The sequence below is a fragment of the Bacillus sp. ISL-55 genome, from assembly GCF_018613155.1.
Taxonomy (GTDB): Bacteria; Bacillota; Bacilli; order Bacillales; family Cytobacillaceae; genus Mesobacillus.
On record NZ_JAGGQU010000016.1, the window covers coordinates 1 to 57004 of the forward strand.

The window sequence follows — 57004 nt, forward strand, 5'->3', positions numbered from 1 at the left end:
AACTTGGCCCTTCTTCTGACAACTTTTCCTCTTTCACGAGCAAACCTGTCCGAACTTAGCCCTTCTTCTGACAGCTTTTCCCCGTCTCCCTCCAAACCTGTCTGGATGAGGTGTTCGTGTCTTTTTTGGTCTTACAAATCTTTTTCAAAGCACAAAAATCTCCTGAAAAATTCAGAAATGATTGTTTTTCTGGTAAGATTGATGGTGAGTGAGATTTAATTAGTCATACATAATGTTTACAGCTTATAGGAGGATCAAAATGAACGAAGAATTTTTTTTATACGATGATACTGAACAAACAAAAACGCGTTATGTAAGCTTTGTAGGTGATAATCAGCGCTTCGACCTCGCCATCATGCAGACTGGCCGTTATTATGGAAAAAGCATCGTGATGGATATTCAGGGAAGCCGCTTCGCCATACTTGGCCAGGATGATCTCGATGAAGAAGGTTACCTCGAATTTGCCTACAATCTATCTGAAGAAGACGCGGAAGAACTCCGCTCATTCCTGCGACCAATCCTTTAAATCTGGAATGAACTGTTTGTTTGATTTGTCTTACCAAAGAAATACTAAGAGGACAACAAGCAAAAGAAGGTGAGTTCATGAGCAAGGAAGATAGTGAAAAGTACTCTGATTTTTCAAATGTAGAAAAGCAGCGCAACTATGTCACGGCTGAAGACTATCCAGAGGGTCCATATGGATCTCCTTTCCGGAAGGATGAACCTGTAGAAGGCAAAAGCACGCCGTGGCGTGAAGAGCAGCGGTCCTACAGTAACTTCAACTATGAGTTCAAGTCTCTTCATCAGGGAACACCAAGGAAAGAAGCTGGTGCCCATCCAACCCATGATGACCCGAATGAGAGTGAACAGCCGCCGTATAGCGATCTATAAGAAACAAGAAATGCTCCAATCATGTTGATTGGAGCATTTCTTCATTCCTTCATTGTTGATCCTGAACTTGTTTCGCGACCTTCTTGGCGACAAAATAAGCGCAGCCAAAATTGCAATACTCATATAAGTACTCGCTGACGGTACTGATTTTCGTATCGAAAGTTGACTTCTGGTTTTGATCATCGAAAAAGCCTCTTAAACGAAGCTGTCCATATCCCCAGTCGCCAACGATATAGTCATATTTCGTTAAGATGTCGCTGTATCTGGCGCGAAAGGCTTCTTCATTAAAGCCATCCCTGCTTTCGTCCACTATTTCATAACATAAATTATTAATGCAAATCATCGGTAGGTCCACCTCTTTTTCCATAACGATCTGGATTGTACTCTGTCCAATGGCAAGGCTGGAACCTTGCACTTTTCTTAATTATAACTTATTCCCCATCAATTACTAAGCAAAAAAATTAATTTCAGAGCCATTCTAATGATTAGGGGGTGTTTTAATTGAAAAAAGCAATAATGGTTCTTGGCATTTGTGGAACAGTGGCTATGACGGGATGTGCAGGCGGAGATGATAACGCCTCACCAGCCGGCCGTGATGGCGGAGCTGGAATTTACCAGCAAAGCGGGAATACATTGAATGCCAATGACCAGCGCCCAGAATTATACAATGAAGATGGGCGAAAAGGAATCAATGACAGAAGCGAGGACTTTGGTTATGTGCGCCATCAAAAAACAGGAGTAATGGGCGCCGATGATATGAATAATGCGTACCAGGCAATTGACCGCGAACAAATTGCAGATATGATCAGCAGGTTTAGTTTAATGGCACAAAATGTAGATGATGTGTCAACACTTGTAACCGACGAAGAAGTGCTGATTGTATACGAAACAGACTCTGAAAATCGCGATCAGACTGCGGACCAGGTGAAGCGAATGGCAATGTCAGTCGTACCTCGCTGGTTCCACGTGTACGTATCAGATGACCCAAGCCTGCGCAATGAAGTCGAGAACTTCGCCTCACTCGATACAGATAGCCGCGATGTGGACGATTTGGTTGATGGCGTCGTCAAAAAAATGCTTAAATCTCCTCAAGGCCGTGACATGAGCTCTGGTGAAAATGCCAATGGTGAAGCAGAGGGAGAATTAAACGAAGAAACGGACAAAGACGATATTTCAAGACAGATGAAACAGGGAAAATAATGAAAAGAGTTCAGCATGTGGTGTATGCTGAACTCTTTTTTAGGACTTTAAAACGCCTTCACTGGTCGGCCCTCCAGCGCTGTCGGGGTTGACCAAGGCGCTTGCGCTTTTCAGTTACGCCTGCTGAGCTTCCTGCTCTGCAAGCTGTTGTCTATGTTTGGCAGCTGAATTAACCTGCTCATCCGCATGATACGATGAACGAACAAGAGGGCCAGCTTCGCAATGGCTGAAGCCTTTTTCAATCGCAATTTCCCTGAGTTCGGCAAACTCGTCTGGATGATAGTACTTTTGAACCTCAAGATGCTTCTTGGAAGGCTGCAGGTACTGTCCAAGCGTTAGAATGTCCACATTGTTGACACGCAGGTCATCCATTGCTTCGATCAATTCTTCTTTCGTTTCGCCTAATCCAACCATGATGCTGGACTTCGTCGGGATATCTGGCTGCATTTCTTTTGCGCGGCGAAGGAATTCAAGTGAGCGCTCATAAGTTGCACGTGCTCGGATTCTTGGCGTCAGGCTTTTAACCGTTTCGATGTTGTGGTTCAGGATATCAGGACGGGCATCCATTAGAGTTTTTAAATTTTCCTCAATTCCACCCATATCTGAAGGCAATACTTCAATTGAAGTAAATGGGTTTTTCTTGCGGATTGCTCTTACCGTCTCGGCAAAAACAGCTGCTCCCCCATCCTTCAGGTCATCGCGGGCAACGGCCGTTACAACGACATGCTTAAGGTTCATTAGTGTAACTGAATCCGCTACTCTTTCTGGCTCCTGCCAATCAAGCTCAGTTGGAAGGCCCGTTTTTACCGCACAAAAACGGCATGCACGCGTACATACATCCCCAAGAATCATGAAGGTCGCGGTTCTTCTTACTGCCCAGCACTCGTGGATGTTCGGGCATTTTGCTTCTTCACATACAGTATGTAGATTTTTCTCGCGCATCATCTTTTTTAAGCCTGTATAGTTTTCGTTCGTATTTAACTTTATTTTCAGCCAATCAGGCTTTCTCTGTACCTCTTTTTTGCTCATTATTTCCACTCCATTCCTGCTGCATTACATCAAGAACACCATGTAAAAATCAAGGCCGGTATACAGCTTCTGATGTCACTTTAACATAATGAAAAACTATCGACAAGTACGATAACCTTGCTATTACCATTATTTGATATTTATGAAAAATCCTCATCATCGCAAACTAAAAGAAGAAAAGCGGAGGCAGTGTTTTTTTGCTGAAGCTGGAATTATAGGAGCTACAACCTGAAGGGAGGATTAAGGTGAAATTCTTAAAAGCAGTTATCGTTCTTTTTTTACTATTCCCATTCCTGTTCCTGAATCAAGCAGCTGCAGCTGAGCAGGGACAAGAAGATATTTATAAAAAAAGGATGGAACTATATACCAAAGTAGAAGCTGTAACCCAGATCCCCTGGTATTATATTGCCGCGGTGGACCAATATGAGCGGAATGTCCGTCAGGCAAGAAAAGATTTGCCCAAGGCTGAAGGTGTTGCCGGGGTATATTTCAAGCCGGAAGAGTGGTCAGGACTTTTGAATCCTAATCTTGAGGATGATAATCCTGTATCGATTCAATTTTTCAATGGAATTGGTTTTGACGGGAATGGTGATGGCAAAGCAAGCTTAAAGGATGATGAAGATGTGCTTCAGGCTTTTGGCCAATACTTGCTTTCATATGGAACCGATCATGAGAACTTGAAAATTGGGCTTTGGAATTATTATAAGCGTGACAAAACAGTTGGGATCATCATTGGCAAAGCGATGATTTACAAGCATTTCGGCCGTTTGGATCTCGATACACATGTATTTCCTATGCCACTCCGGAGTAACCATAGCTATAACAATACTTGGGGAGACGCCCGGGGCTGGGGCGGCAGAAGGATTCATGAAGGAACCGATATTTTCGCTGGCTATGGTGTCCCTGTACGCGCGACAGGATACGGGATCGTTGAAATGAAGGGCTGGAACAAGTATGGCGGATGGCGTGTCGGAATCCGCGATATTAATAATACTTACCATTATTACGCCCATTTGAGCGGCTTCGCGAAAGACCTTAAGATAGGCCAAATTGTCGAGCCTGGAACCGTGATTGGCGGTGTCGGCAGCTCGGGGTATGGGCCTCCTGGAACAAGCGGGAAATTCCCTCCTCATCTGCATTATGGCATGTATAAGGACAATGGCTATACCGAATGGTCATTCGACCCCTACCCCCACTTGAAAATGTGGGCAAGGCAGGAAAGAGCCAGCCTAAGGAAAAAGTAAGCATATAAAAAGGCCAACCATGGCGGTTGGCCTTCCTATTTTATGAACGGGCTTTCCTTACTGCGTGAATGACACTCGCTGCAAGTCCTCCCCAGATAATTACCATACCTACAACCATCATTACTAATGCACTAGGATCCATTATTTTGAAACCCCCTTATCTTGTGGAATTTCGTATAGCGATTTATCCCATTTCTTCGCATTGGCAAAAACAAATCCGGCAACGATCGCACCGATTGCCACTAGCCATCCAGAGTAAACGTTAAACATAACTGGGTAGCCGCCGTAGCTTGTTTTAATATCTGTCATGATATTCATAACCATCATGATACCCAAAACAATTGGAGTGATATATTTCAAAGAAATGACCCACCAGCTTCCAAGGCGAATATCAGAGATTGCATCAGCATGGCTGCGCAGGTTGTTCAGTTCCTTTGCTACCCATACAATGAAGACTACTTCTACCAGACCAGCAAGAGCAACACCATAGTTATTGATGAAAGCATCCGCAGAGTCAAGGAAGTTCAAGCCGCCCTGAGTTGCAAACAAGACAGAAATCAAAGCAGATAGACCGCCGCCGATTGCTACAGCTTTTGTGCGTGAAACATTGAATTTATCCTGGACACCTGCAACATAAGTCTCAACGATTGAAATCAATGAAGACAGTCCCGCCAGTGTTAAGCTGACGAAGAACAATACTCCGAATGCTGCGCTGAAGGCAGGCAATTCATTAATGATCTGCGGGAATACCGCGAATGCAAGGATGACACCTTTGCTTACCACTTCGTCAATTGGCTGACCTTGCTGCATTGCCATGAAGCCCAATGCTGCAAATACTCCGATACCAGCCAGCAACTCAAAGGAAGAGTTAGCAAATGCTGTAATGAACGCGTTGTTAGTAATATCAGATTTCTTTGGAAGATAACTTGAGTAAGTGATCATGATGGCAAAAGCAATGGATAAACTGAAGAAAATCTGTCCATAAGCCGCAACCCATACTTTGCCATTCAGGATTTGGCTCCAGTCTGGCTTGAAGAATGCATTGATACCATCAACAGCTCCATCAAGAGTCAATGCGCGAACAACGATAACCATGAATAATATAACAAGTGCAGGAATAAAAATCTTGTTCGCTACTTCAATACCCTTCTTGACTCCCTTGAACAAAATACCAAGAGTGATGACCCATACAATGACCAATGGAAGGAATACACCAGGTACGATACTTCCAACTGTACCAGCGTCAACTACTTTTAGATAATCACCAACCAGGAATGATAGAGGATCATCTCCCCATTGCTTGCTTAGTGAGAAATAAGCGTAAGACATTGCCCATGCTATGATTACTGCATAATAAGTCGAAATGACAAAGGATACGGCAAGCTGCCACCAGCCAATCCACTCAGCACCTTTACGCATTCTAAAGTAACTTAATGGTGCAGAGCCGCGATACTTATGGCCGATCGTGAATTCCAAAATCAAAATTGGAATACCAGCCGTCAAGAGTGCGAATAAATATGGGAAGAAGAATGCTCCCCCGCCGTTCTCATACGCTACTCCCGGAAAGCGCCAAATATTTCCCAACCCGACTGCCGAACCTACTGCGGCAAGAATGAATCCTGCCCTCGTTCCCCACTGTGGACGATTTTCCATTTTTAATCCCCCTCGCCTTCTAATCACCTGGAAAATGTTGATAATTAGAAAGTTTTATATTTTCAGATTATTTAGTCTAGGAATAGTATAGCTAGTTTTTAATTGCTTGTCAAAATATTATTTTGGTCATAATAAAATTATTCCTAAAATAATTTTCCCAACTATAGCAATACTCCCTATTATTTAGGATTCTATTCCTACTTTTTCTAAAATATGAAAAAAGCTGTCTGATAGTCAGACAGCCTTAACATTATTCTGCAAGATTTTCTTTTAACACTTCTTCCTGGGTTGTCTTGCTTCCGAAGATGAAAGCAAAGGCAATAAGCAGGATTGCCACAGCCGCAAGTGCTCCAAACGTGCTGCCAGTGAAACCAATGATCAGGAATCCGACAGATGCAATCGCAGCGGAAATCAATGCATATGGCAGCTGGGTCATGACATGGTCTAAGTGGTGCGAGCCAGCCCCTGTTGATGACAGGATCGTAGTATCGGATATTGGTGAACAGTGGTCACCAAAAACTGCGCCTGCCAAAACTGCTGCTAATGCCGGCAGCATGAGCGTGATATCAGCTGCAGCAGCGATATCCCCGGCAATTGGAAGCAGGATGCCGAATGAGCCCCAAGAAGTTCCTGTTGAGAAAGCCATGATTCCAGCTACAATGAATAGCAGGAACGGCAGGAATGAGATATTAATATTAGAGCTTTCAACAATACCAGCAAGATACTTGCCTGTTTCTAGTCTGCCAATCAAATCAACAATAACCCACGCGAAGAACAGGATATAGATAGCCGGGAGCATCGACTTAACGCCCTCAACAATTCCTTTTCCAAAAACATTGGCGTTGACACCTTTCAACAACACTGCCTGCCTCACAAACAGAATCAGTGCAACCGCAAGGCCGAGCAGACCGCCAGTTACAAGTGATTTAGTAACATCTGTGTTTTCAAAAATTGCGAATATGGTTACTTCTCCTTCAACAGCGCTTGCGCCTGTCCAAAGCATCATGCCAACAGTTCCAGCGACAAGGGCTACAATCGGCCATACAAGGTCTCCAACTGTCCCCTTTGTGCTCGTAGGAAGGTCATCCTTCAGTTCTCCCGGTATAGGCTTGTCCTGTGGAACGACGATTCCTTCAGTGATTGCACGTTCTTCATGCTTTTTCATAGGTCCAATTTCGATATTTCTTAGTGCTACGATAAAGACCATTGCCAATGCTGCAAGTGCGTAGAAATTCATTGGCACAATTTGCATGAATCCTGAGAAGGCACTATATTCATTAACACCGTGCGCAGCAAGAATGGTACCGATCAATGCAATGATATAAGCACCCCAGCTGGAAATCGGGGAGATAACACACATAGGTGCTGAAGTTGAATCAATAATATATGCCAGTTTTGCACGCGAAACCTTCTGGCGGTCTGTAATCGGACGTGTAATTTGGCCAACTGCCAGAGCATTGAAATAATCATCAATGAAAATAATAACTCCTAAAAATGCGCCAACAAGCTGTGCTCCGACTCTTGTTTTTACACGCTTCATCGCCCAGTCGCCAAACGCGCGGCTTCCGCCTGAAATGGAAATGAACGCTGTGATTGTACCCAATAATAATAAGAATAAGATGATGTACAGGCTATATGTGTTCAGTTCGCCATCTGCGACAACAATCCCTTTGATTGCGTCCCACATAATAGCTAATGTTTCTGCGATATTAAATTCAGCAAGCAAAAATGCCGCTGCGATGATGCCTGTCCCTAAAGACAATAGCACCCGCCTTGTGATCACTACCATTAAAATTGCCAATAATGGCGGCAGCAATGAAAAAATTGTGTTCTCCATTCTTTCTTTCTCCTCCTTGTTTTTGACAGGGGGAAACTTTTACATGAAAAGAGTTGTAGCTACTTTTTAAAAATAAATAAAAAAGGGCAACGATAGAGAACATTCTATCGCTGCCCTTAATAAGCAACTAGTGTCTCCATCACGATCTGTAGCTCCCCATTATGGATATACCTCCATAATGACAGTGATACTCTTGTTCAAAGTATCCCCAGCAATAAAAATGTGACTCACTAATTATTGCTTCGGCAAAATTCCCTTTCAGCTGTGATCAACGTTGTCATCCTCACACAGCTTACTCTTGAATCCTGCGCCTCTACCCCATCGGAATGATGTGGTTTATTATTCAATTGATTTTATAATATAACAATATCGCTAACTTGACAACTGTTTTTATTGCCCAGGCTGGCCAGGAACCTGAATAGCAGGGGGAACGACTCCTCCGCCGCCATTATAAAATTGCGGTACCTTTCCAGGGTAGTAGAAGCTGCCAATCGGAATATTTTCCTGCACAGTGGCGATTTCAGTCGCAAAAGGAATGATGATCTGTACATTTACTTTTACCCTGACCGATACATTGATCAGCGTATTGTTGATTCCATGTTCTTCTGTCTCCCACACTACATCGGCTGTTACATCGCCAATCGCATTGAATTTCACTGGAACTCTCGGCCCCATATTACCTAGTAGTGCATTATTGGTGGCCTGACCTAAAGGAACATAATAGATGATTCCAGCTTCCCTGTCTTCTTCGTCTGTGACTAGCTCGACATCAGATAGCATCTCAAGCGAGGTGAGATTCCCTCTTTCTGCTTCCTTCAGGTTCATTTGCACAATATTAGTCGTCTCTGCTTTTACCCTGTTGATGATTTCAGTATTGAATTTCACTACAGTGGTTGTTCCGCCATCGACAGGAACAAATTCAATCACCTTATCAATATCCATCCCATTGGCAATCTTCTTATTGATCGCTTTATTGATTACAAGCGTAGCAATTTTTCTAGTCTGGGATTCTGCATATTTCATCAATGTGGGCTCGAGCCCTTTATCTATGATCCACAATCCTGCTGCTGTCGAAAAGGAAAAAAAGACGAATGTCAGCAGGAATACATACCTGAAAGGCAAGGGCCCTTTTCGAGGCAGCCGCCGGCCGAATTTTGCCAAAACAAATCCCCCCTCTAAAGCTATATGTATGCTTCAAAGGGGGGAACTAGCCTAAAAAGTATTTAAAGTTTGTGTCTGCAAATCTAGAAAAGTTAATAATTAGCGGCGTACTCATATTTAAGAATCGTATCGCAACTGACAATCATCAGGGACAGGTTCGATTGCAAATCCAGCTGATATGGCTCCACTTTTCGGCCGCGTTCCTCGAGAATGCGGACAACAGGGCGCTCACTCAAGCCAGGATTCTGCTCCGCCACTACTCCTTTTCGTCCATCGCTTAACATAACGGTAAGGCCGACCGGATATATCGCCACTGCTCTTCTGAAGGCATCGACTACCTTTGGATCAAACAGGCTGCCTGAACCGGAATAGAGGATTTCAAGACCTTCATGCGGAAGCATCGCTGGCCGATATACACGATTAGAAGTAACGGCATCAAAAACATCAGCCACACCAAGGATCTTTCCGAATAAGTGGATTTCGTCCTCTTTCAATCCCCGTGGATACCCCGCACCATTCAAGCGTTCGTGATGCTGATAGGCACAATGAGCCACTATCAGCGGAACGGCCGGGATGTTCCTGAGCATCTGAAAGCCATCCTCAGCGTGGGCTTTAATGACTTGGAACTCTTCCGCAGTCAGCTTGCCTGGTTTTGATAAAATCTCTTCTGGAACCATCATTTTTCCAACATCATGTAAAATCGCACCGAGGCCCAGCTGCTCAAGTTCTTTTGGAGTCAGCTTCATTTCGATGCCAATCGCCAGGGCATATAAAGTAACATTCAATGAATGAGAAAAAATATAGTGGTCATGCAGAAACACATCGGACAGCAAATTCAACAGCTCTTTGCTCCTTTGAAGCTCATCAAGCAAAGCACTGATCAGCTTCTTGAATTTCCTCGCTGATTTTTCCAGTACAAAGGTTTGTGAAACCTTCGAATCCAGCTGAATTTGCTTGAATGTATCCCCAATCGTCAAAATCGCATTGACGCGCAATTCATCTGAAATGGAGTTTCTCACAATGATATCGTCTGTATTAGGATCCTTGATATAAATGTAGTCAATTCCAAACTCTTCAAGTCGGCGAAGGATTTTGCCTTCGAGCCTTGCGCCTACATTTAAAAGAACCTGGCCCTTGTCATTATAGATGGCTTTTCCGAGTAAAGCCCCTTCCTCTACCGAAGTGGTGGCTACGAGTCTCATGTCAATTCCCACTTTATCTGTTAGTTGTTGGTGGCTAATTTCGTCGGTAACTTCCGAAAAAAACCAGAAAAACAAGAAAAATTTACATAAAACGACAATATTTTCTTATATTCTATCACACTAATTATAAGTGTGGTGATACCTTTTGTATTTTAAAGTTGGGAAAAAAGCAGTTCAACTAATATATCGGATAGCTCCACCGATTCTTAACAATTGCCACAATATGTTCACACTCCACGCAAAAAGACAGCCACCAGGCTGTCTTTTAATTCATGAGCAGCAATGCTTCTTTGCCGATCATCCCTTTTATTGCACCAAGGTTTTCCGCTTCATAAGTGACGGACTCCAGCGGGGCTTCGAGCAATTCTTCGATTGTTTTTACGCCAACCGCCCTGCCGGCAATAACCTTCCTGGCCTTAAGTTTTTCATTGAGAAGTGCAACATCAAGAGCGCCGCACATAATGTATCCTTTATCTCCTGTAACGACAAGCAGGTTTGTCTTCGGCAGTTTTACAGAAATGCATAAAAAAGTCTTGCCTTCTATTTCAATAGGTGACATGTCGATCATAATCACAACTCCCTCCTTCAATCCCAATAACACTCTATGAAGGAAAGGCGAAAAGCGTGATATTTTGATCAGAAATTGGTGAAATTTGGTTGAAAAATTTCAACTCTTAAATTCGACTACAGCCCACTAAAGCACTCGATTAAGTCGCAAGCTTCCACTCTAGCAAGTTGCGGAGAAATTCCGGCAGCCAGTATTTCTTTTCTTCTGCTCGTTGTATCTCAGGAAAAAAGCGGCCGAACGTGAACATATCAGGGATCGCCAGTGTATAGTGTTCCTTGGCCTCGATCAATTTTCCATTGATGAAGACCTGTGTGCCATTTCCTTTTGGCTGAAACTCGATTCCATCATACTCCATGACGCCCATTACGGTGCCGCGAAAGCCAAGACCTTTTATCTGCAGATGGGGCCATTTTTCATCCCTTGTCTGCAGGAGTACTTCTTTAAGCTCCGCTCCTGACATCCTGATCGTGCAAGGATTGATTGGGTGCGGGCAGATTTCGAGCAGGTCGAACTTCGTTACATTTCCCTGCTTCAGGCCTTTAAGGATCATCCCGGCATTCATGAACGCACAATCGGCATTGCACCATTCCCGCAACGCCTGAGTAAGCATCTTGGAAAGCTCAGAATGCTGCAGTGGGTCTGCCTTTAAAGGCTCTGGAAGTAAAGCAACAGTTCCTGCCAACAGCTTTTTGCCTTCCATGAAATATCCTTCAGTTATTTCTTGTTCGTTTTCAGCCTGATCTTCCTCATTCATATCATAAAGCACGGCTTTTTTGTGTAAAATTTGCTTGGTATCCCCGTCCAGCTTCAGGGTTACATGGCCGGTATAGTATCCAAACTTACCTGCACCTGCCAGCAAGCTTGAGCCAACTTCTTTTCCCTCATGTAAAATATGATGGGTATGGCCCCCAAGAATGACGTCAATTTCCGGGAACATTCCGGCAATCATTTCATCCTCATGGATTCCAAGATGCGATAGCAGGATAATAACATCCGTTTCTCCTTTTAATTGATCGACGCATTTCTTTAATTCGTCGATCGGGTCGTTCAGCTTCCAGCCCAGCTGTGCATAAAACCGCGCAAAATTAACTGTGACGCCAATGATACCAATCCTAGTCCCGTTTTTGCTTATGTATACATGATAGGGCTTAGCCCACTCCGGCCTGCTTCCATCCCGATTGTATAGATTTGCTATCAGCATTTCGAAATTCTTTTCAAGATACATCGAATCCAGGTCTTCGAAAGGAAGAGTGATGCCTTCATTATTCCCTATCGTCGCCGCATCATAGCCAGCCTCATTCAAAAGACGGCAATTCGCCTTTCCCCTGGTTGCATCTGATAATGGATGCCAGCGGTCCATATGATCGCCGATATCGAAAACAAGAACCTCATCGCCCCCTTCTTCATGCCAGCGCCTGCGCTCGGTCACAAGCTTATGGATGCTCGGCCAGTGCTCCAAATGGCTATGCAAATCATTCGTATGATAAATATGAATAACTTCTTCCATTTAACCACCCACCCTCTTTTTAAAAATAAAGTGCCCCCCTGTAAATGGCCAGGAGGGTTCCAGAGTTTTAAAACAAGTCCAACTGCCTTGGATTTAACCCTTCATATTCAATATCCAATAGCTCAACCATCTGTTTGGCATTATCCGCTGCATCCCCGCCGGAATTGTTGTTAAACAATGCAAAAACCTGTGCTGTGCTTTCGTTTAATTTCTTCAGGTTTTCTGTCCACTCTTTTAGTTCTGTTTGATTATAGCGATATAAATAGCGGACTTCGCGCCATTCTTCACCTTTGCCTTTCTTGTTCCAGCCATGGACATTGCGCCCGTGGAAGCGGACAAGCACCTTATCTTTCGATGTAGATTGAAGAACCGTTGGAATGGAGCCTTCACCTGCCTGCGGTTCATCGCAGATGCTGTGGATCCATTTTTCCTCTCTCATAAAATCCAGAGTCTTCTCGCGCATTTCATCTCTGAACCATGACTGGTTGCGGAATTCGAGTGCACAGTCGATATCGCCCATCTGATCGCGGCACCAGCGCAAATAATCGACATTCTCCTTGCGCAGGTCAAACCATGGCGGAAACTGGAACAGCGTCATTCCATGCTTATTCGCCTCGAGATAAGGCCTTAGCGACTCTTTGTATGCAGTGAACATCTCATTTTTATCAGTAAAAGGAATTTCACCGCGCTGATGCCCGGTCATTCCCTGGTACGCTTTAACAATGAATTGAAAATTATCAGGAGTGTCATCTACCCATTTCGCGGCATTCCTCACAGGCTGCACAGCGTAAAAAGAGGCATCGACCTCGACTGCAGGAAAGTGGCTGGAGTACTCCTTCAGTTTATCACGCGGCGAAACCTTGCCCTCATATAAACTGTCATGGTCTCCCCAGCCCGTTAAGCCAACAATAATCATCTGTGCACCTCCATTTTTCCTTCATGATAGCATATTTCCCCATAAATGAATTGAAAAAACAACCTGGGATCCGCCATTAACTATATATTGCACCTTAATTGCACGGTATTCTTTCATAATTGCACACTCAATTACATTATTGCACGGTAAATTGCATTAATTGCACGTTCAATCATGCGAATTGCACTATACATCCACTTAATTGCACCGTCTTCCATTTCATTGGAAGATACAACTCATTAATATGCTTTCCAACCGGAACAAAAAGCGCAAGCGCCTCGTTCAGCCCCGACAAGCGCTGGAGGGCCGAGCAGTGAAGTCGTTCTTTGACTTCATTGGGCGGACCGAAATAGAAATGTATAGCCGACTGTCCAGAAACGCAGAAACTGGAGACTCCGACAAAGAAGCGCTTTTTGCTTCTGCCGGCGGAGTTGAAGTTTCGGAGTTTCTAGGAGGTGACACTAGACAAGCGACTCGAGGGGCTAGGCGCTGGAGCTGGATTAAGAAAACCCGTATAGTTATCCACATTAAAATTATTTTAAAATTTCCTAGTAAATAAAAAAATCCACCTGCCGAGGCAGGTGGATTCCCGTAATTATCATTATTAACCGATTGAACCTTCCATTTCGAACTTGATGAATGGTGCTAAAAATAGCATGAAATTTGATAAACGATGCTAAAATATCCTCTAAATTCATCCCACAAACTTTGATATAAAGCCTTTTGTTATAATATGTTAAATCTCATTATAAACTTAACTTGGCTATAACTTGGCTAGCATGGCTAAGACTTGGCTATAACTTGGCTAAAACTTGGCTAGGAAATTTGGCTTGGCTAGGCGTGCCTTAAAGCTACATATTCAGAAGAACAAGGTAGCCGAAGTTTGACCTATGGTTAGGCTTGACCGAGCAAAAGAACACAATTTTAACAGAGCATTGATCCCGGTTAAAAATTCCGGCTACAGCCAATAAAAATTAAGAGTCGTTCAATTAAGTTCTTCATTTCGCTTTTTTTGATTTCGCTGACTGCTCTGCTGCTGAAAGCTTTCCTTTTGCTTGGGGGAAGGCTTTTTATTTTGGTTTGGAAGGGTTGCGCAAGGTGAGCCGCAGATTTGATCCCCGGCTTGATACAGAGCGTAAGGCACACCTCACTCCCCTCTGTGGGTTCAAAAAAGCCATATAAGGCTCGTTTGCTCATTTCTGCTATATCCCCCTTCATTGGAGTGAACGGTGCAATCAAACCCGAAATAAGTCGAAATTAAAGCAAGACCTCATGGCGAGCCTTATGGTAAAATGGAAACACCGAAGTCAGCATGATTGCAAATTCCCAAACCCTCTGAATCTTTCCCCATTTTCGGAGGGTTCTTTTTTCATTAAAGCTCAAAGAATCATTGAAACCTCAATTTATCAAGGGTTAGGATATGGCATAAGTTTTGGCTCTGAAACCTTGCGCACCCCTTTTTGCTTCCCCCATTGTTCCACTAATTCTAAATATTTTCTTTCGTCTTGGCAGACTTGCTTTATGAAGGAGTACACGTTTTGATCCATGCTCTCTTTGTTTTGTTCAATATAGGATTCTGTTTTTTCTATGTAAGATGGATCAATACTCATAGACATAACGGATCAGTCTCCTTTATGATGATTTCCCCTTATGATTGCCCACTGTGCGCCCAGATAAGCGCCGCCATGACGTTAGCATTGACACTTTGCCGCATGGCATGGTGCGCCTTTTAAACGATCAAAGGTGCGCCTTACGGTGGCAAAGCTAAAAGATCGGAAATCCTTTTATATCAGCTTATATCCCGGCATTTCTTCAAATATCTTTCCAAAAAAACTCATGTAATCCTATGCAGAAAAATTCTGCTCCCATCACCGGTTCCCAACCGGGGTAGGTCGGTTTGAAATAGGGGGGGGATCAAAAAAAAATAGACCTCTCACTTTTTCCGAAATGAGAGGTCAACCAAACTAAACTTTAAAGGAGTTTCACTAAATAAAGAACAATGCAATTAAAAACACGAACTTATGAAAGAAGGAGTGATCCGCAAGAAGGTCAACCGAACGGTGGGACTGATCCCACAGAGGGTTTTGCTTTGAAGAATCATATTTATAGTTTAAGCAACTGGTGTAACTTTTAATCCGGTGATCTTTGTAATATGCTTTGGTCGAAGCACAGCAATGTCAACCATTGCATAAATGCGCAGATACACAATTCCTTTTCTATAAGCGTCTTCTGCTTCACGAGATAATTCAATTCTGATTGGTGATTGCAATCCGATCAGAAGCGCTCTTGGATCATAAATGACAGAAGTGCTTTCGTCTGAGTTGACACCTTCATTATCTGGAAGTTGGTTGGACACCATTCGTTCCATCTTTTCAAGTACCGGAGGAATAGCTAAAGGATTTCCTTCTGCATCTTTTAAAAGGTTCAGCTGCTCGTCAGTCGTAGCATTTAATGCCCATGCTGTCGGCTCACCGTTTGCTCTACGAACCGCACCAACTGCTCTCACAAAAGGATCGTAATTTGTAAGGTCGGCAGCTTCAGCTTGTAGGTTAATATCATCATACGTTAAAATCCCTTTTGGCTCGTCTACCCCATCTCCGAATAAACAAGAGTAATCAATCGTTCTGGCGATACTTTCAGCCATTGAGTTGCGAACCACACTTTCTAGGTTGGCAGAGGATTGTAGCGCTTCAAGGGTAATGCTCATTAGACCGTACACCGTTTTACTTTTTAAAACGACCGGCTCGAACTCCATTACACTTTCAGTTGTTTCAGCGCCTTCTGCTTTAAATCCAAATTGAGGGTCTGACTTGACTCTTGAGATCGTCATATTGTTTGAGTCCATTGGTAGCATTGGCACACCAGACTGAAACAGAATGGACTGATTTCGTGCCATGTCAATAACTTGATTGCTCAACACCTCCGGGATCAATACACCGGCTGTCGCTGTGGAGAGCGCTCTAAACTCATGCTGTTCAGCTTGAGCAAACTCCCATTTACCCGTGATAGCACCCTTGACGTACTTGCCAAGTGATAAATTGTTGACGTTTGGAGTTTTGGCTGATAATAACTCATTTCTGAAAAAGATCGTTTGATCTGTATTGTTCATCTGTCCCATTCCTCCAAATGTTCCGGTTGACGATCCGGTCAAGTTTGATCCGATTGCTTCCACAGTTTGTCCCTCGGCATTGACAGATTGACCTTCTAGGTTCGCAACCTTGTGGTTGTTTTCTAAAGAATTGGCATTGGCTTGATCCAATTTAGCTTTCTCCCACTCGGCATCTAGGTTTTTGATTTCTTGCATTTTACTTTCTGAATCGTTCAGTTTACCTTCTTGGATCAGCTTGTCTGCTGCCGCAAGCATGGCATCACGTTTCGTTTTGTATTCTTGCTTATTCATTTGTGGTTTGCTCCTTCGCTCTGTTGACTTTTTCTTCAAGTAGTTGTCCAAAAAAACTTACAAAATCAGTCTGATCCATCTCATCGGATAACGTGAGATCATTAAATAAATTGAACACTCGATCCAAACTGTCATTCGACAGTCGATTCAATTCAATCCCGATCCTAGTCATGTTTTTTAATTTTTTCAGCTTTCGCTCAAGCAAGTAAAATTCCACAGCGTTTTTAATCTCGGTGCTTATGGAATTACCTTGTTCGGATGCCAATTCTTCCAATGATCGTGCCGCTTGACCACTCACTCGTGTTCCTAATTGTTTGTTATCCATCCTTAACATCTCCTTCAAATCTCTTTTATAGTGTTAACAATTAAAGCGCCTTCTATCATTTTGATTTCTCAAACAATTCCTCTGTTGCCGGGTGCTGATCCAGAAACTTAGTTAAACCCACAATGGCTTTGTATGCCGCCAGATTCTCGGTTGTCCAATCATCTCCCCAGACGAGGTGAGTGTATCGGATCAACTCCTCCAACGTATCTTCCATGCTTTTTAAGGTGAAATACAATTGTTGCTTAACTTTGGTTTCATGCAATTCTTCGTTAGTCAAATTAGATAGTCCTTTCTCTGATCCTTTTTTATTAGTGTTATCATTTGTCGAATAAAATATAACAATTGTTAACAAGATATAAATAAAAAAAGCAACCAAACGAATGGCTGCTGCTCAAAGATGAATTGCCGGCGATCAAGAACCGATCAATCGAACTTTACACGATTGGTCAATTGTTTCTTCTTAAACGGTTGAACCAGAACCGAGTAGTTTGGCTTCTTGACCTTTATTTATCTTTCCTTTTTGCGCAAATAAAAAACCCACAAGCCCGTCTTGTGAGTTCTTTGAAACCTTTTCTCTTTCCACGGAAAAAAAGGAATTGTTATTTTTATCAATTAATAATTATTATTGCGTATTTTCAAACTTTTTAAACCTATACAACTTGAAATTGAATATATTAGATAGGAAAAGCGAAATAAGCAGCCGCCAAATAAAAAGATGGGTTACAAAAATAAATTAAAAATGTAACCTTTTTGTAACCGGGTTCAGCCTTAGAGCCACATGGGTTCGATCCTCTCCGGTTACAAGGTTACAATTTTTTTGGCAAAAACTCTTATATTTTACTTTTACATACACCCCTTTTACTTCTCTATATATAAAATATTTTTTTAAATTATATATATATATATATATTTTTGTAACTTTGTTACCTTTTGTTCAAAAACCCAGTAACCGCAAGGGTTGAACCGGGTTACTAAAAAGGTTACAAAAGGTTACAAAAAATTAAAAATGTTACCTTTTCACTCTTTTTGCGGCTCTTGGAATACTCTTTGCACATTACCATTTATCTTTTTCGGTGCTAAAACCAATCCAAGAACATCTTCTATACTTTTTATAAACAATTTTCTATTTTGAACGTTCAGTCCGTTTTCTTCTGCCCAGACTTCATATTCACCATATGCTTCTGGTGACCGTTTACCAATAATCCATTCTTTTGTATGAAACCCTAAATATTGGAGAACAGTATTGTTTTCCTCATGGTACTTTTCATTAAACTCGGTCACCAATTTTGATTCCGTAAACCCTTCATTTTTATACAATCTCATGTAGGCTTCCACAATCAGTTTCATCCAATATTTCAAGGCTTCCGGTGTGGTCAATTTGCTAATAAAATGCTTGTCTTTCTTCTTTGGTTTTGAATACATGGGCAACCAGTCCACTCTGCGTTTGTAGGCTTCGCCTTTTTCAAAGGATTTCAAAATGTGGTTACTCGTAAAAATAAGCGAGATCGTCAGTTCGACATCTTTGGAATGCTCGAATAAATTTCTTGTGGCTATATAATCACAAGTACTAAGGTTTTTCAGTATCTTCGTTTGGTCATGGTTTATGGCTTCATCTTGGACATCATCTCCAAGGTTCACTAATTTCCCTTGCATGGTCGTGAAATACCGCTCGTCTGTCATGTCTTTGATACTTAAAGCCGAGCAGTGGTTATACCCTAAAATTTTTCGGATCATAAGAAGCAGAGTGCCTTTTCCGTTTCCACCATCCCCAACAAAAATAAAGAATTTCGCAAGCATCCGTTTAAATTCTTTGTCTACGATCAAGGGGTGAGCCAAGGTTTCAAGCAGCCGGTTTCGGTAATCAATGTCATTATTCGTCAAGTGATTTATGTATTCATCTACGATTGGCACCGGTTCTGCATTTTCATCATAAGGCAGCTCGATCGAGTAGGGGGTAAATTCTTTATAATCGATTTTATCAAATTCACCTTCATGCAAGATGCCATTTTGCAACTTAATGTAAAAAGTTTTGTCATTTTTTATAACGGTGGCTTTGTACTTCATTTGCTTTATGACTTCATCCGCATACCTTGTTTTTTGCAACCCTACTTCATTCATGACAAGGCGCCGCAGATCATCTTCGCCGAAGTGGTACCGATTATCCTCGAACCAGTGCAATTTCTCCCCATATAACACCACTTTATATTTGCTCATGAGATAGGCAGCCACATCTGGCTCACTGTTTTTCTTGGTGTCCGGTTTAACACTACCTCTTGTTACAGTTTGAAATTCTTCTTCCGGTAATGGTTCGGCGAAGACATGATTATTGATAAATCGCAATATGGACTGCACTGCTTTCATCTCAAAGATTTTCAGTCTATGGGCAAAGAGCGCTTGGTTCCTCCCTTCCCCTTCTTCCAAGCCGAGCAATGAATTTAATTTTTTATTCGTGTAGAAAATCTCCGGCAGATCCTCTCGAATACCCCCATTCTCTATTTCTCGCAGCTCGCCATTCTGTTTAATGGTTACAGCTTCGGTGTTCTTTTTATGTTTATATTCCACTTCGAACCCTAGAGGGCATATTGCTTTGGCTCCCCGGAACACCTGCGGTTTTTTGAAATAAAAGTGTGCGCCCCTGCTAGTCCAAACAATCTGTGTTTGAATGTTAAAAAGATGAATCAGCTTCTCTATCTTTTCCTTCGGCAGGCAATCGATATCTACGACCACTTCGTGTTCTTCCAGAATCCATCCACATGACACAAAAGTTTCATGGCTGTCTGCGACTTCCGCATTTTTTCTTGGGTACTTTTCATTATCATTAAATTCTTTAAACATCAAAAAGCTCCTCTTCTATGTTGTTTGAGTTTCCTTCCGAAAGGAAATGAACAAAAAGTCAAGGAGTTTGTACGCTTATGCTTAATTCTGATAAAATACGGGCATAACTGAAGAATACAAATCCTAAATTTTTTGTTAACATTCCGTGGAAAGAGTAGACGAAAAAAGGATTTTATATGATAGCATTGGCGGTCACGCTAACGGGGTTCCGTGTGCTATCGGGTAACCTCCCAGTTGGTAGCTGCGAGGTTTTTCCTTTTTCATCAACCTCTTATTACATTTCAATATCTCCAACTTTTCGACTTGATATAAACAAGAGGGAAACTGATTTTCAGCATAATCGTTTAACATTTCATTCATCCTCAATATTAATGGAACTCTACGCTGCCACCTTTTTTCCTAACATCTATTGACCATTTTTTGATATATTCCTCTACTTCCTTACGATTGAACATCCATTTCTTGCCCACTCGGAAAGCAGGAAAATTCGGATTGAATATAAATAATTTCTCAACCGTTGGTCTGCTTAGCGAAAGCATTTTACAAAGTTCCTTTGTGTCTATGAGCAACGTTTGTTCCTCGATGTCATCCACACGTTTTCGGACTTCCTCCATATACAATTTTTTTAATTCATTTTCGTCTAAAGTAATATTAAGCATGATTTGTTCCTCCTTGGTGTTTTTTTAAAGCATTTTACAGTTTTTAACCCATAAACTGTAGCTTATAGAACCATTATATCTCTTTAGACAATATTTTATGCAAATCATAGTTTAAATTCCATAAGTTATTGTTTATAATGAAACTGAAGGGGAGAGTGATAATTAATGAAATTTGGAGAATATCTCAAAACGAAAAGAGAAGAAAAAAACTTATCAATGAATAAGCTTGGGGAATTATCCGGTGTTTCAGCTATGTATATCTCACATCTTGAAAGCGGCAAACGAGAAAAACCGTCACCAGATATTATAGAAAGATTGGCAAAAGGTTTAGATGAACAATATGAAAAGTTAATGGTTGCAGCAGGATATATTGATGCATTTGACTATCAGATGATAAAAAACGAACAATACGAACAAGAAGAGAAAGAACTGTCACTGGATGAACAAAAGCAAGGATCATTCTATCTTGATTTTTTACTTGATTCCAATCATCCAATTTTTTTTCAAGATAGGCTTCTTACAAGAGAAGAAAAAGCAAAAATAAAAGGTCTTATCGAAGTCTTTATAAGGGATTAAAAGGAGAAGGTGCATCATGGCAAACATAAGAAAATTTTCAAGCGGAAGGTATCAAGTACGTGTTCACAAGGATGGGAAACTAGTAAGCATAGGGACTTTCAGAACTATGAGGGAAGCTGAAATTGCTGCAGGAAAAGCAGAAGAAAGAAAAGATTTGGGTCAAAATATAACAAATAAAAAATCACGCTTCGACTTCGTTGTGGAAGAGTGGTTGAAATGGAAAAAGCGCACAACAAAAGAGTCAACTTATAGGCAAACCGAAGTAATCATAAAAAATCATGTGATGCCTGCATTTGGTCACAAAAAAATTGCAAAAATCACAAGGATCGAAATAAAAGATTGGCTTGCGGCTTTCGGTGAATGCGACAAGAATGGAAAGCCAAAATATTCAATAGGTTCAAGGCGTAAATACCTTTCAGTGATTAAAAGTATTTTGTTTTATGCTGTTCAAGAACTTCGGGTACTTGGAGATAATCCGGCAGATAGATTGAAGATAGAAGTGCAGGATAATGTTGCATTGAAAAAGGAAGATGAAAAGGTGAAATATTTCTGCCTAGATGAAATGAATCAGCTTTTGGATTATCTAAAAACGTTCAAGCATCAAAGGTTCCCCGAATACCGAATGTATTATATGTTGATCCTCTTCCTATACAAAACCGGGTTAAGGATATCAGAAGCTCTTGCTTTAAGATGGGATGATATCGAAGGAAATATGGTCGATATAAATAGGCAAACAAGTCGGGATGATAATAACAAAGTAATTCTTACAACATTAAAAAATGATTCATCATATCGAATGATCCAAATTGAAGATGAAGTCCTTCGAGAACTGAAGAAATTCAAGGCAAAGCAGAATGAGTTGATTCTTGGAAACCCAAGATTTAAGAAAAATAAAGATGGAATCATTTTTCAAAATTACAACGGACATTATCTCACACCATCAATCATTCGTGAAACGATCCAGAACTATCATCAAGCTTCCGGAGTTGAATATAAAGGATTGCACGCTTTTAGGCACACCCATGCCACCCTATTGCTTGAATCGGGCGTAAGTGAAATCTATGTAGCAAAAAGATTAGGTCATAAAGATACAAAGGAATTAAGTAGAACTTACGGACATATTACCAACAAAATTCAAGCCGATGAACTCGCAAAATTCTCTGCATACACCTCTAGATAAATCCTAACTCAGCAAAAACTTGGCTAAAACTTGGCTAAAAGGCGAACTTGGCTCAAGCCGAACATAAGAAAAACCCCGGTATATCGGGGTTTTTTCTTCATTATCCTATACTACCTTCCATCTCGAACTTGATCAGGCGGTTCATTTCGACTGCGTATTCCATTGGCAATTCTTTTGTGAATGGCTCGATGAAGCCCATTACGATCATTTCTGTTGCTTCTTCTTCGGAGACTCCGCGGCTCATCAGGTAGAACAATTGCTCTTCTGATACTTTGGAAACCTTCGCTTCATGTTCAAGAGAAATGTTGTCGTTCAGGATTTCATTGTATGGAATCGTGTCTGAAGTAGACTTGTTATCCATGATCAACGTATCGCACTCAATGTTAGAGCGGGCGCCGTCAGCTTTGCGTCCGAAGTGGACGATACCGCGGTATGTTACTTTTCCGCCTTGCTTTGAGATTGATTTTGATACGATTGTTGATGATGTGTTCGGTGCAAGGTGAATCATTTTCGCACCTGCATCCTGGTGCTGGCCTTTACCAGCGATTGCGATGGATAATGTCATACCGCGAGCGCCTTCACCCTTAAGGATGACTGCCGGGTATTTCATTGTCAGCTTGGAACCGATGTTGCCATCGATCCATTCCATTGTCGCGTTCGCTTCACAGACCGCACGCTTTGTAACAAGGTTGAAAACGTTATTTGCCCAGTTCTGGATCGTTGTATAACGGCAATACGCGTCTTTTTTGATGATGATTTCAACGACCGCACTATGAAGTGAGTTCGTTGTGTAAACAGGAGCTGTACATCCTTCAACATAGTGTACGTGCGCTCCTTCATCAACGATGATTAATGTACGCTCGAATTGACCCATGTTTTCAGAGTTGATGCGGAAGTACGCCTGAAGTGGAGTATCCACTTTGATTCCCTTTGGAACATAGATGAAAGATCCACCAGACCAGACAGCAGAGTTCAATGCTGAAAACTTGTTATCTGTTGGAGGGATGACTTTTCCGAAATGTTCACGGAAAATGTCTTCGTTTTCTTTCAGAGCAGAATCTGTGTCTTTGAAGACGATCCCCAGATCTTCAAGCTCTTCCTTCATGTTGTGGTATACAACCTCTGATTCATACTGCGCAGAAACACCTGCAAGGTATTTTTGCTCAGCTTCAGGAATGCCAAGTTTATCAAAAGTCGCCTTGATTTCTTCAGGAACTTCATCCCAAGACTTTTCAGAGCGCTCAGATGGTTTTACATAGTAAGTGATTTCATCAAAGTTTAATGAAGCCATGTCTCCGCCCCATTGAGGCATTGGCATATTGTAGAAGTGCTCCAATGATTTTAAACGGAAGTCCAGCATCCACTGGGGCTCTTCCTTCATTTTTGAAATTTCTTCAACGATTTCACGCGTCAGACCGCGCTTAGACCGGAAGATGGAAACGTCTTTATCGGAAAATCCGTATTTATAATCACCGATCTCTGGCATTTTTTTAGCCATCGTCGAATTCCTCCATTCTTAAAGCAGGGAAATCGGGGTTTCCCGCTTTGTAGTTGTACTGCTGCAGGCCAATCCCCTGCAACTGCAAAAGCGCCTTGGTCAGCCCCGACAAGCGCTGGAGGACCGACCAGTGAAGTCGTTTGTTGACTTCATTGGGCGGACCGAAGCGACTCGAGTGGCTAGGCGCTGAAGCTAGACACTAATCCAAGTTAATAAGTCAACCTATCTTATTCCAGCCAAAGAAATCACCAAGCGATGATTTCTTATTGGCTGTCTTCCTCTTCCTTCAGGCCTTTTTCCATTGCCTTCCACGCAAGAGTAGCACATTTGATCCTTGCCGGGAATTTCGCCACACCTTGCAGTGCTTCAATATCCCCGAGGTCAAGATCATCCTCTTCATAGTCTTTTCCCTGCATGATGTCAGAAAAAACCGTTGAAAGTTTTAAAGCTTCCTCGATAGGCCTTCCTTTGACCGCCTGCGTCATCATCGAAGCAGACGACATGGAAATCGAGCAGCCTTCCCCTTCGAATTTCGCGTCCGCTACCTTGCCGTCTTCGACTTTCATCGTTAGCTGGATGCGGTCGCCGCATGTCGGGTTGTTCATATTGACTGTCAGGCTGCCTTCTTCCAAAACACCTTTATTGCGAGGGTTCTTATAGTGATCCATAATAACTTGACGATAAAGGTTATCTAAATTATTAAAAGACATCGCTGAAATACTCCTTTGTTTTGACAAGTCCGGCTACGAGCTTGTCAATATCTTCTTCTGTGTTGTACAGGTAGAAGCTTGCACGTGCTGTCGCGGACGCCTTCAGCCACTTCATCAGCGGCTGTGCACAATGGTGTCCCGCGCGTACGGCGATTCCTTCAGCATCTAATACCGTTGCCACATCATGCGGATGCACGTCATCAATATTGAATGTTACGAGCCCAGCACGCTTGCCGGCTTCTTTCGGGCCATAAATGGTCATGCCTTCGATTTCAGACATTTTATCCATCGCATAGGCCGCAAGAGCGTGTTCATGCTTCTCGATATTATCGAGTCCAATCTCGTTCAGGAAGTCGATTGCAGCACCCAGACCGATCGCACCAGCGATGATCGGTGTTCCGCCTTCGAATTTCCACGGCAGCTCTTTCCAAGTTGATTCTTGAAGTCCTACGAAATCAATCATTTCGCCGCCGAACTCAACCGGCTCCATTTTTTCAAGAAGTGCCTTCTTGCCATATAATACGCCGATACCAGTCGGCCCGCACATCTTATGTCCGGAAAAAGCGAGAAAATCGCAGTTTAGGTCCTGAACATCAATCTTCATATGCGGAGCACTTTGAGCACCATCTACGACCATGATCGCACCATTCTGGTGGGCAATCTCGGCAATCTCCTTGATAGGGTTCATGACACCGAGTACGTTGGAAACCTGCATGATGGAGACGATTTTCGTATTCTCTGTAACCGTTTCTCTTACAGTATCAAGTGAGATCGTGCCATCTTCCTGCAGGTCGATATATTTCAAGGTTGCACCCGTTTGTTTTGCCACCTGCTGCCAAGGGATGATATTGCTGTGATGCTCCATGTAGGAGATGACAATTTCATCGCCCTCTTTGAGGTTATCGCGGCCATAGCTTGCCGCTACCGTGTTGATCGCAGTCGTGGTACCGCGGGTGAAAATGATTTCTTCGATTGATTTTGCGTTAATGAACTTTCGGACTTTTTCCCTTGATCCTTCGTAACCATCGGTCGCTCTTGTTCCAAGAGTATGGACACCACGGTGTACGTTGGAGTTGTATTCGCGATAATATTTGTCCAGTGCTTCAATAACCTGCACCGGCTTTTGTGATGTCGCCGCGCTGTCCAGGTAGACAAGCGGGCTGCCATTGACTTCCTGATTTAAAATCGGAAATAGTTCACGAATTTCGCGGGCGTTCATTATTTAACTTTCCTTTCGATTACCTCAACCAACTGCTTTTTAACTCCCTCGATAGGAAGCTCATTTACAACCGGTGCAAGGAATCCGTGGATGACAAGGCGCTCTGCCTCGTGCTGCGGAATTCCGCGGCTCATCAAGTAGTAAAGCTGAAGCGGGTCAACGCGTCCAACAGAAGCCGCGTGGCCTGCTGTTACATCATCTTCATCGATTAGAAGGATTGGGTTAGCGTCTCCGCGTGCTTTTTCACTAAGCATAAGAACGCGTGATTCCTGCTCTGCATTAGACTTGGATGCGCCATGCTCGATTTTTCCGATTCCGTTAAAAATAGAAGTCGCGCTGTCCTTCACAACACCGTGCTTCAGGATATAGCCTTCTGAATTTTTACCGAAATGGATGATGCTTGTCGTGAAGTTCTGAGTCTGTTCTCCGCGACCAACAACAACTGTCTTCGTGTCGCCGTATGAACCGTCACCAACAAGGTTCGTAGTGTTTTCTGAAATTGTGTTGCCATCGTTCATCATGCCAAGAGCCCACTCGATACGAGCATCTCTTCCAGCATGACCGCGACGGTTAACATAAGTTGTAAGACCTTCAGCCAAAGTATCTACTGCACCATACTGAATTTTCGCATTTTGGCCAGCGATTGCTTCAGTTACGATATTCACCAGTCCGTTCACTTTGCCGGTTGTTGAGATGTAGTTCTCAACGTATGTCACAGAGCTATTGTCTTCAGCAACAACCAGTACGTGGTTGAACAGGTTAGCTTCTGCATCATCATGCAGGAAGATGGCCTGGATTGGATTCTCGATTTGAACATTTTTCGGAACATAAAGGAATGCTCCTCCGTTCATGAATGCTGTGTGTAGAGCAGTCAAACGGTGCTCATCTGTCTTAACGGCAGTCATGAAATATTTTTTCAGCAAATCACTGTATTCGCGAGCCGCTGTGAAAATATCTGTGAAAATGACGCCTTGCTCTTGCATTTCCTTTGAAAGCTGCAGGTAAGCAGGCTTGTTGTTGCGCTGAACATACAGGCTGCTATCTTTAGCTTCCTCGCCAACAAGTGCTTTTACTTCTTCAGGAAGCTCATCGATGGATGAAAAGACATCGCTTTTAACAAGCAACTTCTCGAATTGTGTGAAATTCCATTTATCGATCTTCGTCTTATCCGGTCTTGGCATTGAAAGATCTTCTGCTTTTGCAAGAGATTGCGTGCGAAGCTCTGTCAGCCATTCCGGTTCATTCATTTCTTTTGAGAAGGAAGTAATGTACTCCTGGTCAAAAGCCCATTTCGTTTCCGTAGTCATTATAAATCCCCCCAACGCTTAAGCTTCTTGCCCAACTGTTTCGTCTTCGATGCCCAGTTCTTTCTTAATCCAGTCGTATCCTTCTGCTTCTAAGCGCTGTGCAAGTTCTGGTCCGCCAGACTTCACAATGCGGCCCTGCATCATAACGTGAACATGGTCAGGAGTGATGTAGTCAAGAAGGCGCTGGTAGTGAGTGATGATCAAGCAGCCGAAATCTTCGCCGCGCATTTGATTGATTCCTTTAGAAACAACCTTCAATGCGTCGATATCAAGGCCTGAATCGATTTCGTCAAGGATTGCGATTTTTGGTTCAAGCATCATCAATTGAAGGATCTCGTTACGTTTTTTCTCACCGCCGGAGAAACCTTCGTTTAAATAACGCTGTGCCATATCAAGGTCCATTTCAAGGAATTCCATTTGCTTATCCATCTTGCGGATGAACTTCATAAGAGAAATTTCGTTTCCTTCGCCAAGACGGCTGTTCAATGCAGAACGCAAGAAGTCAGCATTCGTTACACCGCTGATTTCGCTTGGATATTGCATAGCAAGGAACAAACCAGCGCGTGCTCTTTCATCAACTTCCATTTCAAGAACATCGTCGCCATCAAGCGTAATTGTTCCATTTGTTACTTCATACTTAGGGTGTCCCATGATAGAAGAAGACAAAGTGGACTTACCAGTACCATTCGGTCCCATGATCGCGTGGATTTCCCCACCCTTAACTTCAAGGTTCACACCTTTTAATATCTGCTTGCCTTCAATCTCAACTTGAAGGTCCTTAATTGATAATACAGATCCTGCCATAATATTACCTCCGTCAATATAGAAAAGATTTTAAGCCGACTCTAGCCGTCAAAAGCTCTATTCTCATTTTATTCTCATTACAATCTTATAACAAATGAAAAGTGTTAGCAACACCTTAAAAGTGGAAAGAAAAACAAAGAACCCTGTTGATAATTGTCGTAGATTTTTGGCTCATGCCGAGAGTGAGTGAAACGACCGGGCAAATGTATTTGCCCGCAGCGTTTCATTCACTCTCGGCAGCTTTTCAGCGGAGGCTGAAAAGCCAGTGAAGCGTCAGCTTCACGAAGTGAGCCAAAAATCAGCAGGAATCCATATATATATTAATTCTGCACATTGATCTCCTTGTCTACTTTCCACTTTCCCCCACCCCGCCATTCAGCTAGCTGAATGGCGACATACGACGACGACATAACACAATTCCATTTTAACAGAACAAGCAATTTAAAGTCGGATATTCCGCTCATAGCTTGGACATCATTTTATTTTTTACCTTCTATTATAAAAAAATGTACCTCAAGGCCGAAGTCACTCCCGGTTCGGACACCATTTCCTTTTCTGGCACCCAACCTGTCTGAAGTTACCTCATCTTTTGACAGCTTTTCCTCTTCTGGCACCAAACCTGTCTGAAGTCACCTCAACTTATGACAGCTTTGCCTCTTTTGGCACCAAACCTGTCTGAAGTTACCTCATCTTCGGACAGCTGTTCCTCTTTTGGCACCAAACCTGTTTGAAGTTACCTCATCTTCGGACAGCTTTTCCCCTTTTGGCACCAAACCTGTCTGAAGTTGCCTCATCTTCTGACAGCTTTTCCCCTTCTGGGACCAAACCTGTCTGAAGTTGCCTCATCTTTTGACAGCTTTCCTTCTTCTGGCACCAAAACTGTCTGAAGTTGCCCCATCTTCGGACAGCTTTTCGCTCTAACATCTCGAACCTGTCACAATAACCGCGTTTTCTTGACAGCTTTTCGTCTCAACACCTCAAACCTGTCACAATAACGGCTTTTTCTTGACAGCTTTTCGTCCCAACACCTCGAACCTGTCACAATAACCGCGTTTTCTTGACAGCTTTTCGTCCTGAAACCTCAAACCTGTCACAATAACCGCGTTTTCTTGACAGCTTTTCGTCTTAACACCTCGAACCGGTCACAATAACGGCGTTTTCTTGACAGCTTTTCGTCCCAACACCCCGAACCTGTCACAATAACGGCGTTTTCTTGACAGCTTTTCGTCTCAACACCTCAAACCTGTCACAATAACGGCGTTTTCTTGACAGCTTTTCGTCTCAACACCTCAAACCTGTCACAATAACGGCGTTTTCTTGACAGCTTTTCTCCTTATCACACCAAACTTGTCCGTAGTAACTCCTGATCCCCCACAAAATCAAGTCGACAATCGTCTTAGATCCCCAAGAAATCAAGTCGCCAATCGTCTTAAATCAGCAAATAAAGAAACCAGTGTATCTATCACACTGGTTCCTAAAACATTTCTTCTATTATATATACTCTCGCTTACGAGTGGACTTTTCTGTCCAGGTCTGCGACCATCCGTTGGCTTTTGATATAGTCTCTTTCGCGTTTTCTTTCGACTTCCATTCTTGCGTCATGGTTCATGCTGTATACCTCGTAACTAATTCCATGAGCTCCATGCATCGCTTTTTCCATTTCACTTGTGTAGTTCAGTTTTAGCTGACTAATAGTGAATCATCCCTTCGGTTTTTCGCTTTAATAAGCGATTTTTTTGATAGTGCAATCTTAACACCTTTTATTTACCACTATCAAAGCGGTTAAAACCGTTAATTTTTGGATGTGATGGAGTAAGGAGGGCTAACGCGACTTCACCTCTGCCATTCTTAGAATACTGGCAAAATCCTCCCAAATGAAGCCTTTCCTGTTATTTAACAGCCCATTTTGCTGTATAAAACAGCTTTTACTGTTTCAAAGTATTCAATTCTGCCATTGCTTCCTGGACTAGTGTCACTGCCTGGCTCATTGCCGCACCGCCACCAAAAGCAGCTGTCACTCCAACCGCTTCCAGAATTTGCTCTTCCGATGCTCCCTGGTCAAGGCAGCCTTTTAAATGATATATAATGCAATATTCATCCTGTGAATACAATGAAATCCCCAAAGCAATCAGCTGCTTTTCTTTTTGCGTCAAAGTCCCTTCCTGAAAACATACTTCAGTAAACGCATTATAATGTCTGGCAAGCTCTGGCATTCTTTGCGTAAATACACCCAGGCCCTGCTTATATTCATGCAATGCTGCTTCTGTTGAATTCCGAGGTTCATAATGATGCTCCATTGCTTCCACTCCATTCTGCTTTTTTCTCGGTTAGTATGTTAATTTTCACAGTCAGTTATGCGGCAAAAAGAAAAAGCAGGCTGCACGCCTGCTTTCATCTCATTTATTCTTTTACAGGTACAACTGCACCTTCATATTTTTCAAGGATAAAGTCCTGGATCTCCTTGGAGTGAAGCACTTCAACTAGCGCCTTGATTGCCGGTTTTTCAGCATCTCCTTCACGAACGGCAATTACGTTCACATATGGAGAATCACTTTCCTCAATCGCGATAGAATCCTCTAATGGATTAAGTCCAGCATCAATTGCATAGTTAGAGTTGATTAAAACTGCATCGCCTTCGCCATTGTTGAAGATTTGTGGAAGTAACGCTGCTTCATATTCTGTATCAAACTTCAATTCTTTAGGGTTTTCTGCGATATCTTCAATTGTAGCCTTTACTTTTTCTACGCCTTCTTTAAGAGTAATCAAGCCCTCTTTTTCAAGCATTGTCAAGATACGGCCATGGTCTGCTACCGAGCTGCTCATGATAATGTGCGCACCTTTTGGCAGGTCATCAAGAGTAGTATGGTCTTGTGAATAGACACCAATTGGCTCGATGTGGATTCCTCCAGCATTCTCAAACTTATAGCCATGTTCAGCCATTTGTGACTCAAGGTAAGGAATATGCTGGAAGTAGTTAGCATCAAGCTCTCCTGATTCAAGTGCCTGGTTTGGAACAACATAATCGTTGAAAGTCTTGACTTCCATTTCATAGCCTTTTTCTTCAAGTAGTGCTTTTGCTTCTTCCAAAATTTCTGCGTGCGGTACGTTTGAAGCACCTACGACGATTTTTTTGCTTTCTTCCTTGCCGCCTTCTCCAGTTGTGTTATCCTCAGAAGTTCCGCAAGCTGCAAGACCTGCTGTTAATACTAATGCTAATAGAGCTAATAACCATTTTTTCAATTCAAATCTCTCCTTTATCTCTTATCTAATTTTCTAGTGAAGAAATCACCAACAAACTGGATTACAAACACGATAATCAAAATAATGATGGTCGCCATCAAGGTGACATCATTCCGGCTTCTCTGGAAGCCTTCCATGTATGCCAGGTTTCCGAGACCGCCTGCCCCGATGACACCGGCCATCGCCGTGTAACTGACTAACGCGATCGCTGTCACCGTGATACCAGAAACCAAGGCTGGCATCGATTCCGGCAGCAGCACCTTCCAGATGATCGTCGTCGTCTTCGCTCCCATAGACTTGGCTGCTTCAATGACTCCTTTATCAATCTCACGTAAGCCAATCTCAACCATCCTTGCGTAAAATGGAGCCGATCCAATAATCAGTGCAGGCAATGCCGCATTTTCCCCGATCATCGATCCCACGATGATCTTTGTAAAAGGAATCAGAAGGACGATTAAGATTATGAATGGGATGGATCTAAAAATATTAACGACTGCACTCAATACTAAATTGACCGGCCTGTTTTCCCATATATTTCCCTTGGAAGTTAAAAAGAGCAGCAGTCCAAGAATCGCTCCAAGAATGAAGGTAGCCACAACAGAGATGGCACTCATGTATAGTGTCTCAACTGTCGCTTCCCACATTCGGTCCCAGTTCACATTCGGAAACAAATTTTCAGCCATGCGAAATCACCTCCACGCCGACCTCATGCTGGCCAATATACTCGATTGCCCGGGTCACTTCGCCCTCTTCACCATCAAGATGGATGAACAAGGTTCCATATGAACCATCTTGTGTCTGCGAAATTTTACCCTGAACAATATTGACCGTTATTGAAAACTCACGAATCAAATTGGTGATCAGCGGCTGTTCGGTTCCTTCACCTACGAATGTCAGCTGGACAACGCGACCATGTGGATATCGCTCAAGCAAGTGATCAACTGTTTCCTTTGTTTCCTCAGGTTCTGTCACCTGCTGGACGAATCTTTTCGTAATAGGCTTCTGCGGGTTCTTGAACACTTCCAGTACTGGTCCTGTTTCAACAATCTTTCCGCCTTCCATGACAGCGACTCGGTGACAGATTTTCCTGATAACATGCATTTCGTGCGTGATCAGGACAATCGTAAGACCAAGCCTCTTATTGATATCAACAAGCAGATCAAGAATCTGATCAGTTGTCTGCGGATCAAGTGCTGAAGTTGCTTCATCCCCAAGAAGTACTTTAGGGTTATTAGCCAGTGCCCTCGCGATTCCGACCCTTTGCTTTTGCCCCCCGCTCAACTGGGAAGGATAAGCATCTCCTCTGCCCTCAAGGCCAACAAGTTCGATTAACTCTTTTACCCGTACATCTCTTTGAGCTTTAGCTACACCGGCAATTTCAAGCGGGAAAGCGATATTTTCTGCTACTGTTCTTGACCAGAGCAGGTTGAAGTGCTGGAAAATCATGCTGATTTCCTGGCGAGCCTTCCGCAGTTCCGCTCCCTTAATCCTTGAAACTTCCCTTCCTGCTACCACGACTGAACCTGAAGTTGGGATCTCCAGACCGTTCAGCATCCGGATCAAAGTACTTTTGCCGGCGCCACTGTAGCCGATGACCCCATAGATTTCGCCTTCCTTGACTTCAAGGTTGACATCATCTACCGCTATAACATCTCCCTTGTTGGAAGGGTAAATCTTTCTGGCATTTTTTATCGTAATCAATTGACTCCCCCTCTTTACATCTACACTTATTAAAACCGTTAAATTTCCCTGAAAATTAAGAAGGTTATCAATCTAGTTTCCCATTCCCTAACCGAAAAAATTCAAACTCCAGTAAAAATGGGTAATAGACTCTATCTTAAACGGGGATGATTATGCTCTAGTTATAAATTCTTTTCGAACAAGCTTTTGGACTATAACTTTTTAAGCATTTTTTCGAAAAGGGCAAAATAAAAGCCTTCCTGCAAGTGAGCAGAAAGGCATAGTCATAGTAGATTCCTTTCTCTCATCTGCCAAAGCGATCCGCTTTGTGTGAATTGGCACCATTTCAGCAAGCATTGCTTACTGACGGTTGCCGGGTTTCATAGGGCACTTCCCTCCACCTCTCTTGATAAGAGCACGCTATTAAATTATCTAACCGGTTTTAAGTTACGAGTGTGATTGTAGCACGGAGTAAAAAAGAGTGTCAATAAAATTATTTTCAAATACTTTATGGGAGTTTATGGATATTAAGCTCTAGCCGGTATTCCTGGCACTCCAGTCGCCTTTTCAATTGCCTGCTCCAGATCCTCGATGATATCCTCGACATTTTCAATACCGACAGAAAGGCGGATTAAATCTTCAGGAACTCCCGCTGCTTTAAGACCGTCTGAATCCAGCTGCTGGTGTGTTGTACTTGCAGGATGGATGATCAGGCTCTTCGCGTCACCGACATTCGCAACATGGGACCATAGTTCTAATGAGTTAATCAGCTTTGCACCGGCTTCCCTGCCACCTTCAATCCCAAAAATAACAACTGCCCCTGCTCCCTTTGGAAGATATCGATCTGCGAGTTCTTTATCAGGATGAGATTCATGGCCAGGATAGCTGACCCATGTAACAGCAGGATGCGATTCAAGGTATTCTACGACTTTACGTGTATTAGCAACATGTTCCTTCATCCTAACATGTAAAGTCTCTATCCCAAGATTGAATTGGAATGCACTCTGAGGACTGATCGCCGGTCCAAGGTCTCGCAGCAGCTGGACTCTTGCCTTTACGATAAATGCGGCAGCTCCGATTGCCTCACTATAGACAAGATCATGGTAGCTGGAGTCCGGCTCATTGAAGCCCGGGAATTTAGGCGACTTCCAATCGAACTTTCCTCCATCCACAATGATTCCGCCCATGACTGTACCATTTCCTAAGAGCCACTTGGTCGCTGAGTGAACAACGATGTCCGCGCCATGTTCAATTGGCCGGCAAAGATATGGGGTAGCAAATGTATTATCGATGATTAGCGGAAGACCTGCTTCATGGGCAACTTCAGCTACAGCTTCAATGTCCAATACTCTGAGACTTGGATTACCGATTGTTTCTGCGTAGACTGCTTTTGTTTTCGGAGTGATCGCCTTTCTAAAATTTGCAGGATCAGCTGGATCCACTAGATGAACTTTTATTCCATACTTTGGAAGGGTTACAGCAAATAGATTGTAAGTACCTCCATATAGATTGGATGCAGCAACAATTTCATCACCCGCATGCGCAATATTCAGGATCGCCATCGTGATGGCAGACATCCCGCTCGATAACGCAAGAGCGCCTATACCTCCCTCAAGAAGAGCCACTTTTTCTTCCAGGGCAGTAACTGTCGGATTATGTATCCGTGAGTAAATGTAGCCCGCTTCCTTAAGCGCAAATAAATCTGCTGCATGTTCTGTGTTTTCAAATTGAAACGCATTGCTTGAATAAATAGGAACTGCCCTCGCTCCGGTCACTGGGTCAGGTGACTGACCACCATGTACCCCTAGCGTTTCGATTCGGTAATTCTTTTTCTCATTAGCCATCTCCATCTCTCCAATCAGTATATTTTTCCGGAAAAAATGAAACAAAAAACCCTCTTCCTAAGAAGAGGGTCATTTATCATCTCTCCTTATCTTTCAGAGCAAAAAACTCTGCTGGAATTAGCACCGTGTTTTCACAACCGGTTGCCGGGCTTCATAGGGCCAGTCCCTCCGCCTCTCTGGATAAGAGTATTCAATTCGTTTTTACTGCGTTAAAGTGATAATATCACGTCGCAATATATCGGTCAATATATTTCGATTATTCAGATAAAATTTTATACAGGAAGTGGTCTCGCAAGATAAAATAATGATTCCAGAACCAATTGGGAGCGAAAAGAACAATCAGTTGTGAAATAATTCATTTTTACTAACTGACGCAGTTTCAGATCTCCATTAAATAATTGATCCAAAAGCGCATCCTTTCCAGAAATCGTTGCAGTGTATCTGGCATGCATGCAGGTTTCCTGGCAAGCCACCTTGCCATCCTTGAAAGACAAGTAGAATGTACCACTCTCCGCTTCAATTTTTAAGCATAATTCCAGTTTATTTACTAGTTGAAGAATATGCTTCTTATTCTGGATTTCATTCGCAAACCTGGCGATGCGTTCCCGCATTCCGATCATCTCCCTTAAAATACATATTCCTTGTAATCCAGGGAAAAACCTGTAAAAACCCTTCGACAAATAATTTGATTAAACTAGAATTTACATTGTGAATAACGTAAAAAAAGACAATGCCGCATGATATTTCGGCATTGTCTTTCATTTCCCGAGAAATATATCCAAAGAAATACAGTAATCAAGCTGGTTTTGTCTTCACCATGACGGATTTTGGCTTATCCATACTTTTGAAAACAACGAAGAAATACGTGGATCCTACTAAGTAAAGACCAGCAGTGATGGTGAATACAGTTGCATATCCCCAATATGAACCATATTTTAAGACGATTCCAGTTGAAATGGGACCCATAACGGCCCATCCAAGATTAAACACCATTTGATTCACAGAGTTGGCTAAACCTTTCATGGAATCATCAACCTTCGACATCATTAATGACATCTGGATTGGATTGCCGGCATTCATTAGTGCCTGCCGGAATAAAAATCCAAGAGCAGCGAGCCAAAAATTCTGTGTGTATGCTGTCAGCAGAAGAAACGGCAAGGACAGCATCTGCAATATAACAACCGCTTTCACTTCACCAAGTCTGCGAACCACCATTGGGCCGATGATCATCGCAACAGCTGTAGCTCCTTGTCCTAGTGAAATAACCAAGCCAATCAATGAATTGGAAGCCATGAACCGATCGGCAAAATAAAGGTTCAAATATGGAATGACCAATCCGGCTCCAAAGCCTATCATCAATTGCGCAACCGCAAACAGCAGAATGATTTTGACACTGGCTTTGTGGGGAATTCCTTTTGTTTTTTCATTTGTATCGCTAGCCGATATGCGCGGTTGCCGGGTTTCATTCAGCTTCATAATCGGTATCAGAGCTGCCATGAACAGAAGCGATCCAATGATCAATGTATATCTGATACTTTCAATGCCAGGGACCATCATTCCGAATAGGTCTGTGAGAATCCCGCCCAAAAGACTTCCTATTACATTCGCACCTGTCATCACCGCAAAATGAATACTGAATAAATGCACACGCTGTTCAGGCTTGGAATTCTCAGCTAGCCAAGGAATAATCGACACCTGGATAAATGCTGAAGCGAGACCTGTTCCGAACGCAAAAAGAATTAATAGTGACTGACTCTCAACAATGCTCCGGGTGAATAAGATCAACGCTGTTCCAACCGCTCCATACAGCATCAGTTTTTTCCTGCCTGCTTTATCACTTAAAATACCTGCCGGAATAAGAATGAGAGCAGTTGCCAGCGAGGTCATGGCAATGACCTTTCCGTTTACAAGCTCATTATAGCCTAATTCCCTGATGTAAAAGTTATAGATAACCATGAAAATCCCAAGGCCAACCTGCGTCAAAATATTCGCAACGAAGGTAAGTCGTATGTTTTGATTATAGGTTTTAATTTGTGCCGCCCATTCGTGGTATAGAGTCATTTTACTGCGCCTCTCAATTATTTCGATAACCTAAATATAATCTTTTTGGAACGATATGTAAATCTTTTTTCCTGTCCGATTTATATTGAATCCAAGTAAAAAAAACAAACGGCTTAGCCGTTTGTTTTAAACTTTTAAAGCTTTAAGTTTTTCGAAAAGATAAGGAACGGACTGAAAAGCATAGATTTTCTCCTGCTCCTCTCCTTCCTTTAATAAAATCAGACATGGCACACTTTCAATTTCAAAACGCTCCGCCATTTCAGGCAGGTAATTTAAGTCGGCTTTCCCTGAAGACACATCAGGTAGCAGCTGCTCTATAACCGTCAGCATCTTACTTGCGACCTGGCATGTTCCGCACATCGGCGTGTAAAAGTATAGGTAACCTGTTCGTTTTTCCTCCAGGAAGGTTTCGATCTCTCCCTTAGTCCATTCTTCCATCTACAGTCATCCTTTTTCTAAGTACTCTGCATGAACGTCGATATTTGCTCCGATTAAAACTGTAGCGAGGTGATTTTCCGGTGCTGTCGCCACTTCCCTGTACATTCTGTCAATGTACAAATGGTTCGCCTCAGGAAATTCCCTCTTAAATTGCTTTCTCAATTTTTCCCCTGAAGCATCCGCATCCACGAGGATATATACATCCTTATCAAAAAGGGAATCAATCAATTCATCAAGCTTTGAAACACCAATAGTCCCATTCGTACAAATTATTTCGACCGGTTCATTTAGCACGGCTTGCACTTTCTTTTTGTCTGACGAACCCTCTACTATGATCACCTTGTGATTTTCGTCCATCGTCATAACCACCTATGCACCAGAAAATAATTACTTTACAACATTATAAACATTCTTAAATAAATTGTGCTGTTAACTTGTATAAATCTATTGTTACTGTTTCTTTGGGAGATTGCAAAGATTTAGTCCAATATTAACTTCAAAGGGTAGTAAAAGGAATTCTATGTGCCGCACCCTGATTTTATTCCTTTCTTTAACAGATGACAGCTAAATAAAACAGCGGCCATGCTGGCCGCTGTTCCTTTTTTAACACCAGCCGCCTTCATCACAATCAGTATACCGAGGTTCTGATTGATCCGGCACTGATACATGCTGGTAAATCTTATTCTGTTCAGCCTCAAAGTGATGCTCCAATTTCATCTGCATTCCTTCTGGAAGCTCTATAGATCCAATGTGTTCGTTTTCCAAGTAAAGCTGCACCTGTCCGTTTTCAAGCTTTCCTGTCACTCTGTCCGTTATATCGAGTTTTTGTTTGTTCAGTGTCATGATTTTCACCCTTCTTTGATAGTTGATTACTTTTAGCTTGTCCGAATTCAGGGAATGAATTGATGGTAAAATGAAGGAGTTTATCAGAAAAGCGGATGCGCCTTGTTCAGCCCCGACAAGCGTTGGAGGCCGACCACTGAAGTCGCTCTTTGACTTCATTGGGCGGACCGAAACGTCTCGAGGGGCTAGGCGCTGGAGCTAGACAATTTTCGGGGTGAAATTTTGAGAATAAATTATTTCTCAATAGAAAACGCCTTGAAAGCATCAAGGCGTCAGTTAGATTTATTCTTTGATCATGTCTTCGTATTGCTCAGCAGTCATAAGCTTTTCAACTTCGCTGTTGTCAGATAGCTCGACAGTGATCATCCATGCTTTTTCGTATGGAGATTCGTTAACAAATTCAGGGCTGTCATTTAACTCTTCGTTGATTTCCACTACTTTGCCGCTTACTGGTGCATAAAGCTCTGATACCGTTTTTACGGATTCTACACTTCCGAATGGCTGGTCAACAGTGATTTCGTCGCCTACTTCTGGCAGTTCGACGAATACGATGTCGCCAAGTTCGGATTGAGCGAAGTCCGTGATACCGATGGTAACTTTTTCTCCTTCAACTTTTACCCATTCGTGTTCTTCAGAATAACGCAACTCTTTCGGTGCATTCATTGACTATCCCTCCAATTGTATATCTCTATCGATTAATATCGATGGGACCAAAATTACAGCCAGGCTTTTTCAAATTCATCCTCTTTGAAGCCTATAGTTACTTTTTCCCCGTCTGTCATCAGCGGGCGTTTGATGAGCATGCCCTCAGATGCAAGCAGTTCCAGCAGCTCACTTTTGGATGCTGTCTTAATTTTGTCTTTCATCCCCAGTTCCCGGTACTTCTGGCCACTCGTATTGAAAAATTTCTTAATATCGAGGCCACTTTTGTCCAGCATTTCTTCAAGCTGGTTTTGGGAAGGTGGATTTTCGACAATATGTACTTCATTATAGTTTACTTCATGCTGGTCCAACCATTTTTTGGCGTTCCTGCATGTACCGCATTTAGGGTACCAATAAAATGTCTTTGCCATATTTTTCACCACCCTTTGCTAGTATCCCATTAATGAAACCCTCTAATCGGATAGTAACATAATAGGGCGGAAAAATACTAACATTCCGTGTTTAATTTCCCCCGATATTTTCGGCATCCATTACTTTATTCAACATAATTCGCAAAATTCCTGCATGTATTAACATGGCAGATCATAAAAAGTGAAAACACTTCTCCCGAAAACAGGAGAAGTGTTCAAAGTTCTTATGAATTAAACGATGAAACGCTCTGCTTCGATCAGCTTTTCAGATGCTTCACGCTTTTTCGCGATCACGTTGATTGGAGTGTGTCTTGTGAACTTGCGCAATGCGGAAGTCAGCATGCGAAGCGCATCTCCCTCTTCTGTTGCAACAAGAGTTTCTTTCGCGTCACACTCGATTTCATTGAATGCTTCCTGGCAGAAGATTTGTGTGTAAAGAAGCTTTTGCTTGCTCTTCTCCACTCCGTCTTTTGCGATTGCTTTCTCGGTACGGAGAACAGCAGATTCCATTGAATAAGCATTTGAGATGATATCCGCGATATTAACGAGGATTTCCTGCTCTTTTTCCAATGCTTTGCCGAACTTCTGAGCAGCCAGGCCAGCTGCAAGCAAGCCGATTTTCTTCGCGTTTTTCACAAGGTATTTTTCCTGTGCCAGCGGCTCATCGCCTGGCTCTTCAGGCATAAGCATCATCAGTTCTTCCTGAAGTTGCTGTGCTTTTTGCAATAACGGAAGCTCGCCCTTCATTGCCTTACGTAGGAATGTTCCCGGTACCAGCAGGCGGTTGATTTCGTTCGTTCCTTCGAAAATACGGTTGATTCTTGAATCACGGTAAGCTCTTTCGATTTCATACTCCTGCATGAAGCCGTATCCACCGTGGATTTGAACACCTTCATCAACAACATAGTCGAGAGTTTCTGTAGCGAATACTTTGTTCATTGAGCACTCGATCGCGTACTCGGCAATCGAGTCAGCTACTGCTTTCCCGTTATTGATTTCATCTTCAGACAACTGGTTCATTCTTTCTTCGAACAAGCCTACTGTACGGTATACAGAGCTCTCAGTTGCATAGATTTTTGAAGCCATAGTCACAAGCTTCTCTTTTGTCAGGTTAAATTGGGAAATAGGTGTCTTGAACTGCTGACGCTGATTAGCATACTTAACAGTCAGACCGAATGCCTGCTTCGCTCCGCCAGTTGCGCCTACTCCCAACTTATAACGTCCGATGTTCAGGATATTGAAGGCGATTAGGTGGCCTTTTCCTGCTTCACCAAGAAGGTTTTCCACAGGTACCTGAGCATCTTCAAGAATCAATGTACGTGTAGAAGAACTCTTGATCCCCATTTTCTTTTCTTCTGCTCCTACTGATACGCCTGGGTATTCTCTTTCAACGATGAAGGCTGTGAATTGTTCGCCATCGATCTTTGCATAAACAACGAATACATCGGCAAAGCCTGCGTTAGTGATCCATTGCTTTTCACCGTTAAGCACATAGTGAGTGCCTTCAGCGTTCAGCTTAGCTGTTGTCTTCGCACCAAGTGCGTCTGAACCTGAACCAGGCTCAGTAAGTGCGTAGGCTGCAAGCTTTTCGCCAGTTGCCAATGGAGGAAGGTATTTTTGCTTTTGCTCTTCATTACCGAAAAGGACGATTGGCAATGAACCGATTCCTACGTGTGCACCGTGGGAGATTGAGAATCCACCTGCAACGGCCATTTTCTCAGCAATCAAAGCTGAGCTGATTTTATCCAGGCTCAATCCGCCGTATTCTTCTGGAACGTCTGCTCCAAGAAGGCCAAGCTCTCCAGCTTCCTTCAATAGTTTCACAGTACGGTCAAACTCGTGCTGCTCGATATATTCAACCTGAGGCAATACTTCGTTCGTGACGAAATCCTCAGTTGTTTTTGCGATCATTTTGTGCTCATCTGTATAATCTTCTGGAGTGAAAACATGGTCATATGTTACATCCTCGATTAAGAAGCTTCCGCCTTTTACAAGCTTTTCTGTTTGGTTACCCATTTATTGTTCCTCCTATCTATTTTGGGGAGAGGCTGTGGCCCCTCCATATATATTGTTTTATAGTAGTTCAAAGACTCCAGCTGCGCCCATGCCGCCGCCGATACACATTGTGACGACACCGAACTGCTCATTTCTGCGTTTCATTTCATGGATCACTGTCAAAGTCAGCTTCGCGCCAGTTGTTCCCAGCGGGTGGCCCAATGCGATCGCTCCGCCGTTCACGTTGACCTTATCTTCATCAAGGCCCAGCTCACGGATAACCTGTATCGATTGTGAAGCGAATGCTTCGTTCAGTTCGAATACACCAATATCGGACACCTGCAGTCCAGCAAGCTTCAATGCTTTAGGAATCGCTACAACCGGGCCGATTCCCATGATTTCAGGCGGTACTCCGCCAAGTGCGAATGACCTGAATTTAGCGAGTGGCTTCAATCCAAGAGATTCAGCCTTTTCGCGGTCCATGACCATTACAGCTGCTGCTCCGTCACTAGTCTGTGAGGAGTTCCCTGCAGTTACTGTGCCTTTAATATTGAAGGCTGGGCGCAGTTTCGCAAGTGTTTCCAAGTTCGTGTCGGGACGTACACCCTCATCCTGTTTGAATTGGATTGTTTTTTCAACAAGCTTATTGTCTTTTCCTACTGTACGGAGGGTTACATCGACAGGAACGATTTCATCCTCGAATTTGCCTTCCTGAATTGCTTTTGCCGCGCGCTGATGGCTTCTTACTGCAAAAGCATCCTGCTCTTCGCGGGAAATGCCGTACTTCTTGGCTACTTCCTCAGCTGTATGGCCCATTCCCATATAATACTGCGGAGCTGTTTCAGCCAATTTCGAATTCGGGCGGACGACATGGCCCATCATCGGCACCAGGCTCATTGATTCCGCACCTCCGGCGATGATTGTGTCCGCATGCCCAAGCATGATTCTTTCAGATGCATTCGCAATCGCCTGCAGTCCTGAAGAACAATAACGGTTGATTGTGATCGCCGGCACTTCATGTGACAGACCTGCCAGTGCACCAATATTTCGCGCCATATTCAAGCCCTGCTCTGCTTCTGGCATTGCACAGCCGATGATTAAATCATCAATATTCCCTTCATAATTGCCTGCTCGCTTTAGAGTTTCTCTTACTACAAGAGCTCCAAGATCATCAGGGCGGACATTGGCAAGAGTTCCTTTTTTTGCTTTTCCGACCGGTGTCCTGGCTCCGGCTACGATTACCGCTTCTCTCATCTCATTCCCTCTCTTTCCTCTGATGTTAATTGTATATTCACTTTAAAACTATCAATCTATTAGTTGCGCAACGGCTTGCCTTTTACGAGCATATGCTGCATGCGCTGCTGTGATTTCGGTTCTGCCACAAGGCTTAGGAACGCTTCTCTTTCAAGGTCGAGCAAGTATTGCTCATCTACTTCGGTTCCGTATGGCACTTTTCCGCCGGCAATGACATACGCAAGCTTCTTCGCGATTTTCAAGTCATGCTCGGAAATGTAACCGGATAGCTGCATTGTTTGAGCGCCAAGCAGCAGGGTGGCATATCCCGGTTCGCCAGTTACAGGAATTTTCTTTCTCACTGGCGCCTTATAACCGCTTTCATATAAATTCAATGCAGCCTGTTTTGCATCATATAACAAGTGATCGCTGTTGACGCTGATGCCATCTGCTTCATTCAGGAAGTTATTTTCACGGGCTTCTTCTCCTGAAGTGGAGACTTTCGCCATCGCGATGGTTTCAAAGACTTTATTCGCAACCTTTTGAAGGTCAAATTCGACGCCTTTTGGCAGGCCTTCAAGATGCTTGATGTAAAGCTCCTTGTTTCCGCCGCCGCCAGGAATCAGGCCTACACCTGCTTCAACCAGTCCCATATACGTTTCCATGGAAGCCTGGATATGAGCCGCCGGCAAGCACATTTCGGCGCCTCCGCCAAGCGTCATTCCAAATGGAGCAGCTACAACTGGCTTTGAGGAGTATTTGATTTTCATTGTAGTCTGCTGGAACTGGCGTACGACCATATCAAGATCCCAGATGTTATCGTCCTGCGCTTCCATCAGGATCATCGCCAGGTTCGCACCAACTGAGAAGTTTTTGCCCTGGTTGCCGATGACAAGACCCTTATAGTTCTTCTCGACTTCATCAATCGCGAAGTTGATCATCTGAAGGATGTCTGGTCCGATTGAGTTGCTGTGCGAGTGGAACTCCAGCAATGCGATTCCATCGCCAAGATCGATCAGGCTTGCGCCGCCATTCTTTTTAATGACACCCTTTTGCTTTTTCAGAAGCTTCAGGTTGATTACTTTTGGATTTTCTTCTACAGCCACGTATTCACCATTGTGGAAATAGCTCAGTCGGCCATCTTCTTCTTTGTAGAAAGAAGTGAAGCCTTTTTGGACCATTTCTTTTACCCATGCAGGAACAGTCTTGCCTTCTGACTCCATTTTGCTGATGGCTTTTTCGACTCCTAGTGCATCCCATGCTTCGAAAGGTCCCATTTCCCAGCCGAATCCCCACTTCATCGCACGGTCTACTGCGACGATATCATCAGCAATTGTGCCAAGCAAATCAGCTGAGTAAATTAGCACTGGGCTGAAAATATTCCATAAAAGCTCACTGGCACGGTCCTTACCATAAACAAGCGCTTTCATTTTATTGGCAAGGCCTTTTTCCTGCTTCGCCATTTCAGTAGACGCTGTTTTCAGTTTTTTACGTGGTCCGTATTCCAAAGTCTGCGGATCAAGTTCAAGGATTTCCTTGCCTTGCTTCAGGAAGAACCCTTGACCTGACTTGCTGCCAAGCCAGCCGTTCTCAAGCATCTTCTTCATGAACTCAGGTACTTCAAAGACTTCCTTTTCTTCCCCTTCTACCTGGTCATACACGTTCTTTGCAACATGTGCGAAGGTATCGAGACCAACTACATCCAGCGTGCGGAATGTTGCGCTCTTAGGACGGCCGATCATTGGGCCAGTTACGGAGTCAACTTCGCCTACACTGTATCCGCCCTTCACCATTTCTCTTACTGTCACGAGTAATCCGTAAGTGCCGATTCGGTTGGCGATGAAGTTTGGTGTGTCCTTTGCTTCAACGACGCCTTTTCCGAGCTGGTCTTCACCGAACTTCTTTATGAATGAAAGAACTTCAGGGTCTGTATCTTGAGTAGGAATGACCTCAAGCAGCTTCAGGTAGCGCGGCGGGTTGAAGAAGTGCGTGCCAAGGAAATGCTTCCTGAAATCTTCTGAACGTCCTTCAGCCATTGCTTCGACTGAGATTCCTGAAGTATTCGAGCTAATGATGCTCCCCTGCTTGCGGTATTTATCTACATCCGTAAAAACTTTCTTTTTTATATCAAGGTTTTCAACTACTACTTCGATTACCCAGTCTACATCCTTGAGCTTTTCCATATCATCTTCGAAGTTGCCCGCTTCAATCAGAGCAAGATTCTTTTTGGAGGCCAAAGGTGCTGGTTTTTGCTTCAATAACTTCTGCAGTGCTCCTGCACTGATTCGGTTTCGCACCTGCTTATCTTCAAGTGTCAGGCCTTTCGCTTCTTCCTGTTCCGTTAATTCCCGAGGTACAATATCAAGCAGCAATGTCGGGATTCCGATGTTTGCCAGATGTGCGGCAATCCCTGATCCCATGACACCTGAACCAAGCACCGCTGCCTTTTGAATTTGTCGCATCAAATTTGTCTCCCCCTTTGACTCTTTTTGAATGAATACTCATTCATTTTTGCAACAAAAAAAATATGCATATAAATGAGCTCTGTTAATTACTACTATAAAATATTTCAAAAATTTCCGCAATAATAAGGTGCGGAAAAAAGAAAATTTTTTGAATCTTTAATCCTAATGCTTATTTCAGCAGACTTGGGCACCATAAAAAAGCGTTACTCTTATCTTTTTAAAAACACGGAGGTAATGATGATGGCAAGAATGAAAAAGAATCCGTCCAAAGCTGGCGTCAGCGCAGCAAGTGTTAAAGGAGATGCCGGTCCATCAATGGGACAGGGCGGCGAGAGAAAACAAAATAGCCAGAACAGCCAGTATAAAAAATAAAAGCGTAAGCGCCTCTGTCAGCCTCGACAAGCGCTGCCCGCCTAAAGCGCCACGTCCTGTGGCTGGCGGGTCTAGCACATCATGTGCCACGGAGGGCCTGGCAGTGAAGTCGCTTTTTGACTTCATTGGCAGGACTGAAGCGTCTCGAGAGGCTAGGCGCTGGAGCTGGATAATTTTCTAAGTAGAGTTTTGCATCTTCCAAAAAAAACAGGCTGACAATCGTCAGCCTGAAGTTTTATTTCTTCAGCATTCCTTTTAATACAAATGCCACGTTTGCCGGGCGTTCTGCAAGGCGGCGCATGAAATAGCCGTACCAGTCAGTTCCGAATGGGACATACACACGCATCGTGTAACCTTCTTCGGCAAGCTGCAGCTGCCTTTCCGGCATGATTCCAAACAGCATCTGGAACTCGAACTGGGTTTTCGGGATATTATTTGCCTTCGCAAATTCCTTCGTGAAGTTGATGATATTGTCATCGTGTGAGGCAACAGCTGTGTAGTTGCCGTTCAGCAGATGCATCTTGATGATTTTCTTGAAGTTCTCATCTACATCCTTCTTTTCAGGGAAAGCTACTTCAGGTGACTCTTTGTAAGCTCCCTTCACAAGGCGGAGGTTAGGAGAATATTGATTCAGGTCCTCAATATCTTTTTCAGTCCTATACAAATAAGCCTGGATGACAGTGCCAATGTTGTCATATTCAGACTTGAGCTGTTTGAAGATATCCAAAGTCCTCTGGCATCGCTCGTAGTCCTCCATATCGATGGTCACAAAAACATTGTTTTCTTTGGCTGTGTCCATGATCCTGCGCATATTATTCATGACAACTTTTTCAGAAATATCAAAACCAAGCGAAGTCATCTTGACGCTCATCTGGGAATTTAATTTTTCACGGCCAATTGCTTTAATCATTGCAATTGAACTTTCAGCTCTCTCATTCGCTTCTTTTTCATTGTCGACGAATTCGCCAAGGAAATCGACGGTTGCTGCAAGGTTCTTGCTGTTTAATTCTTTGATGACCTCCACCGACTGTTCGACCGTTTCGCCGGAAACGAAGCGTTTTGCCCCTAGACGAAGGCCGTATTGTTTGGCCATCTTCGTAAAGAATTTATTTTTCGATAGAAAAAGAAAGAAGTTCCTCATTAATTGTTCCATAGCTTTTCCTCCCCTTAATGAAAACGATTACAATACCCTTTAAAAAAATTGCTTCATCTATTTCTATTTTGCAAAATCATTTTATCACTTTTTTTTAGCTTTGAATATTACTTTCGTAGGAAAATGTTCTTTTTTGACGAATCATGTCCTGCATACTTTATTTCGGCCCGGGAACGATAATATCCGTAGGAATGAACATAAAACAGGAGGTTCTAATATGCAGCAGCAAAACATGAATTTTCAGGGTCAGCAGCAAGGGATCATGCAGACGCCGCCTTCAGTAGTTTCAACTAAAGATTCTTTATATTTAACTGATATGCTTTCATGGAATTTACTTGCCATGAAAAAAGCACATTTCTTTGCCGAGCAGTGCCAGGACCAGGAACTGAAGATGGAAATCGAAAAGTGCGGACAAATGCACCAGAAACACTACCAGAAAATCCTTACGCACTTGAACAGCCCGCAAAACTAGGCATACTCACAAACGCCTGGAATGCAATAATCGAACTAGACAGGAGGAAAAAGCGGATGAACCAGAACCAGAATCAGCAAAAAATCCAGAATCCAGAAACACAGATCCAAAAAACACCGCAGATGAACGACCGTGATTTTATCAATGATATTTTAACGACTGAAAAATACATGACTCAAGGTTATGATACTGCACTAAATGAAGTAAGCCATGACCAGCTCTACCAGGATGTACTTGCCATCTACACAGAAACAGCGAATGCACAGCGCAGCATCTATAATCTTATGTTCAAAAAAGGCTGGTACGGCGTGGAAGCGGCTGAGGCGCAAAAATTGCAGCAGTCATACCAGCAATTCCAGGGATACTCCAACCAATTCCCTTATGGCGGCCAGCAGCTTCAATAATAATTAATAACTTCTTTGAACCGGGCAAAACATGCTCGGTTCTTTTATTTGCTATTCGTACCCCTCCCTTTCTTTCTCCTTTTTACTGTCGCACCTGTACTTAAACTCAAAATAAGAGGGATTCTTGCCATACAAAAAAACCACCTCATTCGAGATGGTCCTTTCTTATTTCTGGCGGTTCTTCTCATTCAGTTCTTTCACTTCTGCGATCACGTTCTTGATTTGATCCTTGGCTTCCGGGTATTCTGCATTCCAGTGCTTAGCCAGAGGAGGCATCGACTTGGCGATATGGCTGTATACTATCCAAGTTTTTACCTTCTCGACATTCTCAGCGGAACCTTCGCCAACCAAAAGCTCTGTGTATTTTTCCAGCAATCCATTTATTTGTTCTGTAAAATTTTTGTCCATTTCCACACTCTCCATTTACATTCCGCAAGTTCGCGGACAGGTTTTGCAGTAACTGCCTTTTTCTTTGAGCAAGTAGCTGAAACAGCAGGTTTTTCGGATTCTGATATAGGAATCGCTCTCTTCCTGATAGACAGGGTCACTATAATATCTTGCAATTGGATTGTTATTATAGCGTCCAAACAGCTTTCCAGGAGCATGGTTGACGAGAAAAGAAAAGTCTTCTGACGCCCGCGCCTTCACCTCATGGTCCTCAGTTTGGCTTAGGATTTTTTCATAGAGCCAGAAAATATAGACAGCAACATTTTCCCATAGAATCAACTTTGAGATTTTCGCAGATTTCGAGATTGCCTCCATAACTGGAAATAGATTATCCACAAATAAATGCCTTACTGCTTCCGTTCGCCACACTAAACGCTCCCCGGCCGGACACACCTCGGCGGTTTTATTTTTCAGATAAAAGTCTGGCAGCCAAAGTCCATCCTTAATGGCGTCAGCAAGAATAATATTTTCCGGTGATACATCCAGCTTTTTGTTAAAAGCACTCATACTATACAAATAGAGGACTGCTAGAAAAGCGTGCCTTTTCATAAAAACAGATGCTGCCGTCTTAAGGTCAGGAGCTTTTAGCCCTACATTGAACCTTTTCAAGTAAACGCCCATCGTCGCTGCCTCTATGAAAGGCCGGAAATCAATCTGCACATCCTTTTCAGGTTCTGCAACCACGAAACGATAGTTCGCAAGAATATCTATTTCAATTTGGGTTAGTTCAGTTCTCATGTTGGTGCTCCCACTTTATCTCTAAGGATTCGGCGCCCTTTTCCATGCGGAATGCATAGTGGTGTGCCGAACAGCGGATCGATCGTCACTTCACAATCCATTCCGAAGACATACTTTACAAGACCGCAGTTAATGACAACTTCCGGCTTTCCCTGGTCAAAAATCTTCTGGTCCTTTATCGCCACAATGTTATGTGCATACCTGCAGGCAAGATTCAGGTCATGTAAAACCATGACAATCGTCCGGCCTTCATTTTCATTCAATTCATACAGTAAATCAAGAATCTCAATTTGATGAGTCATATCCAGATAGGTTGTCGGTTCATCCAGCAGGATGATATCGGTATCCTGGGCAAGGGTCATCGCAATCCAGGCACGCTGGCGCTGTCCCCCGGACAACGAGTCGACTGTACGGTCCTTGAGATGATCGATGCCTGTTGCCTTTAACGCATCGTATACACTCTTTTCATCCTCTTCCGACCATTGCTTCAGCCAGGTCTGGTAGGGATACCTGCCCTGTTTTACAAGCTGCAGGACCGTCAAGCCTTCTGGCGCTGAGGGAGATTGGGGAAGGATGGCCATTTTACGGGCAACTTCCTTAGTTGACAATTTTGCGATAGACTCGCCTTCAAGCAGGATTGACCCGTCCCTCGGCTTGAGCAGTCTTGCGATCGAGCGCAGCAAGGTCGATTTTCCGCAGCCATTTCCTCCGATAAAAACAGTGATCTCGCCTTTAGGAATTTGTATATCTAATTCATTTATAATAATCGAATCTCCATAGGAGAGCGTCAGTTTTTCCGTTTCGATTGCCTGAGACATGTCCATTCCCCTTTCTCTTCAGCTTTAAGTATTACGTGTCTTGAATAGCAGGTAGACAAAATACGGGGCCCCAATGCCTGCGGTGAAAACACCCGCCGGGACTTCTAGTGGTGAAAACATTGTCCGCCCAATCAAATCAGCAAGCATGACAAGGATTCCGCCAATCAAAGCAGATACTGGCAACAGAGCACCGAATGTTGAACCGACAAGTCTCCTGGCCATATGCGGGGCCATCAGGCCGACGAAACCAATGCCGCCGGCAAAGGCAACTGAGCTGGCTATAAGTGCAGTGCTGACAAGCAATAGTGCAAACCGCTGCCGCTGGACATGGCCACCGACCCCTGTTGCTATATCTTCCCCTAATTCCTGTACATTCACGTTCCTGGCAAAGATAAAGGCAATCAGGAGCATAATGACGGTCCAGGGTACGAGCACCGCTACATTTGCCCATGTCGAGCCATAAACCGTACCCGTGATCCAGATATTCGCCTGACTGGCCCGATAGATCGGCCCCATGATCATCATAAGTGTCGTCAACGCCTGCATCATGGCCGAAATCCCTATACCAATTAATACGAGCCTCACAGGCGAGACGCCATTTTTCCAGGAAAGGAAATAAACCAGGAATGCTACGATTGCGGCACCTGCAAATGCGGCAACAGGCATCCATTCTATACTTACTGTCAGAGCATTATTATCATCACTAAAAATAGCTAAAAAACCTACAACCGCTACCGCTGCCCCACCAGTGATTCCCAAAATATCCGGTGAAGCAAGCGGATTCCGGATCATCCCCTGCAAAAGTCCACCGGCGACAGCCAAACTGATCCCAACCATCAGAGCAACGATAATTCTGGGAAGGCGGAACGATTGAACGACCAATCTCTCCATATCGCTTCCCCCGCCGAAAAAAACAGCAAGTACGCTTATTGGGCTTATATCCATATCGCCCAGGCCGGTACTGATGACAAACACGGCAAATGCTGTAACGAGCAGGCCCAGAAAAATCACCGCTGCTTTTTTATCAATCAAAAAAGAGATTTTATCTTTAAAAAGTCTTAAACTTCTGTACTGGCTCATTTTCCGTTGAACCCCTTTCTCGCGATATAAATGAAAAATGGAGTTCCAATCATCGCCGTCATGACACCTACAGGGATTTCCTGCGGCATCAGCACATATCGGGCAGCGATATCCGCTGCCAATAACAGCATCCCTCCGAAAATCGCAGAGAAAGGAATGACCCAGCGGTGATCAATGCCAACCACAGCCCTTGTCAAATGCGGGATCACAATCCCGATAAAACCAATTGGGCCAGCAACAGCGACAGCCCCACCCGATAAAAGAACGATGATGATGCCGGTGCCAAGCTTGACGAAACCAGTATTCAAACCAAGTCCCTTTGCCACATCCTCGCCCATTGACAAGATGTTCATTTTAGAAGAAATCAAAACAGCTGCAATCCAGCCGATCGCTAAATATGGGAGGACTCCAATGAGCGTCTCCAGCTTGCGGCCCTGTACAGAGCCCGCGAGCCAGTATAAAACCTGCTCTAGAGCAGCTTCATCCAGTACGAGCAAGCCCTGGGTGAACGAAGAAAACATCGCAGTCATCGCTGCTCCTGCAAGTGTCAATTTCATCGGTGTCAATCCTTCACGGCCTGCCGAGCCAATCACATAGACACTGACTGCTGCAAGTGCGGCACCCAAAAAGGAGATCCATGCGAACGCCTGGAGGCTCCCAACTGAAAAAATCGTCACCGCTACTACCACCGCGAAACCAGCTCCTGCATTCACGCCAAAAATACCTGGTGATGCGAGCGGATTTTTCGTCAATGTCTGCATTAAGACACCCGCAATCGCAAGGCTTGCTCCTACAGCAGCAGCAATCAGTGCCCGAGGAAGGCGAACTGATTGAATAATAATATGTTCATTTGAACCGTCATAATTCGTAAAGGCATCATACGCCGTTACCCATGATGTGTCTGTATAACCGTAAACGATGCTGGCGCATATTAAAAATAAAACGAATAAGATTGCAATCACTAAACCGATCAATCTTTGGCCATTGGTTTTAAGCAGCATGATGATTTAACCTTTCTTTTTGAAAACTTCTTTGTAATATTTGTTGCTGTCTCAGACAAAATGATTAAAATGAAACTCATTTAAACAGATCAAGGACAACCTTTAAAACAACCATTTAAGTATGTTGTTAATATTGTTTTTTACTTTACTTGAAATTTGATCCCTTTTCACTATGTCACCAGACAATTTCACAAAATCGTCAATGATGATGAAAATCATTATCAATTAGTGTTGACATTAACTCCACTTGCATTTTATCATAAAGGAGCAGTAATTGAAAACGATTATCAATAACAATCTAGGAGGAAATACATATGAAAGTCTCAAAACACTTGCTGGCTCTTATCAGCATCTTCACCATCCTGCTTTTGGCGGCATGCGGTGCCAGTGAAGATGAATCTAAGAACACAGCTGAAGAACCAAAGGAAAAGGAAGAAAGCTATACAGTTGAACACGCCATGGGCACCACTACACTGGATAAGACTCCAGAGAAGGTTGTCGTCCTGACAAATGAAGGTACGGAAGCACTTCTTGAGCTGGGAGTTACTCCAGTTGGTGCAGTTCAGTCATGGACAGGCGACCCTTGGTATGACCATATCGCCGATGATATGAAGGATGTCGAGGTAGTTGGCGTCGAAAGCCAGGTTAACGTAGAAGCCATTGCAGCCCTAAAGCCTGACTTGATCATCGGCAATAAAATGCGCCAGGAAGATATTTTTGAACAGCTTAAAGCTATCGCACCTACAGTGTTTGCAGAGGATCTTCGCGGAAACTGGAAAAACAACTTTGAACTTTATGCAAAAGCTGTAAACAAAGAAGAAAAGGGCAAGGAAGTACTTGCTGCTTATGATCAGCGAATCGAAGATCTAAAAGAAAAACTTGGTGATAAAGTAAATACGAAAGTTTCGATGGTTCGCTTCATGGCTGGTGACGTACGTATTTACCACAAGGATTCATTCTCGGGCGTAATCCTGGAGCAAATCGGAATGGCTCGTCCTGAAAGCCAGGATAAAGAAGACTTTGCTGAAAAAGGTGTGACTAAGGAAAGAATTCCGGCAATGGACGGAGATGTCCTCTTCTACTTCACATATGATGAAGGCGACGGCAAAGCGACTGAAGTTGAAAAGGAATGGATCGAGGACCCGCTTTTCCAGAACCTTGTGGTAGCGAAAAAAGGTGAAGTCCACAAAGTTAATGATGCCATCTGGAATACAGCTGGCGGTGTTATGGCTGCTAATCTGATGCTGGATGACCTTGAAAAACATTTGTTGAAATAAAATCCCCCCAAGATTTTATTTAACTCTTCCCCACCCATAGATAAAATGCACAGCCCCCGCAAACGATGATTTGCGGGGGCTGCTGTTTTATACACCTCCTTTTCCTATATCACCTTCATCCATTCATCACTAAAATTGCGAAAAGAGTTTTCATAATCCTCCCATTTTCGGAAATGATAAGCGTAAATCCAGAATGGCGGAGATTGTACATGAGACAGTTATTCAAAAAAAAGCTAATGCAAGAAATTGAAAAGGAAGCGGTCCGTCAAGATACTGAAGGACAAAAGCCAGGGCAATATCTCAATGAGCATGAATGGGAAAAAGCACTTTTAAAGTCACATGATTTTAAAAAGACTTTTTACGTGAATCAAAAATCAGGTAAAAAGTTCTGCTTTTCTTTCATGACTACTCTTGTAGACGAGAGCATCCTTCAGAACAATGCCCTTCCATATTTACTGGAAGGCGATTTCATTAAGATAGAAGATGTAAAAAAGCTGATCCCCATTGCTGATGTCCAGGTCTCTGATAACAATGAAGATATTGAGACTAAATTGTTTAATGGTTACGTCCTTTTGACTCTGGAGGATGAAGAAAAATACTTTGCTTTTGTTGCTGCCCAAAAAGAGGTTGTCCGAAACGTTGCGCAGCCTGAGGTAGAGTTCAGTGTTATCGGTCCAAAGGAATCATTTGTGGAGTCCATGGACCATAACCTCAACATGATTCGTAAAAGAGTCCCTGTGAAAGAGCTGATCATCGAAAATTTCACAGTAGGTTCGATTTCTAAATCAGGTGTGGCAGTCCTGTATATTGATGGAATTACAAATAAAGAAAACGTCAATACTGTTGTACAGCGGGTCAAAGAGATTGAATTTGATGAAATTACGGATAGCTCCTATATCGTCCAGTTGATTTCAGATAACCAGAACTCTCCCTTTCCACAGCTGCTCGATACAGAAAGGCCCGACCGTATTGCAGCAATACTTGCGGAAGGTAAAGTCGCCATCCTTGTAGATGGTTCACCACACGCATTGATCGGGCCAACGACCCTGGTTGAATTTTTCGGTTCATTCGAAGACTATTTCCTGAATTATTTATTGTCTTCTTTTTTCCGACTGATCCGTTTATTCGCAGTTGCGTTCTCGATCCTGATAACACCTATATATGTAGCAGCCTTGTCCTACCATTATGAATTAATCCCAAAGGACCTGCTAAGCACATTGATTACTTCAAGGCGGGAAATTCCGCTCCCTCCTATTCTTGAAGCATTGTTCCTTGAACTGACGATTGAACTATTGCGTGAGGCCGGAGCCCGCCTGCCTACCAAGGTCGGCCAGACGATCGGTATCGTGGGTGGAATCGTAATCGGGACAGCATCCGTTGAAGCTGGCCTAACGAGTAACGTCCTGCTCATCATTGTCGCATTGGCAGCGTTGGCATCTTTTACAACACCTGTATACCGGATGGGCAATACAATCAGGTTGCTGCGATTCCCCTTCCTGTTCTTAGCTGAGCTTTGGGGAATGCTTGGAATCGTCGTCGCCTTTTCGTTCCTCCTGACCCATCTGCTTAGACTAACATCATTGGGCAGGCCTTTCCTGGAGCCTTTGTATCCTCCAAGGGTAACGGATTTCAAAGATGCGATCATTCGGTTCCCTTTTACAATGCAATATAACCGGCCACAATATTTGAGGACAGAAAACCCTGTCCGTTTCAGTGAAAAAAAAGCGAAGCAAAAGAAGGACATCGATGAATGAGCATTGGAGGTTTTGATGAATGCAGCAGCCAGTACCTGAAAGATTGCAAGTTTCACCATTTCTCGTTCTCTACTTAATCATGTCCATGCAGATTGGCATCGGGGTCCTTGGCTACCAGCGAATCATCGCGAAGGATGCTGGCTATGATGCATGGATATCGGTCATTGCTGCTGGCCTGAGTATCCATATTATCATTTGGATGATTTATAAAATTTGCGGTACGGTTGATGGAGATATTGTTGCTGCCAATTCCTTTGTTTTCGGTAAAGTAATCGGCAATGCCTTAAGTTCTGTTTTTATCGTCTACCTGCTAATTTTTGCTTTGGCTGTCTTAAGGACATTTATTGAAGTCATTCAGGTATGGATGTTCCCAGAAATCAGTACTTTCTGGTACAGCCTTGTCTTTTTGCTTCTGTCTGTTTATATCGTATTTGGCGGTTTTCGGACCGTGACAGGTATTGCTTTTTTCTGTATAGTCCTGCCGAGCTATCTGCTGCTGACCTTCGGGTTCGCGCTCAAGTATGCAGAATTCAGGAATCTACTGCCAATTTTTGATCATTCTCTTAAAGAATTCGCTACTAGTGCATATAACATGTCCCTTACCTATATCGGATTCGAAATACCCTTGTTTTTCTACCCTTTTATAAAAGATGCACCTAAGTCCCAGAAGTGGGCACATTTAGGGGTCTTTTTGACGACTATCATCTACACTGTCCTAGCAATTATTACTTTCACTTATTTTTCAGAAGCACAGCTGGCCAAATCCATCTGGGCCACACTAGAAATGTGGAAGATTGTCAGCATGCCATTTGTCGAGCGTTTTGAATATATCGGTATTGCCAACTGGAACTTGATTATCCTTCCAAATATCTGCATTGCACTTTGGGGAGGCAGCATGATTTTAAAGAGGGCATTTAAACTGCGCCAAAAGAAAGGCGTCATAGTATTAGCGCTGATCTGTCTGGTTGCCGTTTCCTTTTTTGATACTCGTGCGAAAATCAATCTTTTAAATGATTGGACTGCAAAAATTGGCTTCGCTGTTACCTATATTTATATCCCGATTTTATTTATCGCCACTTTGATTGCCAAGAAGGTGAAGAATAAAAATGAGAATTAGAAATTTTTTTCTAGTTTTAGCCGCAGTCATCACACTTTCAGGTTGTGTCGAAAAAGAAATCATTGATGATGTCAATATCGAGATGGGCGTTGGCTATGATTTAGTTGAGAAAGACAAAATTGAAGGTACCGTCATGATTCCGATTTTCAATCCTGATAAGAAAATTGGCAATTTCACCTATTCCGCGACTGCCACGAGCAGCAGGGACCTGATTCAGGAAGTTCAGCGAAAATCAGCTCAGCCACTCGTAACTGGGTCATTGGAAATTGCTTTATTCGGAGAAGACATTGCTAAAAAGGGAATTAGAGAGTTTACAGATGCATTCGAACGGGATGCAAGCATCGGTGCGAGGGTTTATTTTGCTGTCGCTGATGAGTCAGCAAAAAGCATCTTATCAGGGACATATGGCAACAGGGGGAACGCAATCCATTTATCCCAGCTGATTAAGCACAATATGGAAACACGCAATCTTCCAATTACAAACATGCACCTTTATTTATTTGACCTCTATCAGGAAGGAAGAGACCCCTACCTTCCTATTTTAAAAAAGGTAGAGCCCGAAATTATTGATATAGTCGGGATTGCATTATTTAAAGATGATAAACTCATGAGCGAACTCCCTCCAGAAAAAATGTTCTTCTTTAAGCTGCTTACAGACAAGTTTAGCGAAGGGGCATTTAAACTTGATGTCGGTAAGGAGAAAGTGGTAATAAAAGATTTGGAATCAAAACATAAAATCAAGCTGACGAAACGGGACCCCTATAGCCTTACCGTAGAGATCAAGATCAAAGGCCTGATTCGTGAATACACAGGAAATATTGTAACACCAGAGATTATTAAGAAGATTGAAAAAGAATTCGAAGCACATGTCAACAAAGAATCCAGCACTATGATCAAGGATTTCCAGGAGCAGGGCATCGATCCCGTGGGATTTGGCGAGTTCATCAAAAGCAAGACAAGAGGCTTCGATTTTAAAAGATGGGAAGATGAATATAAGAATTTAACTGTCAATGTTAAAACTGATGTGATTATTACTGAGGTGGGTATTGTCGAGTAAATCGAAATAGGGTGTCCCAAAATACTTTGGGACACCCTTTCATTTTGCTTATGCTGTGGTCGAGAACATATATTTCTTATAATGGTACCGTATCGAGAAAATCAAGCTTACAGCTAGCATATTTCCCATGAGCGAGCTTCCTCCATAGCTGATAAATGGCAACGGGATGCCCGTGATTGGCAGAAGTCCGATGGTCATGCCTATATTCTGGAATACATGGAAGGTGATCATGCTGATGACGCCAACACAGATGTAAGTATAGAAATCGTTTTTCGTTTCCATGCCGATTTTTGTGATTTGGTAAATCAGCAGGAAAAACAAGCTTACGATGATGCTTGCTCCAACGAAGCCGAACTCCTCGCCGATGATGCTGAATATGAAGTCAGTATGGCTCTCGGGCAGGTATACTTCCCTTGTTCCATAGCCCTTCCCCACTGTTTCACCTGATCCGATGGCAAGCAGCGATCTGGTCAGCTGGAAACCGGTTGTGCTCTGGTAATTATAAGGGTCAAGCCAGGAATAAATCCTTCCGAATTGATATTCCTTCACACCAAGATATTTTTCAAGGATTTCAGGCTTCCAGATCACAAAATAGAATATGATCGAAATCAGTGTAAGGCCTGTCCCGAAAATTGGCACAAGCAGCTTCCAGGTGATACCCGAGATAAAAATCATCCCAAGCATGATTGAAATATAAACAAGCGATGTACCAAGGTCAGGC

60 protein-coding genes and 3 riboswitches (1 of these 63 cut by a window edge) are annotated in these 57004 nt (G+C 43.2%); of the genes, 15 read left to right on the forward strand and 45 right to left on the reverse strand.

All coding sequences use genetic code 11. From position 1 onward, the window contains the following. The first annotated feature begins 259 nt into the window (after window positions 1-259). On the forward strand, window positions 260-526 hold the full coding sequence (locus tag J7E32_RS08900) for a DUF3055 domain-containing protein (RefSeq protein ID WP_214906539.1): 267 nt from the start codon (window positions 260-262) through the stop codon (window positions 524-526). Between the two features lie 77 nt (window positions 527-603). Continuing rightward, window positions 604-891 (forward strand): cytosolic protein, encoded by a 288-nt coding sequence (locus tag J7E32_RS08905; RefSeq protein ID WP_214906542.1) that lies wholly within the window; start codon window positions 604-606, stop codon window positions 889-891. A 49-nt stretch (window positions 892-940) separates the two neighbouring features. Here the strand turns inward: J7E32_RS08905 and J7E32_RS08910 are convergent, their stop codons facing one another. Further along, complete coding sequence (locus J7E32_RS08910; RefSeq protein ID WP_214906544.1) at window positions 941-1234, reverse strand: YutD family protein; 294 nt, start codon at window positions 1232-1234, stop codon at window positions 941-943. Window positions 1235-1392: 158 nt separating this feature from the next. Between J7E32_RS08910 and J7E32_RS08915 the strand changes: the two genes are divergently transcribed. Further along, entirely contained in the window at window positions 1393-2091 is a 699-nt protein-coding gene (locus J7E32_RS08915; RefSeq protein ID WP_214906546.1) for a YhcN/YlaJ family sporulation lipoprotein, read from the forward strand. Between the two features lie 114 nt (window positions 2092-2205). Here J7E32_RS08915 and lipA read toward each other — a convergent pair whose 3' ends face one another. Then, window positions 2206-3120, reverse strand: coding sequence for a lipoyl synthase (lipA, locus tag J7E32_RS08920; RefSeq protein ID WP_214906548.1), 915 nt, complete (start codon window positions 3118-3120; stop codon window positions 2206-2208). A 293-nt stretch (window positions 3121-3413) separates the two neighbouring features. Here lipA and J7E32_RS08925 point away from each other — a divergent pair, with 293 nt between their 5' ends. After that, entirely contained in the window at window positions 3414-4364 is a 951-nt protein-coding gene (locus J7E32_RS08925; protein ID WP_286182944.1) for a M23 family metallopeptidase, read from the forward strand. A 40-nt stretch (window positions 4365-4404) separates the two neighbouring features. On the opposite strand, the gene J7E32_RS08930 is transcribed toward J7E32_RS08925, so the two are convergent. The 8 genes from J7E32_RS08930 to J7E32_RS08965 form a co-directional block, all read right to left on the reverse strand. Continuing rightward, window positions 4405-4506 carry a methionine/alanine import family NSS transporter small subunit gene (locus tag J7E32_RS08930; protein WP_214906550.1) on the reverse strand — a complete coding sequence of 34 codons (102 nt, stop codon included), beginning with the start codon at window positions 4504-4506 and terminating at the stop codon, window positions 4405-4407. Next, a complete protein-coding gene (locus J7E32_RS08935; protein ID WP_214906552.1) occupies window positions 4506-6017 on the reverse strand; it encodes a sodium-dependent transporter in 1512 nt (503 codons plus the stop codon). Before J7E32_RS08935 ends, J7E32_RS08930 begins: the two co-directional genes overlap by 1 nt. Before the next feature lie 250 nt (window positions 6018-6267). Next, on the reverse strand, window positions 6268-7854 hold the full coding sequence (locus J7E32_RS08940; RefSeq protein WP_214906554.1) for a Na+/H+ antiporter NhaC family protein: 1587 nt from the start codon (window positions 7852-7854) through the stop codon (window positions 6268-6270). A 141-nt stretch (window positions 7855-7995) separates the two neighbouring features. After that, a riboswitch (Lysine riboswitch) is annotated at window positions 7996-8178 on the reverse strand. A 66-nt stretch (window positions 8179-8244) separates the two neighbouring features. Beyond that, the gene (gene yunB / locus J7E32_RS08945) at window positions 8245-9015 is read right to left on the reverse strand and encodes a sporulation protein YunB (protein ID WP_214906556.1); all 771 of its coding nucleotides are present in this window, start codon (window positions 9013-9015) and stop codon (window positions 8245-8247) included. Window positions 9016-9107: 92 nt separating this feature from the next. Continuing rightward, window positions 9108-10217, reverse strand: coding sequence for an HD-GYP domain-containing protein (locus J7E32_RS08950; protein ID WP_214906558.1), 1110 nt, complete (start codon window positions 10215-10217; stop codon window positions 9108-9110). Window positions 10218-10482: 265 nt separating this feature from the next. Next, complete coding sequence (locus J7E32_RS08955; protein ID WP_214906666.1) at window positions 10483-10785, reverse strand: YunC family protein; 303 nt, start codon at window positions 10783-10785, stop codon at window positions 10483-10485. 139 nt (window positions 10786-10924) lie between these two features. Next, window positions 10925-12292 (reverse strand): bifunctional metallophosphatase/5'-nucleotidase, encoded by a 1368-nt coding sequence (locus J7E32_RS08960; RefSeq protein WP_214906560.1) that lies wholly within the window; start codon window positions 12290-12292, stop codon window positions 10925-10927. 67 nt (window positions 12293-12359) lie between these two features. Continuing rightward, window positions 12360-13208, reverse strand: coding sequence for a DUF72 domain-containing protein (locus J7E32_RS08965; protein WP_214906562.1), 849 nt, complete (start codon window positions 13206-13208; stop codon window positions 12360-12362). Window positions 13209-13521: 313 nt separating this feature from the next. Between J7E32_RS08965 and J7E32_RS08970 the strand changes: the two genes are divergently transcribed. After that, window positions 13522-13767, forward strand: a complete 246-nt coding sequence (locus J7E32_RS08970; RefSeq protein ID WP_214906564.1) for a hypothetical protein — start codon at window positions 13522-13524, stop codon at window positions 13765-13767. 386 nt (window positions 13768-14153) lie between these two features. Here J7E32_RS08970 and J7E32_RS08975 read toward each other — a convergent pair whose 3' ends face one another. The 7 genes from J7E32_RS08975 to J7E32_RS09005 form a co-directional block, all read right to left on the reverse strand. Beyond that, window positions 14154-14405: a hypothetical protein gene (locus J7E32_RS08975; RefSeq protein ID WP_214906566.1), complete on the reverse strand. Its 252-nt coding sequence runs from the start codon at window positions 14403-14405 to the stop codon at window positions 14154-14156. 209 nt (window positions 14406-14614) lie between these two features. Beyond that, window positions 14615-14818, reverse strand: a complete 204-nt coding sequence (locus tag J7E32_RS08980; protein ID WP_214906568.1) for a hypothetical protein — start codon at window positions 14816-14818, stop codon at window positions 14615-14617. Window positions 14819-15318: 500 nt separating this feature from the next. Next, window positions 15319-16608: a phage major capsid protein gene (locus J7E32_RS08985; RefSeq protein WP_214906570.1), complete on the reverse strand. Its 1290-nt coding sequence runs from the start codon at window positions 16606-16608 to the stop codon at window positions 15319-15321. After that, entirely contained in the window at window positions 16601-16933 is a 333-nt protein-coding gene (locus tag J7E32_RS08990) for a hypothetical protein (RefSeq protein WP_214906572.1), read from the reverse strand. The genes J7E32_RS08985 and J7E32_RS08990 overlap by 8 nt, the downstream gene beginning before the upstream one ends. Before the next feature lie 55 nt (window positions 16934-16988). After that, window positions 16989-17147, reverse strand: a complete 159-nt coding sequence (locus J7E32_RS08995; RefSeq protein WP_214906574.1) for a hypothetical protein — start codon at window positions 17145-17147, stop codon at window positions 16989-16991. Between the two features lie 803 nt (window positions 17148-17950). Then, entirely contained in the window at window positions 17951-19768 is a 1818-nt protein-coding gene (locus tag J7E32_RS09000; RefSeq protein WP_214906576.1) for a DNA primase family protein, read from the reverse strand. A gap of 368 nt (window positions 19769-20136) precedes the next feature. Further along, window positions 20137-20427 carry a helix-turn-helix domain-containing protein gene (locus tag J7E32_RS09005; RefSeq protein ID WP_214906578.1) on the reverse strand — a complete coding sequence of 97 codons (291 nt, stop codon included), beginning with the start codon at window positions 20425-20427 and terminating at the stop codon, window positions 20137-20139. Between the two features lie 165 nt (window positions 20428-20592). On the opposite strand from J7E32_RS09005, the gene J7E32_RS09010 reads away from it, so the two are divergent. Both J7E32_RS09010 and J7E32_RS09015 read left to right on the forward strand, forming a co-directional pair. Further along, window positions 20593-21003 (forward strand): helix-turn-helix domain-containing protein, encoded by a 411-nt coding sequence (locus tag J7E32_RS09010; protein ID WP_214906580.1) that lies wholly within the window; start codon window positions 20593-20595, stop codon window positions 21001-21003. Between the two features lie 16 nt (window positions 21004-21019). Beyond that, window positions 21020-22183: a tyrosine-type recombinase/integrase gene (locus tag J7E32_RS09015; RefSeq protein WP_214906582.1), complete on the forward strand. Its 1164-nt coding sequence runs from the start codon at window positions 21020-21022 to the stop codon at window positions 22181-22183. 100 nt (window positions 22184-22283) lie between these two features. Here the strand turns inward: J7E32_RS09015 and sufB are convergent, their stop codons facing one another. From sufB to J7E32_RS09095, 16 genes are all read right to left on the reverse strand, one after another. Next, window positions 22284-23681, reverse strand: coding sequence for a Fe-S cluster assembly protein SufB (gene sufB / locus J7E32_RS09020; protein WP_214906584.1), 1398 nt, complete (start codon window positions 23679-23681; stop codon window positions 22284-22286). A 263-nt stretch (window positions 23682-23944) separates the two neighbouring features. Further along, window positions 23945-24391 (reverse strand): Fe-S cluster assembly sulfur transfer protein SufU, encoded by a 447-nt coding sequence (gene sufU / locus J7E32_RS09025; RefSeq protein ID WP_192470132.1) that lies wholly within the window; start codon window positions 24389-24391, stop codon window positions 23945-23947. After that, complete coding sequence (locus J7E32_RS09030; RefSeq protein ID WP_214906586.1) at window positions 24381-25610, reverse strand: cysteine desulfurase; 1230 nt, start codon at window positions 25608-25610, stop codon at window positions 24381-24383. Before J7E32_RS09030 ends, sufU begins: the two co-directional genes overlap by 11 nt. Then, window positions 25610-26917: a Fe-S cluster assembly protein SufD gene (gene sufD / locus J7E32_RS09035; protein ID WP_214906588.1), complete on the reverse strand. Its 1308-nt coding sequence runs from the start codon at window positions 26915-26917 to the stop codon at window positions 25610-25612. Before sufD ends, J7E32_RS09030 begins: the two co-directional genes overlap by 1 nt. Before the next feature lie 18 nt (window positions 26918-26935). After that, window positions 26936-27721, reverse strand: a complete 786-nt coding sequence (gene sufC / locus J7E32_RS09040) for a Fe-S cluster assembly ATPase SufC (protein WP_214906590.1) — start codon at window positions 27719-27721, stop codon at window positions 26936-26938. Between the two features lie 1507 nt (window positions 27722-29228). Then, on the reverse strand, window positions 29229-29381 hold the full coding sequence (locus tag J7E32_RS09045; RefSeq protein ID WP_214776232.1) for a YuzK family famiily protein: 153 nt from the start codon (window positions 29379-29381) through the stop codon (window positions 29229-29231). Between the two features lie 265 nt (window positions 29382-29646). Next, complete coding sequence (locus tag J7E32_RS09050) at window positions 29647-30018, reverse strand: carboxymuconolactone decarboxylase family protein (protein ID WP_041966110.1); 372 nt, start codon at window positions 30016-30018, stop codon at window positions 29647-29649. 103 nt (window positions 30019-30121) lie between these two features. Beyond that, window positions 30122-30961: a MetQ/NlpA family ABC transporter substrate-binding protein gene (locus J7E32_RS09055; RefSeq protein ID WP_214906592.1), complete on the reverse strand. Its 840-nt coding sequence runs from the start codon at window positions 30959-30961 to the stop codon at window positions 30122-30124. Window positions 30962-30975: 14 nt separating this feature from the next. Continuing rightward, window positions 30976-31644: a methionine ABC transporter permease gene (locus tag J7E32_RS09060; protein WP_214906594.1), complete on the reverse strand. Its 669-nt coding sequence runs from the start codon at window positions 31642-31644 to the stop codon at window positions 30976-30978. Next, complete coding sequence (locus tag J7E32_RS09065; protein WP_214906596.1) at window positions 31637-32662, reverse strand: methionine ABC transporter ATP-binding protein; 1026 nt, start codon at window positions 32660-32662, stop codon at window positions 31637-31639. Before J7E32_RS09065 ends, J7E32_RS09060 begins: the two co-directional genes overlap by 8 nt. A 280-nt stretch (window positions 32663-32942) precedes the next feature. Beyond that, a riboswitch (SAM riboswitch) is annotated at window positions 32943-33057 on the reverse strand. Window positions 33058-33168: 111 nt separating this feature from the next. Further along, window positions 33169-34485: an O-acetylhomoserine aminocarboxypropyltransferase/cysteine synthase family protein gene (locus J7E32_RS09070; RefSeq protein ID WP_214906598.1), complete on the reverse strand. Its 1317-nt coding sequence runs from the start codon at window positions 34483-34485 to the stop codon at window positions 33169-33171. A gap of 83 nt (window positions 34486-34568) precedes the next feature. Further along, window positions 34569-34672, reverse strand: a riboswitch (SAM riboswitch). 85 nt (window positions 34673-34757) lie between these two features. After that, complete coding sequence (locus J7E32_RS09075) at window positions 34758-35096, reverse strand: SCP2 sterol-binding domain-containing protein (RefSeq protein ID WP_214906600.1); 339 nt, start codon at window positions 35094-35096, stop codon at window positions 34758-34760. Between the two features lie 184 nt (window positions 35097-35280). Then, window positions 35281-36546, reverse strand: a complete 1266-nt coding sequence (locus J7E32_RS09080) for an MFS transporter (RefSeq protein ID WP_214906602.1) — start codon at window positions 36544-36546, stop codon at window positions 35281-35283. 126 nt (window positions 36547-36672) lie between these two features. Continuing rightward, on the reverse strand, window positions 36673-36984 hold the full coding sequence (locus J7E32_RS09085) for a thioredoxin family protein (protein ID WP_214906604.1): 312 nt from the start codon (window positions 36982-36984) through the stop codon (window positions 36673-36675). A 6-nt stretch (window positions 36985-36990) separates the two neighbouring features. Then, window positions 36991-37347, reverse strand: a complete 357-nt coding sequence (locus tag J7E32_RS09090; RefSeq protein ID WP_192470121.1) for a toprim domain-containing protein — start codon at window positions 37345-37347, stop codon at window positions 36991-36993. A gap of 240 nt (window positions 37348-37587) precedes the next feature. Beyond that, window positions 37588-37827, reverse strand: a complete 240-nt coding sequence (locus J7E32_RS09095; protein ID WP_102264234.1) for a YusG family protein — start codon at window positions 37825-37827, stop codon at window positions 37588-37590. A gap of 70 nt (window positions 37828-37897) precedes the next feature. On the opposite strand from J7E32_RS09095, the gene J7E32_RS22840 reads away from it, so the two are divergent. Beyond that, the gene (locus J7E32_RS22840) at window positions 37898-38029 is read left to right on the forward strand and encodes a hypothetical protein (protein ID WP_286182935.1); all 132 of its coding nucleotides are present in this window, start codon (window positions 37898-37900) and stop codon (window positions 38027-38029) included. 80 nt (window positions 38030-38109) lie between these two features. Here J7E32_RS22840 and gcvH read toward each other — a convergent pair whose 3' ends face one another. The 5 genes from gcvH to J7E32_RS09120 all read right to left on the reverse strand — a co-directional run bounded on the left by gcvH (window position 38110) and on the right by J7E32_RS09120 (window position 44593). Continuing rightward, entirely contained in the window at window positions 38110-38490 is a 381-nt protein-coding gene (gene gcvH, locus J7E32_RS09100) for a glycine cleavage system protein GcvH (RefSeq protein ID WP_214906606.1), read from the reverse strand. Between the two features lie 53 nt (window positions 38491-38543). Further along, a complete protein-coding gene (locus J7E32_RS09105) occupies window positions 38544-38900 on the reverse strand; it encodes an arsenate reductase family protein (protein ID WP_214906608.1) in 357 nt (118 codons plus the stop codon). Window positions 38901-39131: 231 nt separating this feature from the next. Further along, window positions 39132-40916 carry an acyl-CoA dehydrogenase family protein gene (locus tag J7E32_RS09110; RefSeq protein ID WP_214906611.1) on the reverse strand — a complete coding sequence of 595 codons (1785 nt, stop codon included), beginning with the start codon at window positions 40914-40916 and terminating at the stop codon, window positions 39132-39134. 57 nt (window positions 40917-40973) lie between these two features. Beyond that, on the reverse strand, window positions 40974-42149 hold the full coding sequence (locus tag J7E32_RS09115) for an acetyl-CoA C-acetyltransferase (protein WP_214906613.1): 1176 nt from the start codon (window positions 42147-42149) through the stop codon (window positions 40974-40976). Between the two features lie 59 nt (window positions 42150-42208). Further along, window positions 42209-44593: a 3-hydroxyacyl-CoA dehydrogenase/enoyl-CoA hydratase family protein gene (locus J7E32_RS09120; protein WP_214906614.1), complete on the reverse strand. Its 2385-nt coding sequence runs from the start codon at window positions 44591-44593 to the stop codon at window positions 42209-42211. Between the two features lie 240 nt (window positions 44594-44833). Here J7E32_RS09120 and J7E32_RS09125 point away from each other — a divergent pair, with 240 nt between their 5' ends. Continuing rightward, window positions 44834-44965, forward strand: a complete 132-nt coding sequence (locus tag J7E32_RS09125) for a YuzL family protein (protein WP_213370695.1) — start codon at window positions 44834-44836, stop codon at window positions 44963-44965. Between the two features lie 235 nt (window positions 44966-45200). Here the strand turns inward: J7E32_RS09125 and J7E32_RS09130 are convergent, their stop codons facing one another. Next, window positions 45201-46118: a proline dehydrogenase family protein gene (locus J7E32_RS09130; protein ID WP_214906615.1), complete on the reverse strand. Its 918-nt coding sequence runs from the start codon at window positions 46116-46118 to the stop codon at window positions 45201-45203. 217 nt (window positions 46119-46335) lie between these two features. On the opposite strand from J7E32_RS09130, the gene J7E32_RS09135 reads away from it, so the two are divergent. Beyond that, window positions 46336-46590, forward strand: coding sequence for a hypothetical protein (locus J7E32_RS09135; protein WP_214906616.1), 255 nt, complete (start codon window positions 46336-46338; stop codon window positions 46588-46590). Between the two features lie 56 nt (window positions 46591-46646). Then, window positions 46647-46994, forward strand: a complete 348-nt coding sequence (locus J7E32_RS09140) for a spore coat protein (RefSeq protein ID WP_214906617.1) — start codon at window positions 46647-46649, stop codon at window positions 46992-46994. 165 nt (window positions 46995-47159) lie between these two features. Here the strand turns inward: J7E32_RS09140 and J7E32_RS09145 are convergent, their stop codons facing one another. The 5 genes from J7E32_RS09145 to J7E32_RS09165 are packed head-to-tail and all read right to left on the reverse strand — an operon-like array spanning window position 47160 to window position 51078. After that, window positions 47160-47402 (reverse strand): YusU family protein, encoded by a 243-nt coding sequence (locus J7E32_RS09145; RefSeq protein ID WP_214906618.1) that lies wholly within the window; start codon window positions 47400-47402, stop codon window positions 47160-47162. Window positions 47403-47417: 15 nt separating this feature from the next. Then, complete coding sequence (locus J7E32_RS09150; protein WP_214906619.1) at window positions 47418-48179, reverse strand: IucA/IucC family C-terminal-domain containing protein; 762 nt, start codon at window positions 48177-48179, stop codon at window positions 47418-47420. After that, window positions 48176-49003, reverse strand: a complete 828-nt coding sequence (locus tag J7E32_RS09155; RefSeq protein ID WP_214906620.1) for an ABC transporter ATP-binding protein — start codon at window positions 49001-49003, stop codon at window positions 48176-48178. The genes J7E32_RS09150 and J7E32_RS09155 overlap by 4 nt, the downstream gene beginning before the upstream one ends. An 18-nt stretch (window positions 49004-49021) precedes the next feature. Beyond that, the gene (locus J7E32_RS09160; protein ID WP_214906622.1) at window positions 49022-50077 is read right to left on the reverse strand and encodes a FecCD family ABC transporter permease; all 1056 of its coding nucleotides are present in this window, start codon (window positions 50075-50077) and stop codon (window positions 49022-49024) included. After that, window positions 50074-51078 (reverse strand): FecCD family ABC transporter permease, encoded by a 1005-nt coding sequence (locus J7E32_RS09165; RefSeq protein WP_214906623.1) that lies wholly within the window; start codon window positions 51076-51078, stop codon window positions 50074-50076. The genes J7E32_RS09160 and J7E32_RS09165 overlap by 4 nt, the downstream gene beginning before the upstream one ends. 314 nt (window positions 51079-51392) lie before the next feature. Between J7E32_RS09165 and J7E32_RS09170 the strand changes: the two genes are divergently transcribed. From J7E32_RS09170 to J7E32_RS09185, 4 genes are all read left to right on the forward strand, one after another. Next, window positions 51393-52355 (forward strand): ABC transporter substrate-binding protein, encoded by a 963-nt coding sequence (locus tag J7E32_RS09170; protein ID WP_214906625.1) that lies wholly within the window; start codon window positions 51393-51395, stop codon window positions 52353-52355. 236 nt (window positions 52356-52591) lie between these two features. Next, window positions 52592-54109, forward strand: coding sequence for a spore germination protein (locus J7E32_RS09175; RefSeq protein ID WP_214906626.1), 1518 nt, complete (start codon window positions 52592-52594; stop codon window positions 54107-54109). 19 nt (window positions 54110-54128) lie between these two features. Next, window positions 54129-55226: a GerAB/ArcD/ProY family transporter gene (locus tag J7E32_RS09180; protein WP_214906628.1), complete on the forward strand. Its 1098-nt coding sequence runs from the start codon at window positions 54129-54131 to the stop codon at window positions 55224-55226. Then, complete coding sequence (locus J7E32_RS09185; RefSeq protein ID WP_214906630.1) at window positions 55216-56283, forward strand: Ger(x)C family spore germination protein; 1068 nt, start codon at window positions 55216-55218, stop codon at window positions 56281-56283. Before J7E32_RS09180 ends, J7E32_RS09185 begins: the two co-directional genes overlap by 11 nt. 48 nt (window positions 56284-56331) lie before the next feature. Here J7E32_RS09185 and J7E32_RS09190 read toward each other — a convergent pair whose 3' ends face one another. Next, a protein-coding gene (locus J7E32_RS09190; RefSeq protein WP_214906632.1) for an FtsW/RodA/SpoVE family cell cycle protein crosses the window boundary here: on the reverse strand, window positions 56332-57004 show its 3' portion. The gene runs 503 nt beyond the window's last position; only the last 673 of its 1176 coding nucleotides appear in the window; its start codon lies off the right edge, out of view — the gene reads right to left on this strand; it ends in the stop codon at window positions 56332-56334.

What these genes read in the sequence shown, in the direction of transcription:
- J7E32_RS08900 (WP_214906539.1), top strand. Translation starts at nt 260, where the DNA reads ATGAACGAAGAATTTTTTTTATACGATGATACTGAACAAACAAAAACG.
- J7E32_RS08905 (WP_214906542.1), top strand. Translation starts at nt 604, where the DNA reads ATGAGCAAGGAAGATAGTGAAAAGTACTCTGATTTTTCAAATGTAGAA.
- J7E32_RS08910 (WP_214906544.1), bottom strand. Translation starts at nt 1,234, where the DNA reads ATGATTTGCATTAATAATTTATGTTATGAAATAGTGGACGAAAGCAGG.
- lipA (WP_214906548.1), bottom strand. Translation starts at nt 3,120, where the DNA reads ATGAGCAAAAAAGAGGTACAGAGAAAGCCTGATTGGCTGAAAATAAAG.
- J7E32_RS08930 (WP_214906550.1), bottom strand. Translation starts at nt 4,506, where the DNA reads ATGGATCCTAGTGCATTAGTAATGATGGTTGTAGGTATGGTAATTATC.
- J7E32_RS08935 (WP_214906552.1), bottom strand. Translation starts at nt 6,017, where the DNA reads ATGGAAAATCGTCCACAGTGGGGAACGAGGGCAGGATTCATTCTTGCC.
- J7E32_RS08940 (WP_214906554.1), bottom strand. Translation starts at nt 7,854, where the DNA reads ATGGAGAACACAATTTTTTCATTGCTGCCGCCATTATTGGCAATTTTA.
- J7E32_RS08950 (WP_214906558.1), bottom strand. Translation starts at nt 10,217, where the DNA reads ATGAGACTCGTAGCCACCACTTCGGTAGAGGAAGGGGCTTTACTCGGA.
- J7E32_RS08955 (WP_214906666.1), bottom strand. Translation starts at nt 10,785, where the DNA reads ATGATCGACATGTCACCTATTGAAATAGAAGGCAAGACTTTTTTATGC.
- J7E32_RS08960 (WP_214906560.1), bottom strand. Translation starts at nt 12,292, where the DNA reads ATGGAAGAAGTTATTCATATTTATCATACGAATGATTTGCATAGCCAT.
- J7E32_RS08965 (WP_214906562.1), bottom strand. Translation starts at nt 13,208, where the DNA reads ATGATTATTGTTGGCTTAACGGGCTGGGGAGACCATGACAGTTTATAT.
- J7E32_RS08975 (WP_214906566.1), bottom strand. Translation starts at nt 14,405, where the DNA reads ATGAGCAAACGAGCCTTATATGGCTTTTTTGAACCCACAGAGGGGAGT.
- J7E32_RS08980 (WP_214906568.1), bottom strand. Translation starts at nt 14,818, where the DNA reads ATGAGTATTGATCCATCTTACATAGAAAAAACAGAATCCTATATTGAA.
- J7E32_RS08985 (WP_214906570.1), bottom strand. Translation starts at nt 16,608, where the DNA reads ATGAATAAGCAAGAATACAAAACGAAACGTGATGCCATGCTTGCGGCA.
- J7E32_RS08990 (WP_214906572.1), bottom strand. Translation starts at nt 16,933, where the DNA reads ATGGATAACAAACAATTAGGAACACGAGTGAGTGGTCAAGCGGCACGA.
- J7E32_RS08995 (WP_214906574.1), bottom strand. Translation starts at nt 17,147, where the DNA reads ATGGAAGATACGTTGGAGGAGTTGATCCGATACACTCACCTCGTCTGG.
- J7E32_RS09000 (WP_214906576.1), bottom strand. Translation starts at nt 19,768, where the DNA reads ATGTTTAAAGAATTTAATGATAATGAAAAGTACCCAAGAAAAAATGCG.
- J7E32_RS09005 (WP_214906578.1), bottom strand. Translation starts at nt 20,427, where the DNA reads ATGCTTAATATTACTTTAGACGAAAATGAATTAAAAAAATTGTATATG.
- J7E32_RS09010 (WP_214906580.1), top strand. Translation starts at nt 20,593, where the DNA reads ATGAAATTTGGAGAATATCTCAAAACGAAAAGAGAAGAAAAAAACTTA.
- J7E32_RS09015 (WP_214906582.1), top strand. Translation starts at nt 21,020, where the DNA reads ATGGCAAACATAAGAAAATTTTCAAGCGGAAGGTATCAAGTACGTGTT.
- sufB (WP_214906584.1), bottom strand. Translation starts at nt 23,681, where the DNA reads ATGGCTAAAAAAATGCCAGAGATCGGTGATTATAAATACGGATTTTCC.
- sufU (WP_192470132.1), bottom strand. Translation starts at nt 24,391, where the DNA reads ATGTCTTTTAATAATTTAGATAACCTTTATCGTCAAGTTATTATGGAT.
- J7E32_RS09030 (WP_214906586.1), bottom strand. Translation starts at nt 25,610, where the DNA reads ATGAACGCCCGCGAAATTCGTGAACTATTTCCGATTTTAAATCAGGAA.
- sufD (WP_214906588.1), bottom strand. Translation starts at nt 26,917, where the DNA reads ATGACTACGGAAACGAAATGGGCTTTTGACCAGGAGTACATTACTTCC.
- sufC (WP_214906590.1), bottom strand. Translation starts at nt 27,721, where the DNA reads ATGGCAGGATCTGTATTATCAATTAAGGACCTTCAAGTTGAGATTGAA.
- J7E32_RS09045 (WP_214776232.1), bottom strand. Translation starts at nt 29,381, where the DNA reads ATGGAAAAAGCGATGCATGGAGCTCATGGAATTAGTTACGAGGTATAC.
- J7E32_RS09050 (WP_041966110.1), bottom strand. Translation starts at nt 30,018, where the DNA reads ATGGAGCATCATTATGAACCTCGGAATTCAACAGAAGCAGCATTGCAT.
- J7E32_RS09060 (WP_214906594.1), bottom strand. Translation starts at nt 31,644, where the DNA reads ATGGCTGAAAATTTGTTTCCGAATGTGAACTGGGACCGAATGTGGGAA.
- J7E32_RS09070 (WP_214906598.1), bottom strand. Translation starts at nt 34,485, where the DNA reads ATGGCTAATGAGAAAAAGAATTACCGAATCGAAACGCTAGGGGTACAT.
- J7E32_RS09075 (WP_214906600.1), bottom strand. Translation starts at nt 35,096, where the DNA reads ATGCGGGAACGCATCGCCAGGTTTGCGAATGAAATCCAGAATAAGAAG.
- J7E32_RS09080 (WP_214906602.1), bottom strand. Translation starts at nt 36,546, where the DNA reads ATGACTCTATACCACGAATGGGCGGCACAAATTAAAACCTATAATCAA.
- J7E32_RS09085 (WP_214906604.1), bottom strand. Translation starts at nt 36,984, where the DNA reads ATGGAAGAATGGACTAAGGGAGAGATCGAAACCTTCCTGGAGGAAAAA.
- J7E32_RS09090 (WP_192470121.1), bottom strand. Translation starts at nt 37,347, where the DNA reads ATGACGATGGACGAAAATCACAAGGTGATCATAGTAGAGGGTTCGTCA.
- J7E32_RS09095 (WP_102264234.1), bottom strand. Translation starts at nt 37,827, where the DNA reads ATGACACTGAACAAACAAAAACTCGATATAACGGACAGAGTGACAGGA.
- J7E32_RS22840 (WP_286182935.1), top strand. Translation starts at nt 37,898, where the DNA reads ATGAAGGAGTTTATCAGAAAAGCGGATGCGCCTTGTTCAGCCCCGACA.
- gcvH (WP_214906606.1), bottom strand. Translation starts at nt 38,490, where the DNA reads ATGAATGCACCGAAAGAGTTGCGTTATTCTGAAGAACACGAATGGGTA.
- J7E32_RS09105 (WP_214906608.1), bottom strand. Translation starts at nt 38,900, where the DNA reads ATGGCAAAGACATTTTATTGGTACCCTAAATGCGGTACATGCAGGAAC.
- J7E32_RS09110 (WP_214906611.1), bottom strand. Translation starts at nt 40,916, where the DNA reads ATGGGTAACCAAACAGAAAAGCTTGTAAAAGGCGGAAGCTTCTTAATC.
- J7E32_RS09115 (WP_214906613.1), bottom strand. Translation starts at nt 42,149, where the DNA reads ATGAGAGAAGCGGTAATCGTAGCCGGAGCCAGGACACCGGTCGGAAAA.
- J7E32_RS09125 (WP_213370695.1), top strand. Translation starts at nt 44,834, where the DNA reads ATGGCAAGAATGAAAAAGAATCCGTCCAAAGCTGGCGTCAGCGCAGCA.
- J7E32_RS09130 (WP_214906615.1), bottom strand. Translation starts at nt 46,118, where the DNA reads ATGGAACAATTAATGAGGAACTTCTTTCTTTTTCTATCGAAAAATAAA.
- J7E32_RS09135 (WP_214906616.1), top strand. Translation starts at nt 46,336, where the DNA reads ATGCAGCAGCAAAACATGAATTTTCAGGGTCAGCAGCAAGGGATCATG.
- J7E32_RS09140 (WP_214906617.1), top strand. Translation starts at nt 46,647, where the DNA reads ATGAACCAGAACCAGAATCAGCAAAAAATCCAGAATCCAGAAACACAG.
- J7E32_RS09145 (WP_214906618.1), bottom strand. Translation starts at nt 47,402, where the DNA reads ATGGACAAAAATTTTACAGAACAAATAAATGGATTGCTGGAAAAATAC.
- J7E32_RS09150 (WP_214906619.1), bottom strand. Translation starts at nt 48,179, where the DNA reads ATGAGAACTGAACTAACCCAAATTGAAATAGATATTCTTGCGAACTAT.
- J7E32_RS09155 (WP_214906620.1), bottom strand. Translation starts at nt 49,003, where the DNA reads ATGGACATGTCTCAGGCAATCGAAACGGAAAAACTGACGCTCTCCTAT.
- J7E32_RS09160 (WP_214906622.1), bottom strand. Translation starts at nt 50,077, where the DNA reads ATGAGCCAGTACAGAAGTTTAAGACTTTTTAAAGATAAAATCTCTTTT.
- J7E32_RS09165 (WP_214906623.1), bottom strand. Translation starts at nt 51,078, where the DNA reads ATGCTGCTTAAAACCAATGGCCAAAGATTGATCGGTTTAGTGATTGCA.
- J7E32_RS09170 (WP_214906625.1), top strand. Translation starts at nt 51,393, where the DNA reads ATGAAAGTCTCAAAACACTTGCTGGCTCTTATCAGCATCTTCACCATC.
- J7E32_RS09175 (WP_214906626.1), top strand. Translation starts at nt 52,592, where the DNA reads ATGCAAGAAATTGAAAAGGAAGCGGTCCGTCAAGATACTGAAGGACAA.
- J7E32_RS09180 (WP_214906628.1), top strand. Translation starts at nt 54,129, where the DNA reads ATGCAGCAGCCAGTACCTGAAAGATTGCAAGTTTCACCATTTCTCGTT.
- J7E32_RS09185 (WP_214906630.1), top strand. Translation starts at nt 55,216, where the DNA reads ATGAGAATTAGAAATTTTTTTCTAGTTTTAGCCGCAGTCATCACACTT.